Source organism: Bradyrhizobium altum (assembly GCF_020889705.1).
Taxonomy (GTDB): Bacteria; Pseudomonadota; Alphaproteobacteria; order Rhizobiales; family Xanthobacteraceae; genus Bradyrhizobium; species Bradyrhizobium altum.
Map to the genome: position 1 here is coordinate 1 of NZ_JACMYP010000028.1, position 50760 is coordinate 50760.

The 50760-nt window shown below is 61.9% G+C and carries 53 protein-coding genes, 1 tRNA gene and 2 pseudogenes; 30 read left to right on the forward strand and 26 right to left on the reverse strand.

Annotated features, from left to right (window positions below):
• Together H8B02_RS10505 and H8B02_RS10510 are read left to right on the forward strand one after the other, a co-directional pair.
• The coding region (locus H8B02_RS10505; protein WP_476727252.1) for a secretin GspD/PilQ domain-containing protein at positions 1 to 527 on the forward strand (527 nt) is incomplete at its 5' end.
• Positions 524 to 1156 carry a CpaD family pilus assembly lipoprotein gene (locus tag H8B02_RS10510; protein ID WP_229166179.1) on the forward strand — a complete coding sequence of 211 codons (633 nt, stop codon included), beginning with the start codon at positions 524 to 526 and terminating at the stop codon, positions 1154 to 1156. The genes H8B02_RS10505 and H8B02_RS10510, both read left to right, overlap by 4 nt.
• 159 nt (positions 1157 to 1315) lie before the next feature.
• Here the strand turns inward: H8B02_RS10510 and H8B02_RS10515 are convergent, their stop codons facing one another.
• From H8B02_RS10515 to H8B02_RS10565, 11 genes are all read right to left on the reverse strand, one after another.
• A complete protein-coding gene (locus H8B02_RS10515) occupies positions 1316 to 2353 on the reverse strand; it encodes an EscU/YscU/HrcU family type III secretion system export apparatus switch protein (protein WP_229166180.1) in 1038 nt (345 codons plus the stop codon).
• Positions 2350 to 3165, reverse strand: a complete 816-nt coding sequence (sctT, locus tag H8B02_RS10520) for a type III secretion system export apparatus subunit SctT (RefSeq protein WP_229166224.1) — start codon at positions 3163 to 3165, stop codon at positions 2350 to 2352. Before sctT ends, H8B02_RS10515 begins: the two co-directional genes overlap by 4 nt.
• A gap of 512 nt (positions 3166 to 3677) precedes the next feature.
• Positions 3678 to 3953: an EscS/YscS/HrcS family type III secretion system export apparatus protein gene (locus tag H8B02_RS10525; RefSeq protein WP_229166181.1), complete on the reverse strand. Its 276-nt coding sequence runs from the start codon at positions 3951 to 3953 to the stop codon at positions 3678 to 3680.
• A gap of 1 nt (position 3954) precedes the next feature.
• Positions 3955 to 4620, reverse strand: a complete 666-nt coding sequence (gene sctR / locus H8B02_RS10530) for a type III secretion system export apparatus subunit SctR (RefSeq protein WP_229166182.1) — start codon at positions 4618 to 4620, stop codon at positions 3955 to 3957.
• On the reverse strand, positions 4613 to 5686 hold the full coding sequence (gene sctQ / locus H8B02_RS10535; protein WP_229166225.1) for a type III secretion system cytoplasmic ring protein SctQ: 1074 nt from the start codon (positions 5684 to 5686) through the stop codon (positions 4613 to 4615). The genes sctR and sctQ overlap by 8 nt, the downstream gene beginning before the upstream one ends.
• A 44-nt stretch (positions 5687 to 5730) precedes the next feature.
• Entirely contained in the window at positions 5731 to 6267 is a 537-nt protein-coding gene (locus tag H8B02_RS10540) for a hypothetical protein (RefSeq protein ID WP_229166183.1), read from the reverse strand.
• Entirely contained in the window at positions 6243 to 7514 is a 1272-nt protein-coding gene (sctN, locus tag H8B02_RS10545) for a type III secretion system ATPase SctN (RefSeq protein WP_229166184.1), read from the reverse strand. Before sctN ends, H8B02_RS10540 begins: the two co-directional genes overlap by 25 nt.
• 80 nt (positions 7515 to 7594) lie before the next feature.
• Entirely contained in the window at positions 7595 to 8218 is a 624-nt protein-coding gene (gene sctL / locus H8B02_RS10550; RefSeq protein WP_229166185.1) for a type III secretion system stator protein SctL, read from the reverse strand.
• Positions 8215 to 8844, reverse strand: coding sequence for a nodulation protein NolU (locus H8B02_RS10555; RefSeq protein WP_229166186.1), 630 nt, complete (start codon positions 8842 to 8844; stop codon positions 8215 to 8217). Before H8B02_RS10555 ends, sctL begins: the two co-directional genes overlap by 4 nt.
• A gap of 11 nt (positions 8845 to 8855) precedes the next feature.
• Positions 8856 to 9719 carry a type III secretion system inner membrane ring lipoprotein SctJ gene (sctJ, locus tag H8B02_RS10560; RefSeq protein WP_376711637.1) on the reverse strand — a complete coding sequence of 288 codons (864 nt, stop codon included), beginning with the start codon at positions 9717 to 9719 and terminating at the stop codon, positions 8856 to 8858.
• 9 nt (positions 9720 to 9728) lie between these two features.
• Entirely contained in the window at positions 9729 to 10235 is a 507-nt protein-coding gene (locus H8B02_RS10565) for a nodulation protein NolB (RefSeq protein ID WP_229166187.1), read from the reverse strand.
• A 233-nt stretch (positions 10236 to 10468) separates the two neighbouring features.
• On the opposite strand from H8B02_RS10565, the gene H8B02_RS10570 reads away from it, so the two are divergent.
• From H8B02_RS10570 to H8B02_RS49355, 9 genes are all read left to right on the forward strand, one after another.
• Complete coding sequence (locus H8B02_RS10570; RefSeq protein ID WP_233287016.1) at positions 10469 to 11134, forward strand: nodulation protein NolW; 666 nt, start codon at positions 10469 to 10471, stop codon at positions 11132 to 11134.
• Positions 11135 to 12667: 1533 nt separating this feature from the next.
• Positions 12668 to 14458, forward strand: coding sequence for an HrpF/NolX family T3SS translocon protein (locus tag H8B02_RS10575; protein ID WP_229166188.1), 1791 nt, complete (start codon positions 12668 to 12670; stop codon positions 14456 to 14458).
• A gap of 317 nt (positions 14459 to 14775) precedes the next feature.
• On the forward strand, positions 14776 to 15045 hold the full coding sequence (locus H8B02_RS10580) for a hypothetical protein (protein ID WP_229166189.1): 270 nt from the start codon (positions 14776 to 14778) through the stop codon (positions 15043 to 15045).
• Between the two features lie 71 nt (positions 15046 to 15116).
• On the forward strand, positions 15117 to 15353 hold the full coding sequence (locus H8B02_RS10585; protein ID WP_229166190.1) for a hypothetical protein: 237 nt from the start codon (positions 15117 to 15119) through the stop codon (positions 15351 to 15353).
• A 115-nt stretch (positions 15354 to 15468) separates the two neighbouring features.
• Positions 15469 to 16362 carry a SctD/MshK family protein gene (locus H8B02_RS10590; protein ID WP_229166191.1) on the forward strand — a complete coding sequence of 298 codons (894 nt, stop codon included), beginning with the start codon at positions 15469 to 15471 and terminating at the stop codon, positions 16360 to 16362.
• Positions 16363 to 16392: 30 nt separating this feature from the next.
• Positions 16393 to 16932: a hypothetical protein gene (locus tag H8B02_RS10595; RefSeq protein ID WP_229166192.1), complete on the forward strand. Its 540-nt coding sequence runs from the start codon at positions 16393 to 16395 to the stop codon at positions 16930 to 16932.
• A 2-nt stretch (positions 16933 to 16934) separates the two neighbouring features.
• Positions 16935 to 17363 carry a tetratricopeptide repeat protein gene (locus H8B02_RS10600; protein WP_229166193.1) on the forward strand — a complete coding sequence of 143 codons (429 nt, stop codon included), beginning with the start codon at positions 16935 to 16937 and terminating at the stop codon, positions 17361 to 17363.
• An 8-nt stretch (positions 17364 to 17371) separates the two neighbouring features.
• Positions 17372 to 19501, forward strand: a complete 2130-nt coding sequence (gene sctV, locus H8B02_RS10605; RefSeq protein WP_229166194.1) for a type III secretion system export apparatus subunit SctV — start codon at positions 17372 to 17374, stop codon at positions 19499 to 19501.
• Positions 19502 to 19780: 279 nt separating this feature from the next.
• Positions 19781 to 20056 (forward strand): hypothetical protein, encoded by a 276-nt coding sequence (locus tag H8B02_RS49355; RefSeq protein WP_512699907.1) that lies wholly within the window; start codon positions 19781 to 19783, stop codon positions 20054 to 20056.
• Between the two features lie 142 nt (positions 20057 to 20198).
• Here the strand turns inward: H8B02_RS49355 and H8B02_RS10610 are convergent, their stop codons facing one another.
• The 3 genes from H8B02_RS10610 to H8B02_RS10620 all read right to left on the reverse strand — a co-directional run bounded on the left by H8B02_RS10610 (position 20199) and on the right by H8B02_RS10620 (position 22128).
• Complete coding sequence (locus H8B02_RS10610) at positions 20199 to 20612, reverse strand: integrase catalytic domain-containing protein (RefSeq protein ID WP_229166195.1); 414 nt, start codon at positions 20610 to 20612, stop codon at positions 20199 to 20201.
• Positions 20613 to 20990: 378 nt separating this feature from the next.
• Positions 20991 to 21692, reverse strand: coding sequence for an IS66 family insertion sequence element accessory protein TnpB (gene tnpB, locus H8B02_RS10615; RefSeq protein WP_229166196.1), 702 nt, complete (start codon positions 21690 to 21692; stop codon positions 20991 to 20993).
• 94 nt (positions 21693 to 21786) lie between these two features.
• Positions 21787 to 22128 carry a transposase gene (locus tag H8B02_RS10620; RefSeq protein WP_229166197.1) on the reverse strand — a complete coding sequence of 114 codons (342 nt, stop codon included), beginning with the start codon at positions 22126 to 22128 and terminating at the stop codon, positions 21787 to 21789.
• A gap of 111 nt (positions 22129 to 22239) precedes the next feature.
• Here H8B02_RS10620 and H8B02_RS10625 point away from each other — a divergent pair, with 111 nt between their 5' ends.
• A complete protein-coding gene (locus tag H8B02_RS10625) occupies positions 22240 to 22617 on the forward strand; it encodes a hypothetical protein (RefSeq protein WP_229166198.1) in 378 nt (125 codons plus the stop codon).
• Positions 22618 to 22619: 2 nt separating this feature from the next.
• Positions 22620 to 23945 carry a hypothetical protein gene (locus H8B02_RS10630; RefSeq protein WP_229166199.1) on the forward strand — a complete coding sequence of 442 codons (1326 nt, stop codon included), beginning with the start codon at positions 22620 to 22622 and terminating at the stop codon, positions 23943 to 23945.
• Between the two features lie 295 nt (positions 23946 to 24240).
• Here H8B02_RS10630 and H8B02_RS10635 read toward each other — a convergent pair.
• A tRNA-Gln gene (locus tag H8B02_RS10635) sits at positions 24241 to 24315 on the reverse strand.
• A gap of 223 nt (positions 24316 to 24538) precedes the next feature.
• Between H8B02_RS10635 and H8B02_RS10640 the strand changes: the two genes are divergently transcribed.
• A complete protein-coding gene (locus H8B02_RS10640; RefSeq protein WP_229166200.1) occupies positions 24539 to 26317 on the forward strand; it encodes an acyl-CoA dehydrogenase family protein in 1779 nt (592 codons plus the stop codon).
• Positions 26318 to 26723: 406 nt separating this feature from the next.
• Here the strand turns inward: H8B02_RS10640 and H8B02_RS10645 are convergent, their stop codons facing one another.
• Complete coding sequence (locus H8B02_RS10645) at positions 26724 to 26975, reverse strand: hypothetical protein (RefSeq protein WP_229166201.1); 252 nt, start codon at positions 26973 to 26975, stop codon at positions 26724 to 26726.
• A gap of 38 nt (positions 26976 to 27013) precedes the next feature.
• Positions 27014 to 27310 (reverse strand): 30S ribosomal protein S21, encoded by a 297-nt coding sequence (gene rpsU, locus H8B02_RS10650; protein ID WP_092124744.1) that lies wholly within the window; start codon positions 27308 to 27310, stop codon positions 27014 to 27016.
• A 496-nt stretch (positions 27311 to 27806) separates the two neighbouring features.
• On the opposite strand from rpsU, the gene H8B02_RS10655 reads away from it, so the two are divergent.
• Entirely contained in the window at positions 27807 to 28040 is a 234-nt protein-coding gene (locus H8B02_RS10655; RefSeq protein ID WP_229166202.1) for a DUF6894 family protein, read from the forward strand.
• 167 nt (positions 28041 to 28207) lie between these two features.
• On the opposite strand, the gene H8B02_RS10660 is transcribed toward H8B02_RS10655, so the two are convergent.
• The 3 genes from H8B02_RS10660 to H8B02_RS10670 are packed head-to-tail and all read right to left on the reverse strand — an operon-like array spanning position 28208 to position 29951.
• The gene (locus tag H8B02_RS10660; RefSeq protein ID WP_229166203.1) at positions 28208 to 28900 is read right to left on the reverse strand and encodes a VOC family protein; all 693 of its coding nucleotides are present in this window, start codon (positions 28898 to 28900) and stop codon (positions 28208 to 28210) included.
• A gap of 41 nt (positions 28901 to 28941) precedes the next feature.
• Entirely contained in the window at positions 28942 to 29343 is a 402-nt protein-coding gene (locus H8B02_RS10665) for a nuclear transport factor 2 family protein (RefSeq protein ID WP_229166204.1), read from the reverse strand.
• Positions 29344 to 29384: 41 nt separating this feature from the next.
• On the reverse strand, positions 29385 to 29951 hold the full coding sequence (locus H8B02_RS10670; RefSeq protein WP_229166205.1) for a hypothetical protein: 567 nt from the start codon (positions 29949 to 29951) through the stop codon (positions 29385 to 29387).
• A gap of 288 nt (positions 29952 to 30239) precedes the next feature.
• On the opposite strand from H8B02_RS10670, the pseudogene H8B02_RS48875 reads away from it, so the two are divergent.
• The 12 genes and pseudogenes from H8B02_RS48875 (at position 30240) to H8B02_RS10735 (ending at position 42798) form a co-directional block, all read left to right on the forward strand.
• Positions 30240 to 31128: pseudogene (locus H8B02_RS48875) on the forward strand (LysR substrate-binding domain-containing protein).
• Between the two features lie 25 nt (positions 31129 to 31153).
• Positions 31154 to 31717 carry a DinB family protein gene (locus H8B02_RS10685; RefSeq protein ID WP_229166207.1) on the forward strand — a complete coding sequence of 188 codons (564 nt, stop codon included), beginning with the start codon at positions 31154 to 31156 and terminating at the stop codon, positions 31715 to 31717.
• A 116-nt stretch (positions 31718 to 31833) separates the two neighbouring features.
• Complete coding sequence (locus H8B02_RS10690) at positions 31834 to 32562, forward strand: alpha/beta fold hydrolase (RefSeq protein ID WP_229166208.1); 729 nt, start codon at positions 31834 to 31836, stop codon at positions 32560 to 32562.
• A gap of 240 nt (positions 32563 to 32802) precedes the next feature.
• Entirely contained in the window at positions 32803 to 33564 is a 762-nt protein-coding gene (locus tag H8B02_RS10695) for a crotonase/enoyl-CoA hydratase family protein (RefSeq protein ID WP_229166209.1), read from the forward strand.
• A gap of 76 nt (positions 33565 to 33640) precedes the next feature.
• A complete protein-coding gene (locus H8B02_RS10700; protein WP_229166210.1) occupies positions 33641 to 35311 on the forward strand; it encodes a bifunctional metallophosphatase/5'-nucleotidase in 1671 nt (556 codons plus the stop codon).
• Positions 35312 to 35419: 108 nt separating this feature from the next.
• Positions 35420 to 36346 carry a histone deacetylase family protein gene (locus H8B02_RS10705; RefSeq protein WP_229166211.1) on the forward strand — a complete coding sequence of 309 codons (927 nt, stop codon included), beginning with the start codon at positions 35420 to 35422 and terminating at the stop codon, positions 36344 to 36346.
• 125 nt (positions 36347 to 36471) lie between these two features.
• Positions 36472 to 36723 (forward strand): exodeoxyribonuclease VII small subunit, encoded by a 252-nt coding sequence (locus tag H8B02_RS10710; RefSeq protein WP_092124735.1) that lies wholly within the window; start codon positions 36472 to 36474, stop codon positions 36721 to 36723.
• A 541-nt stretch (positions 36724 to 37264) separates the two neighbouring features.
• Positions 37265 to 39193, forward strand: coding sequence for a 1-deoxy-D-xylulose-5-phosphate synthase (dxs, locus tag H8B02_RS10715; protein ID WP_229166212.1), 1929 nt, complete (start codon positions 37265 to 37267; stop codon positions 39191 to 39193).
• A gap of 139 nt (positions 39194 to 39332) precedes the next feature.
• On the forward strand, positions 39333 to 39896 hold the full coding sequence (locus H8B02_RS10720; RefSeq protein WP_229166213.1) for a nucleoside 2-deoxyribosyltransferase: 564 nt from the start codon (positions 39333 to 39335) through the stop codon (positions 39894 to 39896).
• 8 nt (positions 39897 to 39904) lie between these two features.
• Positions 39905 to 40665, forward strand: a pseudogene (locus H8B02_RS10725) (TlyA family RNA methyltransferase).
• Entirely contained in the window at positions 40658 to 41899 is a 1242-nt protein-coding gene (locus H8B02_RS10730) for a class I SAM-dependent RNA methyltransferase (RefSeq protein ID WP_229166214.1), read from the forward strand. Before H8B02_RS10725 ends, H8B02_RS10730 begins: the two are co-directional and overlap by 8 nt.
• A 53-nt stretch (positions 41900 to 41952) precedes the next feature.
• The gene (locus tag H8B02_RS10735; protein WP_229166215.1) at positions 41953 to 42798 is read left to right on the forward strand and encodes a nucleotidyltransferase domain-containing protein; all 846 of its coding nucleotides are present in this window, start codon (positions 41953 to 41955) and stop codon (positions 42796 to 42798) included.
• 96 nt (positions 42799 to 42894) lie between these two features.
• Here the strand turns inward: H8B02_RS10735 and H8B02_RS10740 are convergent, their stop codons facing one another.
• Positions 42895 to 43743 (reverse strand): DUF1194 domain-containing protein, encoded by an 849-nt coding sequence (locus H8B02_RS10740; RefSeq protein WP_229166216.1) that lies wholly within the window; start codon positions 43741 to 43743, stop codon positions 42895 to 42897.
• A 241-nt stretch (positions 43744 to 43984) separates the two neighbouring features.
• On the opposite strand from H8B02_RS10740, the gene clpS reads away from it, so the two are divergent.
• Positions 43985 to 44290, forward strand: a complete 306-nt coding sequence (clpS, locus tag H8B02_RS10745; protein WP_229166217.1) for an ATP-dependent Clp protease adapter ClpS — start codon at positions 43985 to 43987, stop codon at positions 44288 to 44290.
• Positions 44291 to 44296: 6 nt separating this feature from the next.
• Here the strand turns inward: clpS and H8B02_RS10750 are convergent, their stop codons facing one another.
• From H8B02_RS10750 to H8B02_RS10765, 4 genes are all read right to left on the reverse strand, one after another.
• Entirely contained in the window at positions 44297 to 45184 is an 888-nt protein-coding gene (locus H8B02_RS10750) for a DMT family transporter (protein WP_229166218.1), read from the reverse strand.
• A gap of 12 nt (positions 45185 to 45196) precedes the next feature.
• Positions 45197 to 46390: an adenylate/guanylate cyclase domain-containing protein gene (locus tag H8B02_RS10755; protein WP_229166219.1), complete on the reverse strand. Its 1194-nt coding sequence runs from the start codon at positions 46388 to 46390 to the stop codon at positions 45197 to 45199.
• 51 nt (positions 46391 to 46441) lie between these two features.
• Complete coding sequence (aroC, locus tag H8B02_RS10760) at positions 46442 to 47530, reverse strand: chorismate synthase (RefSeq protein ID WP_229166220.1); 1089 nt, start codon at positions 47528 to 47530, stop codon at positions 46442 to 46444.
• A gap of 148 nt (positions 47531 to 47678) precedes the next feature.
• On the reverse strand, positions 47679 to 48278 hold the full coding sequence (locus H8B02_RS10765; protein ID WP_229166221.1) for a histidine phosphatase family protein: 600 nt from the start codon (positions 48276 to 48278) through the stop codon (positions 47679 to 47681).
• Positions 48279 to 48452: 174 nt separating this feature from the next.
• On the opposite strand from H8B02_RS10765, the gene H8B02_RS10770 reads away from it, so the two are divergent.
• Both H8B02_RS10770 and H8B02_RS10775 read left to right on the forward strand, forming a co-directional pair.
• Positions 48453 to 48941 (forward strand): sigma-70 family RNA polymerase sigma factor, encoded by a 489-nt coding sequence (locus H8B02_RS10770; protein ID WP_092124724.1) that lies wholly within the window; start codon positions 48453 to 48455, stop codon positions 48939 to 48941.
• Positions 48942 to 49008: 67 nt separating this feature from the next.
• A complete protein-coding gene (locus H8B02_RS10775) occupies positions 49009 to 49773 on the forward strand; it encodes an anti-sigma factor family protein (RefSeq protein ID WP_229166222.1) in 765 nt (254 codons plus the stop codon).
• Positions 49774 to 50164: 391 nt separating this feature from the next.
• Here the strand turns inward: H8B02_RS10775 and H8B02_RS10780 are convergent.
• Positions 50165 to 50760 (reverse strand): J domain-containing protein (locus H8B02_RS10780; protein ID WP_229166223.1); only part of this gene is annotated, 596 nt, incomplete at its 5' end.

Genomic DNA, 50760 nt, shown 5'->3' on the forward strand with positions numbered 1-50760 from the left:
TCCAGTTCCGTCAATTTGGCATCAGTCTGGAGTTCGTTCCGACCGTTCTCAGCAACAATCAGATCAATATCCACGTGAAGCCTGAAGTCAGCGAATTGTCGAAAGAAGGTGAAGTCAGCGTCAACGGGATCTCTGTGCCTGGTCTCTCCACTCGGCGTGCCAGTACCGTCGTCGAGCTTGCCAGTGGTCAAAGCTTTGCAATTGGAGGGCTCATTAGGCGCAATTTCGACACCGACATTGGTGCCTTTCCTTGGTTAGGCGATGTGCCGATCTTAGGCGCGCTGTTTCGCTCATCGTCATTTCAGAAGCAGGAGACGGAGCTGGTCATTGTTGTAACGCCCTATATCGTGCGACCAGCATCGAATCCGGGCAAGATAATCGCCCCCACCGACCGTATCGGACCGCCCTCGGATGCAGGCCGCACTTTGACAAACACATTGGCAAATTCGCGGCGAGGCCGCGTCCCTTCCCCCACGGCAGTACCCGGCGCGGCCGGCGGTGCATTATCGAATGAGGACCGAGAATGATCTTACGACAGCTGTGCTGTTTGATCGCTATTGGCGTAGCCTTGGACGGATGCACAAATCGTGCTTCGATATCTTCTGAGCCGCCCGAGCAAGCAATCGAAGTGGCGCAGAAGACCAGTGTCTTGTCGCTACAAGGTCTTCGTTGCGCCGAGAGATATCGGCTGCGGAATTTCATTGCGAATGCAAGTCGCGGTCGGCGGGATGCCCTCCATCTCGACGTCACTGGCTCACCCCGGCTCATTGCTCAAGTGGCGCATGAGGCCCGCGCAATGGGCGTTGCCCCTTATAATATTCACTTAGCCGCCTCCCCCGTCGATCTACCCGCCCATTTCGGGGTACGGATCGAGGCAATTATCTACGAAGCATATCCTCCCGTTTGCCGGTCGCTTTCGATCGTCGGCCCTTCAACTGACGATAATTCCTTTGACCCGACGCTGGGCTGCTCGATCCGGAATAATCTCGGAGTCATGATCAACGATCCTGGCGACTTGCTGGGGAATAGTGCTGTCATGCCAACCAGTGGTGATCGTGCGGTGCGTCCCCTTATCGCTCGTGGGATCTCCACACCGGGCAACGGCAGCAAATCGGAAGATGCAATTCATGACACGGCTCCGCCAGAGTCCCCATGAGCGGCTCACGAGCCCATACTCGCAGCAAGACATGCAGTGTTGGCTGATATTCTGGTCACTAGGTTCGCGATAAGGACCAGCCACTTCTGTGATTACTGCGCCGCTTGTCGATCAAATTCTGTATTTGACCAGGATCCTCCGCATCAGCCTTGCGCGAAGTTAGACCAGGCCGGCAGCAAAGACTGCCTTTGCGACCCGCTCAAAACACGCAATCGGAACGGCCCTCCCCATCGTCGCCTTTTGGATCAGCTCACGCGCTAAAACATGGTCCTGGACAATACTCAGATGCAGGGCCCGCGCCTCTTCAAGCAGCCGCGAAGCAAGTTCGCCCTCAGCGCGGCATACCAACACTGGCACTCCGGTCTCGCCGCGAACGTAGCGCAGCCCGATCACCGTCGCGGGCCCCGTCAGTATCAATGTGGCTCGACGAATGCCGATCGGGGATTCGCTTGCCGCCTCGCGACGGATCCGGCGGTGTTCGCCCTTGATCTGCGGATTGCCCTCCTGTTCCTTGGATTCGCGCTTCGCTTCGCTCTCTGTCATGCGCATGTCGCGCAAAAATAGCCAGCGCTGAATGAGCAGATCAGCCAAGCCGCCGATCAGAAAAGCCCCGGCCGCAATCTCGATCAGGACTTTGAGCTCTTGAAAGACGAAGCCGAAACATCCCATTCCGCAGACAGGCAAGTATACCAGCGCCTTCCAGCTTGCGATCACAGTAAGAAGAAGGATTGCGCCGAGGCTGAGCACCTTGATGAGCGACTTACCAAGCTCTACAAGCGATCGCTGAGAGAAAAGCCGCTTCAACCCTTTGATGGGATCCAATTTCTCAAGGGTTGGCTTGAGCGGCTCGACAGAAAACGTCGGCCCGCCAGTGGCCACGAAACTGGCCAGAATGGCTGCGGCCGCGGCCGCCCCAATAATTGGGACGACGGCGGTCATGGTGAGTTCGACCAATCCGATCAGCGCCTGCGCGACCGCGCCGTTGAAGGGCTGTTCCTGTAGCTTGTCGATGAGCCGCACCGCTTCATGCCACCCATCTTTGATCGAGCCTGCTCTGAGGCATAGACAGCCGAAACCGGCGCAAATGCTGAGCGCGCTCACGAAGTCGCCGCTGCGCGCGAGCTGCCCTTTCTTACGGGCGTCCCGTAGCTTCTTGGCAGTTGGTGGAAGCTTCTTCTCCTCGCTCGAATCGTTCATTTCAAGAACTTCTCGAGCCACTCCAGTACACCGTTGAACTGGGTGATCTCCGCTCTCATGTATTCGATGAGGTAGACGGTGTAGCTGACCATGATGATGCCAAACGCCGCGTTCTTGATGGTCGGGGAAAGATCGTTCAGCTTGATTTGCGGCGCAAAGCGCCCGAGCAACATGAGCGATACCTCGATCAGGAGCAGCAGAGCCAGCACGGGCCCCGAGACCAGCAGGGTCGTATGCATGATATGATCGAGAAGCGCTACGAATTCCATTGCCCCTTGCTGGGTGAGGGGTGGTAGTAGCCGATCCACGGGCCAGATCAGATAGCTGCCATAGAGGCACCTGACCATCGTCTGCAGACCTCCAGATAGAACGAAAATCGTAACTGCAGCAGTCCCGAGAAAAAGCCCCGTCGCCGAGGCTTGGCTGCGTGTCGCAGGATCGTCCACCTGGCTCGAAATACCGCGCTGGGTGTCGATGATGTCACCAACTGCCTGAATGCTCCATAGTGGTATACTGAGCAGGATGCCGAACAGTAGGCCGATGAATATCTCCTTGAGACCGAGGAGCGCGACTGCGACCATACGAGTGTCCGGATTTAGCATCTGCAGGCTGTCCCTGATATGAGCCAAGCATGGCAGCCCAAGCGCGATCGTCAAGCTTCCGCGGATCATCCCGCTAATGTGCGGCCGCGTGAACACGGGATGCACCAACATAATGCCGAGGGCCCGGGCTGCACCAAGGCCGGCTGCAACAATGAACTCGGTAGCAGTCTGGATCAGAATTTGCGTCTCGGTGAAGGACAAACTATGCATTTGAAGGTTTGTTGATCGTTCGCTTCGGCCAATCGAACCAGCCACGCTCGCCGCGCCATGATGTTAGAATTCAAGAAGGTCGCAGATATTCAGCCGGTTCGCTCCAGACTCTACAGGATGACGCGCCCATGATGTGAAAGGCACATCACTTCGGCCCAACTGCCTCCCATCGCTTCCCCCGCGACGAGACATGGCCAGTTTCAAGGATAGCACCAGCCGACCTCAGGCCCTGCAGGGCCGACAAACCAAGCTCTATTGACCTCTCACGCCGAACGCATCGTTCGAGTGTCTGCCAACCGTCCTAGCCTTCATCGATCTTGACGCCTCGCTTTCCGGTCTCGAGCAGCACTCTTTCGAAGGCGAAATCGACAAGGCCGCTTGCGATCAAAATAGCAGTCTTCCTCTCATGCTACTGAGGCTCGCTTTCGATAAGCTGACGGACTATCTCCTCGTGATTCACACGAGCGATGGCGATGGCGACCCTGTGCCGGACGCTCACCCTTGCGTTCCACTTACCAATACCTCGTGAGAGTTGGGAACTCCGCGAAGATCTGCTGGGCTTGTTCGATAAGTGGCGCGCTCAGCACCGGAGAAAACAGAACAAGCACGGCGACAACAACAAGGAGTTTCACGGTAAGCGGCAAGCTTTGATCCTGCAGCTGCGTTGCCGCCTGGATGATGCCGATACCCAATCCGACGACGAGAGCTGCAATGAGCGGCGGCAGAACCCAAATCATGAACAGGACGAGCGATCGGCTCAGGTGAGTGAGAATACCGGCATCATCCATCTTAACCTCCCCGCGTTGCGTAACTTAAGACTAATCCGTGCATGAGCCGCGACCAGCCGTCGATCGTAACGAACAGAAAGAGCTTGAAAGGGACGGAAATCAGCGTTGGTGAAACCATCGACATTCCCATTGCCATCAAGATCGTAGTTACGATCAGGTCGATCGTGATGAATGGAAGATAGAGAAGGAAGCCGATTTCAAAGGCGCGCTTGAGTTCCGATATCAGAAAGGACGGTATCAGAATCACAAAGTCATCGGCCGTTGTGTTGCTGCGCATTTCCTCCGACCAGACATGTTCTGTCGACGAGAGGAAGAACGAACGCTGCTCCTCATTGGTGAACTTCTTGAGATGGGCGCGCAGCGGCTCGCTCCCTTCCTTGGCAGCGGTCACCCAGTCATCGAACGTTTGATATCGAAGTTGCGGTTCGGTCAGACGATTGTAGGTCTGCTCAAATACTGGAGCGCCAATGAAGACGGTAAGGATCAATGCAGCGCCATACAGAACGATGTTCGGGGGTATCGACTGTGTCCCGAGCGCGTTACGGACCAGGAAGAGAACAACGGAAACCTTTATGAAGGCGGTCGTTGTGACCACCGCGAACGCGAGCAGGCCAAGGCCGACCGTCACCGCGAGAAGCGCAACGATGCTTGGTTGAATGTCACTCATTGACCGCCAACCTGTCGCGTAACCTGACGGCCAGTTTCTCACCGACACGCACGATGTCGCCGCGGCCGATCAATCGACCGTTCGCGAGAATGTCGACCGGACCATCAAGCGGTCGCCCGAGGTCGAACACATATCCTTCGTTGACGTTTCGCAACGTACCTAACGGTATAGGCCAGCGACCGCATTCGAACACAAGCGTGATCTCAATGTTGTCGATGTCGGCTTCCGATGACGGAACCAGCTGCTGTGCTTGAGGTCGTGGCGTCATATGGGCACACTCTAGAGGATGGGGTTGCAGGCGGAACGGCCCCTGCAGGACCAGTCTGGCACCGGCCACCTGAGCCGGAGCCCATAGCTTGTCCGCATTGAGGATGACTATGTGCTGAGCGAAGGGAGTGATGTCCGGCAGTAGCGCGTCGCCGCTCTGTGCTTGACGAAGGAGTGCGATGCTCACGCGAAGCGAGCCGATCGCTATCGCGACCGTGACAGGAAACTCCGGAGAAAGCCTGGGCATTTCCGGCGGCAGTTGGCCAAGCAGCTGGGCTAACACCCGGAATGCAGGGGGAACCCGGCGATCGAGAGACGAGAACAGGAACAGGCGCGCCTTGTCAGTGAGCGGTCCGTAGGCAGTGTCGAATTCTAGATAAGGCCCTTCTGTCCGTGCTTCGTCGATGCGGACAAGTTGTAAATCTCGCGCGAACAAGTCCTCTAGTCGCGTGAGCCACGTTTCAAGCGCGAGCTCGAGAAGGAGCGAACTGGTTGGGTCGGAAGGTAGAGTAAGGCCCTGCTGCACCGTCGAAATCAGTGCCTCGGCAAGCCGACGAGGCAAAGACAAGATCGCCGTTTCGTCCCCGACGCGAACTACGCAGTCAAGCATCGAGACGGCAGATGGCTCTGCATGCCAGACAAGCCGGCTCATGCGCACGAACAGGGGCTTGTCGCCAAGGCGGCTCCGTAGAACTACGCGCGGAGCGGCGACCTCATTGACCCACGAGACTACCTCGTGGGTCAGCGTTAGCGGTGGCTCGAATGGTAAGAGTTCGCCCCGAGCATTTGCCGACCCCATTTCTACAGAACCGCAAGCTGGCGCCGAGATCAGTGAATCAGCCATTAGATCGAATCGCCTACCGCTCGCCCAGGCGAGCCGCACTGATAGCGAAGCAAAACCTCATCGTCGGCCTCGATTTCGGCCGCTGACTCCAAACGAGTATTGGTTGTACTGTGAACATCAGATTCGATCTGTTCCCATTTACGGCGCGCCGCCAAACGCCTGGTCCACAGAGCCCGCGCGTCCACCACTTCCGCCTCGGCCTGCTCTCGAGCGACGCACGCCTCCTCAAGCGCCTGACGTGCCGATGCGATGCCGGCTGCGAGCCGTTCAATGACGATGTGGCGGCGACGATCGAGTTCTGCGACAGACATCGTATCGATGGATGCCAGCTGCAGATAAAGTTCGGCTTCGACGCTTGCGCGATGTTTCTCGGCGCTTGCAAGCGTGTCGGAAGCTCGCTTTACCCGTTCATCGGCGATGCGGCGCTTGCCTTCCCTGTTGGACAACTCCCGAAGCGCACTTCGCTCCCTCATGTCCTTCACGAGCCGCAATTTGGAGGCTTGAACGAGATTCAGGCGGTCAGACGCGACATCCACGTGACGGCCTCCTCAAAACTGGACGGCTCATGCTGCCCTTGGCGCAGGAATGCCCGCAGCTCCTCGATTGAGCCGATCGCCCGGTCCGTTAGCGGATCGCTACCCGGCTTGTACTCACCTACCTTGATCAGGAACTCCGCCTCATTGTAGCGCGAGAGCAGATCGCGGAAGAGGGATGCCGCCTGGCGATGTGACACCGAGACGACCGCATCCATGACTCGACTCCGGCTCAACAACACGTCGATGGCGGGAAAATGCTCTCGCGCCGCAAGCGAGCGCGACAGAATGATATGACCATCGAGAATACCGCGCGTCTCTTCGGCTATTGGATCGCCTGTACCGTCACCTTCGACAAGAACGGTATAGAAAGCCGTGATCGAGCCGCGCTCGCCCATACCGGCGCGTTCCAACAGACCGGGCAGTAGCGCAAATACCGAGGGAGGAAAGCCTCGTCGTGTGGGAGGTTCGCCCGCGGCAAGGCCGATTTCGCGCATCGCGCGGCTAAAGCGCGTCAATGAATCCATCATCAAAACGACGCGCAGTCCTTGATCACGAAAATACTCGGCGAGTGCCGTCGCCGTATGGGCGCATTGCGCCCGCTCCATCGGCGAACGGTCGGATGTCTCAACGACAACGATCGTGCGACCGAGCGCCACGCCAATGTGACGCTCGATGAATTCACGTACCTCACGTCCACGCTCGCCTATTAGCGCGACCACCGTCACGTCGGCGGCAGCTCCCTTTACAATTTGCGACATCAGCGTCGACTTGCCGCAACCGGCGTCTCCATAGATTCCGATTCGCTGGCCTTCACCACACGTCAGAAGTCCATCCAGCACGCGGATGCCGAGCGGAAACGGCTGCTCGATACCGCGCCGCGTCATTGGATTGGGCGCCGCGCCACGCAGCGGGCGAGTGTGCGCCGCCTTTATCGGGCCCTTGCCGTCGAGTGGACGGCCAAAGCTATCGATCACGCGGCCGAGCAAATCGCGACCGACCGATACTTCCTGCATTCGCCCGGTCGGAACCACCTCAGCACGGCTAGATAAGCCCACCATGTCGCCGATTGGCGTGAGTAACACGCCGTCCGGCAGCAGCCCGATCACCTCGGCCTCAAGCGACCATCCCGTGCCATGATCCTGCAACACGCAAATCTCTCCAACACGAGCTCCTGGTAGCACGGCGTGAAGCAACGTGCCGATTGCCCGTTTGACTCGTCCGCGCACGGCACGCGTATCGATCTGCATTGCCGCAGATCGCAGAGACGATAACGCAGCGTGGACGGATTTTTCTCCAGCTGCACCGTGGTCGCTTGATCGTGACACGGTCACGGTTCGCCCATCCGAAAAGACGAGCCAAGTTCGAAACGCAAGGTGCGGAGCTGCGCGGCAAGCCCCACATCGACATTGCCAAACTCGGTCCACAAAACGCACTGGTCCGGCGTCAGCGCTGGATCCGGATCAATTCTGATTTTGGGCCGCCCATCCGTTCCATCAAACGCTGCGAACTCACGGGTCAGTGCATCGGCATTCAATGGAGCCACATGAAGACATACTTCGGCACCGCCACAGTTTTGTTCGATGGCATGGCGAACGCTCCTGATCAGCATCTCGCCCGGATCGAAGGAGCCTAGCAAATCGCTCAAGATCTCAATGACGAGCTGTGGCAACTCCTGTTCCAGAACGGCCTTTCGCCGCGCCAACTCCGAAGCAGCGCGGGCGACGATCCGCGCCATTTCGTCCGAGCCTGCCTTCATGCCCTCGGCGTGGCCACGCATACGCTCGCGCTGATAGGCTTTGCTCGCCCAGCTGCGAGCCTGCTGTAGATACCGCTCTGCCAGTGCGCGCGTCTGTATTGCATCATACCATATGCCGAGTTCCGCGGCCGGTATGAGTGGACCAAGAGGACGTATCTGGGACGCCTCTGGCAACGCTGGGTCAGTGACAATCATGCCGCTGGTGTCTCCGTCGCCAGGTGCTCCATCACCAAAGACAGCAATTGGCTTGCGGCGTTGCGGTGTTCGCTGGCAGGGGTCTCCGCGGCGGACCCGACAGGCAAGCGGAGAATCACGCGCGCACGGTCGAGCTCTGACGCACCTTCGAGCCAAGCGCCAAGACAGGCATATCCATCATGTTCAATCTGCCGCGAAAGTTGCTCAGGATCGACAATCGGTGTGGTCGCGACGGCGCTGCATAAGTGTCGGATGCCGAAGGCATGTGCTTCAGCCCCGATGTGTCCGACCAGAATCGTGAGATCGTGCTTTGATACCAGCTTCAGGACTGAACGTGCATGCCAGACGCTGCCAGTGAGCAAGGCCACCCGACGCGGATCGTGCCCGACTAGAACGTCCCTCCCCCAGCTACTTCCTTTCGCGGCAAGTTCGCTGCCTAGCAGCAATTCGGCCAATCTTTTCTGCAGCCTGTAAGAATTTTGCAACTTTAGCACTGTTGCGGCTGACAGCAGCGCATCAAGATGAGCGGCAAAACGGCTCGGATGGATCAAGGCAGCAAGCTCGCGCAGGCGATCGGAATGCGAGCCGAGTGAATGATTTGGTTCGGCGGACGTCGATACCGACACTGCATTTTTACCTATCTCGCATCGGAGGTTAGCTTTTTGCCGACGGCTTGGACCACCGGCATACTCGAAGCTCCACCGAGATTTGTCAGTTTGCGCAATGATTGACCGAGCTGGCGCCCTCGTGTGCTCAGCAGCACGTAAGCCACAATGCCGAACGCCGCGCCCACGCCTCCGACGCCGATGGCAAGCAAGAAAGGCGCTGACAAGAACTTGGCCGGCTGGGCCGAAGTAGCGGCAGCCGAAGGCGACAGCTCATGCTGAGCCCGCTCAACTGGCACGAACACAACTGCGACCTTGTCGTAGGAGAGCCCTTCGATGCTATTGGCCACGAGCATCTTGATTTGCGGCAGCAAGGCCGAGAGCTTCGCATCGGAGCCGTGACGAATGAAGACTGACGCCGAGGACGGTGTCGAATCCTGTCGCAGAAGATCATTCTTCGGCAGAACAATATGGACACGGGCGGAGAGCACCCCATCGATATCGTTGATCGTGCGCGACAATTCTTCACTTAGGGCGTAGACGTACCGGGCACGCTCCTCAACCGGAGAGGCAACCAAGCCCGCCCCCTTGAACACTTCACCGAGGTTCTTGTAAGGCTGCCGAGGCAACCCCCGATCGTTCAGCATCTCGATCGAAAAGGCGAGCTGCTTTTCTTCGACTTGAATCGTGCTCGTCCCATCCTTAGCGACAACACGGACAGCATCGACGCCTTTGCCAAGGAGAAGCGTCAGCATCTCGTTGGCTTCACGCTCCTGGACTTTAGTGTAGAGATCGGCCTTGCAACCGGCCAGCAACAGCGGCAGCACGAGGAAAACATGAAACCACCTTCCCGCCAGCACGTTGCGACCAACCTCTCTTTGCATCGAAACGTCCATCGAGGTCGCTCAGCCCGCCGATAGCAGCTTGTTCAAGGATGAACTCACTGTGCCGGCACTCTTGGAGATGAGCGAAACCTCAATGACGCTATTGTAAACATCCCGCAAATTCGCCAGCATCACCTCGAAGTTATCCACGCCTTCCGGCATTCCGACGGAATGAACATGCATTTCGTGCGAACGCATGACGGGCTGCGCGGCCGGCCCAAGCTGGAGACTTTTCGCAGGAATAGGTTCGCCACCGATCATCGAAGGGATTTCACCCGAGGGAAATGGTTTGCCCTGGTGCAAGGCAGATAGATTCTGAAGGATGCGATCGCCGACTGCATTTGCCGACGCAACGGCACGCTGAAGTTCCACGGCTTGTGGAGCCAACGCGCCATCGGTCACGGAAGAGGCGACACCTTGATGCAAGGTTACCTGTGCAAGTTTCTGCTGAAACTCGGCCTGCGTCGATGAGCAAGCCCTGGAGAGGCATTCGACAGGGCCGGCGAAGATCGGAGTGACGCCAAACATGAAATCATAGCTCTCACGTGATGCGATTAGCCGCTTATAACCGTGAACGTGCCCAGAACCCTAGACAGGAGAGCTGACGAAAAGCTGACGAGCATCACCAAGATCGTCATCTAAAGACCACGCTTGGTCTCCAGTGTGGAAGAAATTTCGATTTCCGACTTTGGGCGAGTTTCGATGGCTGTTCTCAAGCGCAAATTCCAAGCACACCCACTCGAGCCACGAGGCTACACATCTTGAAGACCATTCTATACGTTTGGGTTTTCATTTCGCTGGGTATCGTTAGGGCCCTCGGCGCTGACCTACATCTGCCATCGACTCTTTATAGCTATACAATCCTGGATCAGGACCTCGCTGCGGCACTCCAGGAGTTCGGCAACAACTTGAATATTCGTGTCAACGTCAGCGCCGAGGTGAAGGGTAGAATTCGGGGGCGGATGCCGGATCTCACTCCGAGAGAGTTTCTCGACCATTTGACCAATCTCTACAATCTTCAATGGTACTACGATGGATTGGTGCTGTACGTATCCGACGCGCGCGAAGTGCAAAGCCGCCTGCTCTCCTTGAATCCGATCACTTTCGATGCATTCAAGGCGGCGCTCGATGCACTTAAGATCTCTGATGAGCGCTATATCCTGAAAGCTGCACCGGGAGATGGCCTCGTCCTCGCGTCTGGTCCACCTCGCTTTGTCGCGCTTGTGGACCAGACGCTCAAGGCCCTGGTGGCGGAGGTGGAGGCGCGGCGAACCCCGATCGTCGAAAAGCCGTCGCACGATACGGTTTTAATGCTGTTTCGCGGATCCTCAAGCGTGGTGGTTCGTGATGGGCGACCAGAGGCCCCTATGTCACCCACCGTGCCGCATCAAGGTGGCGTCGTCCACGCACCGGGCCCAGACCACTGATGACAAGGGTAGCCTACGAGAAAATTCAAAGCGCCTCTGCATCCTTCAGAAAGCTGATCCTGCCAGCATGAGAGCGCGGACGAGTGCCGCAATAGACGTATGTCGGGATGACAGACGATCGAACCGGAAACACTGTGAGCATCATTGTTGACGGTAAGTTGAGTTTCGCTCTTTCGCTCCCCGCGCCCCTTGCGAACAGGTCTCCCAACCTCGAGCCCGTCCGTGATCTGAAATGCGGAACAGGATGGACTTTAACTCGATAAGCCGGGCAGACCCGAGCCTGGCGCCCAACTCCTCCTCATCGCGCCCAGATCCGAGCGACTCTGAGCGCGAACTGTTGGCGCTGCATGAAGGGGCCGATGTAAGCCAGAACCCGATCTGGTAGGAACACGAGGCCGGACCTTTGCACCCCGAGCCATCATTGGGCGCGGCGTTCGCTCGAACTCCCACCAGCTGATTGCTCATTTCCTCGCTGACGGCTGCGACTTCGGCAAGAATCCAGTTTGGCAAGATCGTGAACCTAGGCCAATGGCCAGCCAGCTCGGTCCGAACCATCGCAAGCCGGGGTGTCGTGCCGCGCGGCAATCAGGGCGGAAGCGGCTTCCCAGCCAGATTGACTGTCGTCACGCGCCGAGGGTGCGACGCCAGAACTCGGAGATTTTGCCCTGGGGACGGACGTCGCGCCAAGGACTACTGGGTCTTCACTGGCCAAGCCGCAACGCGATCTCAGGTCGACATGCTAAGAAGCCGGGCCAAGCAAAGCCTCGCCGATGACGACTTTCACTATCCTGGGTGTTCGCCACACAGCAGAATGGCGAGAAGATGGGGTTCTTCGTCTTACACCATGACTGGACCCTGGCTTTTGGCCTGCAGAGTCGAGCGAAGGTAGGTCGAGCGGCCAAAACATAGCTGATAAGGAATAGATGCTGAGCACATTTCAGCTTGAATGCGCTCGAAGCCACCGTCGACCTACACTCAACATGTACGACGATGGCAATAATATTGTGGAATATGCACCGGCAAACGGTATCTGGTCGCGTTACTTCGCCGCGGCAATGGAGCAGATTTCCATAGTCTTGTGGCGGAGACGCCGGCGTAGCCACGCGGTTAACTCCGACATGGGATGTCGGCGGTCCGAGCTTGTCGCGCGAATCGCCGAACGCGACCATCACGGGATAGCAGCCGCGAGTTCTTGATTCCGCCAAAGTGCCGCGTCAGGACACGATCAAGCACCACGAGGCTAACGTACGCACACCATGCGCCGTAGCCGTTGGCTACTCCTGTTTCATTGGCTCGTTGCGAATTCTTCTGAGAGCCGTCAGCTTCTCAAAAGCTAGTCCCCCTACCACAACAGCGTGAACATCTAGACGGCGATGTGCCGACAGATTGTAGCGGAACCAAGCGCGGGGACCCGCTGGGCAACCGGAATGGCTCTTGGACTCCGCCTATCGATCTTCTTGCTCGTTGTCCGTCGCGATTTCCCGCTGCGCCATTGACCGGCTTGTGGTGCAATCTCACATCAGAGGAAGTATAATGTCAGTCAACAACCTATCGCTAACCGCCAGCTCAACGGGAACATTGTCCGGGCTTGCTCCGGGCCTTCCGTCAGCCCGCGAACTTTCAAGCTTCGAGGCGGTTCTGGCCGGTTGCTCCTTGAAAGATACAACCGGCGATCACTCCGCACCGCAGGATACGGAGGCGGCAGAGGCAGCCAAGCAACTGGCGGAGGAGCTCACGCAGGAGACGCGAAATATCTTGCCGCCGGACTTGAGAGCAGCACTGGATGCACTTGGGCAAGCTCCACAGCCCGCCCCGGCTGCGGGTAACGTTGGAATTGCGGCGGCGCCAGTACCAAGCTCAAGGATTACATGGAACAGCGGCACTCTGACTGATACGGAGTTGCAGATTGTGTCGATGTTGAACCGTCACAAAGACAAGTGCCCGCTCGATTGGAAATCCCTTGGAGATTTGGCCAATGATCCCTCCACACCGCCGGATCTCAAGGCGGCGATCGAAGCACTGCAGCAGGACCCGGAACTCTTCTATGCGATAGGGTCGCAAGGCGACGGCCGCTGCGGTGGCAAGATCAAGGCAGATGACCTCTCCAGCTTCTCCGATCATCACTCACAGGTTGCCGTATTCCAGGACCAGCAGGCGCGACGCTACGAGCAGAACTACATTCCATCCGACGGCACCGGAAGCGGTCAGCCATCGGTTATGAGCGAGAATGATGCATTGCGCGAGCTCTATCGGTATTCCGATAACCTGCCCAAGAACCTAAGCCTTGCGGATTTCAAGCAGATCGTCGACGGCGAGGCCAAAACGGGCAAATGTCCGCCGCAGGTTGTCGCAGCCGCGCAATACTTCCTCGATCATTCCAACGAATGGAAACAGTTGTACGGTGGCTCGATAGATAAAGTCCATAAGGAGGACTTCCTGCAGGTTGCCTCATCGTCGATGAACCTTTCGCAGACCGAGCTGGATACGCTGAACACGATCAACAAGAATCAAGCCGCTTTCTTCGGAAAGGGCGACCTCACGCGGGACAAGCTCGCCAGCATGGTCGATGACAAGAGCCTCGCTCCCGAGGTACGAAAGGCGGCCTCACAGCTGCTCTCGGATCCTCTGTTGTTTGGGCTACTGAACAATTCGATCACAGGCTACAAGACCCACCATAAGTTCTTTGATTTCGGCGGCGGTCATACGGTCGATTCCGGCAACATCAGCAATAGCGACTTCACTCACTTCTTCAGTAACATGTCGGCTGCCAACCGCACGGCTCATCAGTTGAGGACGCATGTCGCCAAAACGGCTGCCGATCAGTCCGCTGTCGCAGACATGATGATTGGCGCGGAGGATCAGCCCGATATCAAGTCTTCCAAGAAGAACGGGGGTGCCTTCATGCACGTGCTTGACGACGTGCTCAAGGTGGGCTCGAAGGTGATCGACTGGGCCGCAACGGCGGTTGGTACACTTGGCTTCATTCCAGGCTTGGGTGAATTGGCCGATCTGGCGTCAATGGTGCTCGAGAGCGAGGCGCAAGCAGCAAATCTTCTGCACACGGCCATCACAGGCGGCAACTTGAAACAAGCGCTGGAAGAAGCCGGCCTCAGTCTTGCGGCTCAGGCGGTCAGCTGTATAGCCGGCCCTGAGGTCAAACTGGCCATGCGCGAAGGCTTGGTGAAGCAGGCCATTCAAGAAGCGGCGACAGCCGGCATCAACCTACCGGTTTCGATGGCGCAGTCCTACGCGGAAGATTATTTGAACGACCTGAAGGCTCGCATCGAGTCCGAGCGGACGCAAGCTGCCGGCGTTTACAGCTAGTCGGAGCGACACGCCGTTATCTCGAATCATGGAAAGCTGACGTTGTCGAGACCTTAATCACCGGCGGAAGACGCGGATGGACATGGAATGAAACGGTTACAATGTGAGATGGAGAGCCCGTTCTGCAGTTCGTGCAGACCAGGCCGGAGACTGCCTCACGAGGGTCGGCGCCGGCTCGATACCACGCGAAACCGGACTGATCGATATCGTCGTGAAGAATCACGATTACGTCAGCTTGTCGAAAGCTAATGCATCCACAATGAGGACAGTAGAGATTTGCCTCCATTGGCTTAACTGAAATGACATAGGAGAACCCGATGCGGATTACGAACGCACGCGCCGGTGGGCACGTTGATGCCGACGTGCATACGAATCGTGGCGGTAAAGAAGGGGCACAGGGCAATCATCGCGAATCGCCTGGCGCGCGCACCCCCATCGATAGCGCGGCCAATCCAGCTGGCAACTCGCAGGATGCCGCTTTGCGTCAAGCGTTTAACGTCGCTCTCGGCACCATCGCTGCCCAGATGGCAGGTAGTGAGATGGGCCGTTTTGAGGACGTAATGGCTGAGACAGCCGAGGATTCCTGACGTCGCGCGTTGCGACGTCGGCGAATGGGAGCCGCAATTTGCGGTAACACCCAACAAATAGGAGAAACAACATGACTAATGGTACGGTTGGTGCGTCTCATACCTCGACTGCAGGTGGAGCAGCAGGCATTGTCAATTCTGCAGCTGGTTCCGCTCTTACTGAGGCCACCGGAGAGGCGGCCTTCAATCGGCAACTCGCTGCCCTGACCGCCACCAGCACGAAGGCTGCGGAGAGGGACGTGGAACTGCGCGTCGTTTCAACTGAGCTTTCAGCCGTCAAGAAGGTCGCCGACGAGCGGGTGCAGTAATAGTTGAAGTGGGACGACGCTGTCGTCCCACTTTTCCCGGGTGAGTAATCTGCGAACTCGAAATGAGTCGTACGGCGTTGCCGTGCGGCTCTCTTCGCTCTTCAGGAGGCCGACCGTGAGTGAACAGAATTGCCCCCGTTTCGAAGTGCTGTCGGGACTGTATTGCGGGCTTACGGGCACAGCAGAGGCCGGGCCAATCCTGATTGGCAGCGGCCTCGATGCCGATTTTGTATTTATCGAGCAAGGTCTCGAGCGGCATCACCTGCGCGTCACTCCACATTGCAATGCGATCGAGATCGAGGCTCTTGCCAGCGAAATCCGGGTTGATGGAAGTGAGAACATTTCACCGAATGAGCGCGTTGTCGTCCCTCTTCCCGCCGTCATTCATCCGGGCACGATGTCCATTCGCTGGTCGATAGAAGACTCTCAACCAGTCCGCCGTAGCGACCGCTGGCGTGTATCGATCGTCGCGCTCGCCTTGGTCCTGCTCAGCTCTGTCGCGGCCGGCACAATCTCAAGAATTTTCGCTCGTACCGGCAGCGCCGTGGCGCCCAGCTCCGGCTCCTCCCCTGTCGTGGAAGTTGCGCCACGATCGGCGCTTAACGCAGCTGATGCTCTGACCACGGCTGCAGCTGCCGAACGTCTGCAAGAGGAAGTTGATAGAGCAGGCCTTCTCAACATCAAAGTGGGTTCTGGACCGGGCGTTGTCACCACTAATGGCACCCTTGCGCCCGCCTCTCGCGCGAAATGGGAGGAAGTCCAGAAATGGTTCGACCGCCACAGCAACGGCGCTTATACGCTTGTCAATGCAGTAGCCGTCAGGGAGGAAAAGACGCCGTCGTCCATTGCTGTCCAAGCTGTTTGGCGCGGAAGCGCCCCTTATCTCGTCATTGCTAGGCAAAAGTATTTCGTGGGCGCGCTCTTGAATAATGGATGGACAGTCAATGGGATCGAAGAAGGGCGTGTGCTGCTGAGCCGGAATGGCCAAGTTGCTACTCTGCCTTATTAAAGTTTCAGCCCCGCAGATAAGGAAACTGTCATGACGAGGCTGCCCCAGCATTCTATCGAGCCTGGCACCTCCTTTCAGGCGCCCAATGTCGACGATCATGGACCTTCCATTACCCCGCTCATTCCTCGAGCAAAGAGCCTCGAGATCGGGAACACGGATGCGCATGGAGGCACGAGCCGTTCGCCGGTTTTTCAGGATTCGCTCGCACGAGATCTCCCCGCTGAAGCCGCGATCGAAAGCGAACTGGCGCTCGACCCGATCGACCCAGTTTCGCGCATCAATCCTAGCAGTACGCCCGCTCAGTTAGGTGAGGTGGCGCGTAGCGCGGAACTGGCTTGCCTCAATGGCCCCACTCTCGCTGGCAATCTGATCGCCTTCGTCACGCCCCGCCTACGTCATTCGGACGTTTTGCGCCCAGAGAAACACGGCCCTCTTCTCGAGCGTTTGGTCGATGCGCTATCGAACGCGGCAGAGGGTGCAGCCTCACGCGAAGGGATAGCCCTTCTGCAGCTGGAGCTGCGGAGGTTGATTCTGCTCCGCCAGAATCACAACGGCTTGATCAAAGGTTAGCAATGTCCAATTCGGATGGAGTGCAACAGCTTCCACCTAGTCCACCGTCAAACGTTCCAAAAGCCGGTGAGGCCGTGCTCATCTCCGGGCAGGAGCGTGATTTACTTTGCGCACTTTCCTATGTCCATCTTGCGTGCGGGCAGAGTGCACAGAGCTTGGCCTTGTTGCGCATCGTCGCTCACGATCATTCTCGGGACATCGACCTGCTACGCATGCTGGCCTACGCTCTCATCTCAGAGCGACAGGGTCACGAGGCGCTGGCAGTTTTGGATAGGCTTGACACGCTTGACGACCAGCCGTCTTCGCGACTGCCTTTAATGCTATTGCGCAGTCACGCCCTGCGTCAGGCTGACCGCATGGCCGAGGCGCAATCCACCTTCAAACGCTATGTCTCGTTGCGGGCCAGCAGAGCTTTAATCAAACAACAATAAGGCTCTTCATGGCCAACGTCTTACGCAGTCTCATCATGCGCGCCCCTGCACGCCCGGATTTGATGGTCGCGTTGATGCTTCTTCTGGCGATCGGGATGATGATCATGCCGATCCCCATCGTCGTGATCGACACGCTGATCGGCTTCAACCTGGGCTTTGCCATATTGCTGCTTATGGTCGCGCTGTATCTCAACACCCCACTTGACTTCTCGTCCCTGCCGGGCGTCATCCTGATCTCAACCGTCTTTCGCTTGGCTCTCACCGTCGCGACAACGCGGCTGATTCTCGCTGAAGGCGACGCCGGCAGCATCATCCAAACGTTCGGCCATTTCATCATATCAGGCAACATCGCGGTCGGAATTATCATATTCCTAATCGTGACCATGGTGCAGTTCATGGTTCTTGCCAAGGGCGCCGAACGGGTCGCAGAAGTGTCGGCACGTTTCACGTTGGACGCGCTGCCTGGCAAGCAGATGGCGATAGACGCGGAGCTGCGCAACGGTCATATCGATCAGCACGAAGCTCGCAGCCGGCAAGCCGTACTGCAGCGAGAAAGCCAACTTCACGGCGCCATGGACGGCGCCATGAAATTCGTGAAGGGCGACGCCATCGCCGGGCTCATAGTCATCTGCATCAATATGCTCGGGGGCATCTCGATCGCAATACTCTCCAAGGGAATGTCCCTTGAAGAGGCACTGCATCAATATACGATCCTGACTATAGGTGATGCGCTAATTTCGCAGATCCCGGCTCTTCTGCTGTCAATTACGGCCGCAACTATCGTCACCCGTGTCAACGGTCCTTCCAAACTCAATCTTGGCGCCGATATCGTCAACCAACTTACGGCCAGCACACAAGCGCTACGATTGGCTGCGTGCGTCCTTGTTGTGATAGGGCTCGTCCCCGGTTTCCCTTTTCCTCCGTTCGTCATGCTGGCCGCACTGTTTGCTGCGGCAAGCATCGTCAAGGTCGGCATACACGGCGGCAAGCCCGCTGCCAAGCCGGACGCCGGCATCCGCGGTTCGGCTCCGGCTCAGGCACAAGCTCAGAAGCAGACCGTGCCCGCGGAGGCGCTTCCAATCGCGGTAGTCCTCGCCCCGAATCTGACGCATGCAATCGACAACGACGAGCTTGAGCAACGCATCGCACAGATCTCGGCAATGGTCTCCTCAGATCTTGGAATCACGGTTCCACGCATTCCCACCCAAGTCGACCGACACTTAAATGAATCCCAATTCCGGGTCGACGTTGAGGGAGTGCCGGTTGAAGGCGATTTCGTTGACCCGACGCAACTCGTGCTTAACGATGACGTGACGAACATCGAATTGAGCGGCATCCCCTTTCGGCAAGATTCCGAGGCGAATCGAATCTGGATCGAACAAGGTCACGCAACGGCTCTCAAAGCCGCTGGAATAGGACATCACCATCCGAGCGACATCATCGCCTTGCGCGTCCACGCGGCCTTGACACGCTACGCACAGCGTTTGGTGGGCATTCAGGAGACGCGTCAACTACTCGGCCGGATGGAGCAGGAGTATGCTGACCTGGTAAAGGAGGTGCTGCGCACAACACCGGTGCCCCGGATCGCTGACGTCCTACGTCGCCTATTGGACGAGGGCATCCCCATTCGCAATACCCGTCTGGTCCTGGAGGCGTTAGCAGAATGGAGTGAACGGGAGCAGAACGCCGTGCTGCTCACCGAATATGTTCGCTCCGGTCTGAAACGGCAGATCTGCCATCGCTATGCAAACGCGCACCGTGTGGTGGCCGCCTTTATCATCGAACGTGAGACCGAGGATATCGTGCGTGGTGCGGTGCGCGATACTGCCGTCGGTCCCTACCTGGTGTTAGAGGATTGGCAGAGCGAGAAGCTGCTCTCACAATTCCGCCAGATTCATTCCAGCATCGCGCGGAGCAAGAGCCGGCCGGTTGTTCTGGGTTCAATGGATATCCGGCGCTTCGTGCGCGGCTTTCTTACCCGCAACGCGATCGATCTGCCTGTTTTGTCCTACCAGGATCTCGCCTCGGATTTCATCGTCCAGCCAATCGGATCCGTCCAGCTCACTGCCGCCAAGGACAACGCTTCACCAGGAGAGGCTCGTGACCGATCCCCGCAGGCAGTTAACAGTGCGCAATAGTCGCAAAGAGATAGCATGAGCCCAGATGAGATAAAGGGGTTGACGGCACTTATGTTCGTGGCGTCCTCGGGCGTTTTCAGCCCTCCTCACCTCACTTGCCATCCTACTGCTCGGACGCTGCGCTAGCATCTATAACCCAGGCCCCTCCCCAGAGACGTCAGCACGAGAGCCGTTGAACTCCAAGGAGACTGACGCTGCTACGCGAGAACGCATTGCAACAGCCCTTGGTCAGGAGGCGGACGAGGACGCCTTGCGCGGGCAGCTCCACGACCGTATTCCCTGGTTTCCGATCCGCCTGTGGTAGAGATCTCACAATCTTCATTTGAGACGAAAGTGAAAGACTTCTATGGCCATGGGATACCGGATATCGCCGCAAGACCGCAGAGATACTCGCGTTCAGTGTCGTTGAAAGCCGAACGAGTAGCGGACGTTGCTTACAACCACGGTCGAACGAGGCGTCGACGCGCGTGCCGAGCTCCGCCTGGGGATCTCTCATCTCGGGCAGCAGGGCCACGGGATCGAGCGTGCGATAAAGCTCTCGAAGACGCCGTTTGACGAACTTGCTCAACCTCGCCAGTGCTCGTTGATGGCGCGTGGCTGGCACGTGATAGCGCTTGATCACCTTCGCGCCCTCGCGTCGCTTGTCCTTCAGCTTGAAGGACGGCTGGAAGAAGTTGGTATGTAGCCGAGATGCAGCCTACAAACATTCAAGCACGCGCGTCGTCTCGACACCATCAAAGCGACCGTATCCCACGAGTCGCCGGACGACCGCACCGTTCTTCTGCTCAACGAAAGCCTGATCGTTCTTCTTGTGGGTGCGCGAACGTGTCACCTCGATCTTTCGCGTACGGCACCAGGGCACGACGACGTCGTTCGTAAACGCGCTGTCGTTGTCGAAGTCGGCGCCACGAATGAGCCAGGAAAACAGGTTCTGTGCGCTCTCCATGGCTCGCACGACGAGGCCGCTCTCGCGCGTCACCAGCGGCATGCATTCGGTCCAACCAGTCGCGACGTCGACCATTGTCAACGTTTGAATAAACGAGCCAGCGACAGATGTGCCGCCATGAGCCACCATGTCGACCTCGCAGAACCCCGGCGGCGGATTTGCCAATCGTTGAACGTCCGGATCGGAACTTTCCGCCGTACCGCCGAATAAAAGCCGACCCGCCAGCGCTTACCGCCGGCCGCGTTTTGGCCTCGACCAGCAGGCGATCAATCGTGGCTGCGCTGACGCCGAGCACCAACTCTCGATCCGCCTGGTCGAGCTTGAGCCGGCCATGCCGGTCAAGCGAAGGAAGCAACGTCGGAATCAGTAACCTGAGCCGCTTGCCTCAGATCCGATCCGATGACTCCCACAGAGCCACCGGCGCATCCCTGATAGGGGCACCGCCTGGCCTCCGGCGAAATTGCGACATGGCCGGCAAGCGCCCGGACCGCGTGCTTGCGGTGCCAGCCCGTCACCGCGCAAAGCTCGTCGAGCATGCGCCCCTTATCTGCCCGCCCCGCTGATCGACAGCGCTCTACCACCGCCGCCGTGAGTTCGCGCCGAGCACCCATGCTGATCCATTCTACCATCGGCGACACCGATCCGATTCGGTATCGCCGCCCCAATCCTGACGGTCAGTTCTCCGGTAACATTCTTGATGAGGCAATGCGCTAGTGTCCAGCAATGGCGCGCACGCCGGCAGTCTGCGCTGCATCGCGGCATAGAAACCCTGGCACCAGGGATGCGCATCGATGTTGCCGCTGGGGTCACGCCGGTGCATCGGCGCGAACCGATCGGGGCAGTCGAGAGGGTGTTGCTGATGTCGTTGTGGCGCAGCGCGACGGCGAAGATCGCGGCGAACTGATGGCCTCCGCCTGCTTCGATTGGGAGAAGAGCACATTCGCATGGGTAGTCGAGCATCATCGCAAGCTGCGTCGCACTGAGATGCACAATGCCGTCGCGGGTCGGCAGCCAGGTGAAGCGCCCCTGGTGCAGCCACTTCGTTACCAGCACCATGCCGCTGCCGTCCCATGCCAGAAGTTTCGCTCGGTCCATGCGCTTGCTGCGGAACACGAAGACGTCGCCACAATACGGGTTCGCGCGTAGTGCTTCGCTCACCAGCGCCGACAGCGTGTGCACCGACTTACGAAAGTCGACCGGCTGTGCCGCCAGCACCACTTTTAGGTCGGACCTCAGTGCAATCACCGGATGCCCTCAAGCGCCGACAGCACCGTCGAAAGCGTCGCCAGTTCCACACCCGGCTCGATCCGGATGCGCGCCCCGCTCAGCTCGATCTCGATCACCCCGCAGGCCTTGTCGGGGGCGCGCTGATCTCCTGCGCCGACGAAATACGCTCGTCGGTTGTGCCGCTGCTCTCGGCACCAATTTGGATTGGCACAAAGCTCGGCGCCTTGCCCGCTACCGCTGCCGCAACCTGGCGTCGCCACACCGTGAGCAGCCCGCGGGCAACGCCATTGCGCCGCGCTACCTCGAAGATGTTTACACCTTCCTCAAAGCTCTCCGCCACGATCCGGGCCTTCTCCTCGCCCGTCCATCGTCGCCGCTGACGTTCCCCGGTGATCACCTCGACGCAACGATAGGAATCACCTTCCTGCCTGGCATCAAGCATGGCATTTGCCATCGTTCCACCTCCGCCGATCCGCTCATGCCGGGCTGTATCGCGCGCGCTAGCCGAGGGCTAGCTAGGTGGGGGCCTCACGGCGGTCACAATCTATACGAGTACCAACCCAACATGTCCCTTTTGTACGCTGCGCTATCTTTTTCGACGGCTTGCCCGCTGTCGTCATTCCAAGCGCTGCCGGGGATCTGCATCATACATCGCCACCTGAAGAACAAATTCGGCGCCGATTTCGACAGGTCCACATTCCGACTCTTTGTGATGCCGCGTTCTGCCATTATTCCAGCCGGTTCCTGGCCGCGCCGTATGCCAGCTGCAATCGCAGCGGGATATTGCGGAGAGCCGACCGTCGAAGCATTTCTAAGACGGGTCGGCACGGAGTATCCTCAACCACGCGTGAAAGAAGGGAGGCGTCAGCTGTGGTTGAGAGACGATCTGGACCGAGCTATTGCGCCGGACATCGTGCTGGGCGACCTCGCCGAGGATTTGTGACGTTGGAGCGCCCACTTCCACGCTTCGTGGAGGTACGGCGGCTTGCCCGCGGATCGACCGCATTCTACTTCCGCATCCCCACACATTACAGGAAGCTCGGCTGCCAGATGGCGAATGAGCCACTTGGGACGAGCTACGAAACCGCATGCGGCGGTGATGGCAAAGGCGGACGCGCTGCCACCCTCAATGCCTTGTTCGATGAATGGAACAACCACCGCAGAGGGCAGCCGGGCGACCAGGGGAAGATCGCGCGCTATGGCACGATCGATTGGCTGTTCCGGCAATACAAAACGGAGAAGGCGTATACCGAGAAGGTCTCACCTCGGTCCCGCCCCGATTACGAACGAATCATGCAAATGATCTGCGACACTGTCGATAAGAACGGACGGCGGATTGGCGAACGGCAGATCATGGAAGTTACGCCACGAGCCGCTGATAAGATCTACGATAAAATCATCAACGGCCCGAACGGCATCAGATTGCGGCAGGGAGAAAAGGTCGTCGGCCTCTGCCGAAAGGCGTGGCGGATCATGCGTCGTCTACACCCGGAGTTGTTCGATAAGAAGCATCCGAACCCTTGGGACGATTTCACCCTCAAGAGCCGCACCAAGACCAAGAAGCACGCGGTCACTCGAGAAGAGGTCTATAAATTTGCATGGGGCTGCATCAAAGAAGGGCGGCCTGAACCCGCAGCCGTCGCGGTGATCTGCTTTGAATGGCTGCAACGGCCGGAGAACGTAGTGCATGGGTTTTTGACTTGGCCGGACTACCGCAGCAAGAACTGGCCAAACGCTGTACGCATCGAGCACCACAAGAATAAGGCGCTGGTCTGGCATCCGCTCGAAGAGACTCTCGATGGAGAGACCGTCAAGTTTTATGCCGAAGCGGAGGACGTTTTGAGTCATCTGCCAAAGCTTGGCGTCCCGATGATCATGCGTCGGATCCAAAAGGGTGAACGCAAGGGCGATGCCAAAGTGTGGTCCTACCCTGGCATGGAGAAAGTAGTACAGCAGATGCGCAAGAAGATCGACGGCGTGTCAAAGCTGTTCACGCTTGATTCCTGTCGACACGGCGGCATGACCGAACTCGAGGAAGCGGAGCTGACAGACGGCCAAGGTCGTGCGCTCTCGGGCCACAAGACCGCACAGGCCTATCGCGGCTATGCCAAGGAAACAATGATGCGAGCGTTGGCTGCGACCCGTAAGCGGCATGCACACCTTTTGGCTCAGAAGGAGCTCGATCAGCAGAATGCTGATGGAGCAGCATCAGTTCGGGACGAAATGCAGACCTCCCCAAGTTCAAAGACTAGCGTCCGATCCCAAGGATAGACTTCGCGCCTCGTTGAACGCTGCAAAAGACGGCGGGGTTCTGCAGTTGTCGATCCCGCATGCGACGTCAACGGCAGAGGTCGGAAGCTTGCAACGCGCAGACGGCGTTTGTCCGCTCAATTCGTATTTTGATAAGTTGAGCGACGTTCAACGCGCGACGACTTTCATCTAGCTTCCGGCAAAAAAACGAAACCAGCACAGAATTTCCAAATGGGAGGCAAACGGAATTTCCAAATGCGCGAGAAATTCTGCCTTAGGCAAGGCCATTTTCGCAACAAAATCAGCGCGTTACCTCTGGCTGGGGCGGGAGGGATCGAACCTCCGAATGGCGGAATCAAAATCCGCTGCCTTACCGCTTGGCTACGCCCCAACGCGCCGATCGAAGGCCACGCCGGTCTATAGGGTGAGTCCGGCCTTTTCAACAGGGCGGCGCTCGAAAAGACGCGAAAGCCGCAGGTTGATGCCGGCACCTCTTATTATAGAGGGCGACGCCGCGGTGGCCGAAACAGACCGGGCGATGTCCGCTCGGACAGTTGAGAGGCCGCTGGTTTCATGGGAAGACAATTTCCAAACGCCTCGTCGGGAGTAACGCCATGACCTACCGTGCGCCGATCAACGATATCCTGCTGTCCCTCAATCACGGCGCGGGGCTCGCTGCCGCCGTGGCGGCCGGCCACTACGGCGATTTCGACGGCGACATCACCGCTGCCGTCCTGGAAGAAGCCGGCAAGTTCGCCTCCGATGTGCTGGCACCGCTGAACAAGGTCGGCGACGAGCACGGCATCAAGCTCGACAACGGCAAGGTGACGACTGCGCCCGGCTGGCCCGACGCCTATCAGCGCTGGACCGCCGCGGGATGGAACGCGGTGTCCGGACCGGAAGCATTCGGCGGCCAGGGCCTGCCGCTCGCGATCAACGCCGCCTGCACCGAGATCTGGAGCGCATCGAACGTCGCCTTCGGCCTCTGCCCGCTGCTGACGCTGTCGGCGATCGAGGCGCTCGACGCCCATGGCAGCGCCGAATTGAAGAAGGTCTATCTCGAGAAGCTCGTGACCGGCGAATGGACCGGCACGATGCAGCTCACCGAGCCCAACGCCGGCTCCGACGTCGGCGCGTTGCGCACCCGCGCCGAACGCGCGCCTGACGGCACCTACCGCATCAAGGGCACCAAGATCTTCATCACCTATGGCGAGCACGACATGACCGACAACATCGTGCATTTCGTGCTCGCACGATTGCCCGATGCGCCCGCCGGCACCAAGGGAATCTCGCTGTTCCTGGTTCCGAAATTCATGGTCAATGCCGACGGCTCGCTCGGCGAGCGCAACGACATCCATGCCTCCGGCGTCGAGCACAAGCTCGGCATGCACGCCTCGCCGACCTGCACCATGACCATGGGCGACAAGGGCGGCGCGATCGGCTTTCTGATCGGCGAGGAGAACGCGGGCATGCGCTGCATGTTCACGATGATGAACCAGGCCCGGCTCGGCGTCGGCCTCGAAGGCGTCGGCATTGCCGACCGCGCCTATCAGCAGGCGCTGGCCTATGCGCAGGAGCGCCGCCAAGGCAAAGCGATCGGCCACAAGGGCGACGGGATGGATCCGATCATCGTGCATCCCGACGTCAAGCGCATGCTGATGCAGATGCGCAGCATGACGGCGGCGGCGCGCACGATCTGCTACGCCACCGCGGTCGCGCTCGACGTCTCGGTGCGCGCCACGGACGCCAAGGTCCGTGCCGACGCCGCAGCACGCGGCGCATTGCTGACCCCGATCGCCAAGGCGTTCTCCACCGACATCGGCAACGAGGTCGCCTATCTCGGCGTGCAGGTCCACGGCGGCATGGGCTTCATCGAGGAGACCGGCGCCGCGCAGCATTACCGTGATGCCCGCATCACCTCGATCTATGAAGGCACCAACGGCATCCAGTCGATCGACCTCGTCACCCGCAAGCTCGGCGCCAATGGCGGCGCTTCGGTGTGGGCGCTGCTCGACGAGCTCGCCGCCACCATCAAGCAGGTCGAAACCTCCAACGATCCGGCATTCGGCACCACGGGCGCCAAGCTGCGCGACGCCCGTGCCGCGCTCGAGCGCACCAGCAAATGGCTGCTCGAGCGGCTGGCCTCCGCGCCGAACGAGGCGCTGGCCGGCGCGACGCCCTATTTGCGGCTGTTCGGCGCCACGCTCGGCGGCTGCATGCTCGCCGGCGAAGCGCTGGCCGCGAAAGCGAACGGCGAGGCCGAGCCGCAGCGCTACGTCGCACTGGCGCGCTTCTTCGCCGAGAACATCTCGGTGCAGGCGCCGTCGCTGGAGAAGACCGTGACGGAGAGCGCCGAGGCCGTGACCGGCGCGGATGAGGTGCTGGCGGGGTAGGACGCTTTGCGCCGTGATTGCGGGAGAAGGCCCAAAGCGCCGTACTCGCCATCGGCCCTTCCCGCTCGTTTGACGTGCACGTCGTGCCTCATCGCAATTGTCGTCCCTGCGAAAGCAGGCGCCCATACTCCGTGCCGGAGGTTGCAAGCGGGACTCATCGTTGTCGTCCTGGCGAAAGCCAGGACCCATCACCACCGCATTTGATTGTGAACGAGATCGTGGCCCCAGCGTCGCGCCACGATGCGCATTTGGGGCAATGGGTCCTGGCTTTCGCCAGGACGACGGCGAGTACGTGGCGCTGCCGGTGGACCCTACCTTCGCGTTCCCGCGACCTGATTAGTCCGAGCTTTTTGCATTCTCGTTCCGCTCTCTCTTGAACAGAGAGCACAGGGAAGCCGGGTGCCGATCAGCGATCCCGGCGAGACGAGCGAAACTCCCTGGGACCGTCCAGCAGATCATGCTTGCGGGCAGACTGATCGATCCGGCTGGCCGAATGATCTGTCATGGCGTTGATGGCCGTGCCGGCGAGGTTCTGCGCACGCTGCCGTCGCATCTCGTCCTTCGATCGAACATCCCGGTCTTCGGCTCGCCGACGACAGAGTTCGTCAGAGATACGTTCCTGGAGACATCCATCGCCTCGATAAGGTCGCTGCTTCATCTTGCACGCTCCCTCCAACAGGATTGCGGTACGGAGGACTAACTCTCTCGAGGGCCGCTGGTTCGCGGTGCCAATTGACTTAGTGCCGGGAATTTCGGCGCCAGCAATCTGGGCTTCTTCGGCGGAGCCGCAATCAATCCGTCCCGTATCGCCTGCTTGCGGGCAAGCTTGCGGGCTCGCCGCGCGGCCTCGGCTTTCTCCCGAATCTTTCTTTCCGAAGGCTTTTCGAACGAGCGGCGGCGCTTCATCTCTCTGAAGACGCCTTCGCGCTGCATCTTCTTCTTTAGAACGCGCAGTGCCTGGTCGATATTGTTGTCCCTGACAAGAACCTGCAACGGATCACCTCTCGCGGTAGAAGGCACGTCAAGCGCCCAAATACGAATGCCCGCTCTATCGGTGACAGAGCGGGCCGCACTGCCGTTCCAGTACATCCGTGAAACGGCAGCCGATCAACAAGGTGACGAAAGCTTCAGCCGCAGTGCTGATAGCACTGCGCCTTCCCTTTCATCCGACGATGTCTTTGAAAAAGGGTCCCCTGGGACCGATCTACAAGGCTCAAGGCCAGTCGATACAATACAAGTATACACTTATCTCAGCTATGCAAGGTGCAATTGCCAGTTCCGGGATTTATCTCTCGCGCTTCAAGCGTTCGAGATCGTAGCCGGAAGACCGTAGCGGGCCCGAGCGAGTGCGTGAGCGGTTCCTTGAATCGATATCATTGTTGAGTAGCAAATTCGAACCTGCTGACGCAGAGTGCGGCGCTGCCGGGTGAATTCAGCGCGCCGGCACTCGAGAGCCTGGGCAGCTCCCATCGCAAAGAGGGAGCCGCAATTGGCAACCCGCTATTATTTCGACATCCGCAACGGCGAGGAACTCTATGCCGACAGGCAGGGTATCGAGCTGCGCGACGAGGAGACTGCTGCCCACGAAGCGATGCAGTCATTGCTCAGCATGGCAAAAGACAACCCGCCGTTGGACAAACACAGTTCGTTGGCGTTCGAGGTCCGCACGGACGAAGGGCCGCTGTTTCAGGTCAGCCTCAATCGGGGTATAATGCGGCGTTAGGTGCGCCGGCGCGCAACCGAACGTCAATAACTTGGCCGGCGAAGGCGCGCCGGTTCTATCACGTCTGGAGCATTTTCGGTTCTGATCGGATCAGAACCGAAGCTCTGGATTCTTGTTTTGACGCGTTTTCTTCACGCGAACCGGCGTCCACTTCGCTCGAAAACGCGCTAGTGTTCGGACAGGCTGCCGACGATCGATGCGCGGCGGGACAGTTCAATCCAGTTGCCGTCCGGATCGAGGATCATGGAAATCCGCGCGACCTCGCCAAGCGTCACCGGCGCGAGGCCCTCGCGCACGCCCTTGGCGCGCAGTCCGTCGTGCACGGCGTCGATATCGGCGACCTGCAGCGTGATGTAGCGCCAGCCGCGCGCACCCCGAACCGGATCGACGGTCGCGGCCGGATCTTCCCTAAGCAGGATCAGGCTCTCGCCAAGGCGAAACGCCGGACCACCCGACCAGGATTGCTCGTTGAAGCCGAGAATATCGCCGTAGAATTTGCGATGCGCGGCGAGGTCGCGCACGGCCATGGAAACGGCAATCTGGGTGATGCCGTCATGTCCGGGCGCCACCAGGCAAACGCTGTTGCCGTCGGGATCGGCCATGCGCTGCGGCGCTCCAACGCCGTCTCGCGCAACGATCAGCTCGCGATAGCCGCTCGGTGCCGCATCCGGCAACGGCTCGGCATGATGGTTGAGCTTGATGACCGAACCATGCGCGTCGTGCCGGTACTGCTTCTGTCCGCGCCGGATCGGCAACATGTGGTCGAAGCGAACGCCGGCATCCTGCTGCCAGAACCGGAGCATCGGCTCCAGATTGTTGGTGGAAAGGCCGATGTCGATCACGTTCTTCGCGAGTTGCATGTCCGGTCTCCCCAGCCGCCGCGCGCGCTCGCTGGGCCGGCTCAGCCGGGAAAGCGATCGCCGAACATCGGCAGTCCGCTGCGCGACTGTTCGCGCGTCGCCTCATCCTCGATGACGTCCCAATGCTCGGCGAGCACGTCACCCTCCATGCGCACGATGTCGGCAACGACCCACGCCGCAGGCAGGCCATGACCGCTGAACCGACCGTGCAGAATGACGAAATCGCCGCTCGCCGCGCCGACATGGTTCTCATAGCGCAGCGTCGCGGGCAAGCCCTTGACGAGATCGAACAGCCCGTCCCGGCCGGGCGCAATGTGCGCGCTGTGCTGGATGTAGCGCGGCGACCAGAGCCGCTCGGCGGCGGCATAGTCGCGCTTGTTGAACAGGGTATCGAACGCGTCCAGCACGAACTGGACGCGGCGATCTTGGTTCGACGCGTTCATGGCTTCGTTCCCTTGACGATATCAGGGTTACTTGATCAGGGTTACTTGCGGACCAGCGGGATCTGCAGATTGGTCGGACGATTCTGCTCGGTGTCGAAGCCGCGGCCGTCGACATTGCGGGCGCCCCAGAACAACAGGTCGCCCCTGAGATAGACCAGGTCGTATTCCATGAAGTTGGTGCCTTCCTTCAGCGCAAACGGCGCGAAGGATTTGCCGAAGATGCTCTGCGGGGCGTCGACCGCCCACGGCGCGTAGCCGGCAGAGGCGATTTTGTTGAGCACATCGGCAAAGCCTTGCGCCAACGGCGTGACCTCGTAGGCCTCGTCGGCGACGAAATCGACCTTCTGCGCGCCCGGTGCGATCGGATGCGCGCCCTGCCACTGCATGTGCCCGACGATCCTGATCCGCGCCAGCGGCACCTTGCCATACGGATCGGCCGAGTTGACCACCACGAGCTCGAACCGGTCGGAGGACTGATAAGTAAAAGCGCGCTTGAGATAGAACGGCTTGATCGAGCCGTCCGGATTCTTGCTCGGCCGGATCTCGGGCGCGATGCTCTCCCAGTTTCCGGCAAGTGCCCGCTTGATCGTTGCGACGTCCGTATCCATGGCGCTTGCCCTCGTTTGATTGCCGGAAGATTGCGCGGCAGCACCGCCAGGCGCTGTCAGCACCAGCAGCGGCAACCGCAATGCTCCGAGGCTCATCCGCATACGCACGCTCCGGCCTGGCTTCGCGCGGCTCCTCTGCCTGCGAGGCAGAGCCCGCACTGGGAATACGTTTCGCTATAGAGGGCGCTGGCCGGCTTGAAAAAGACTTTGTAAGCTGGCCCCGTGCCTGCGAGAGATGCCTGTGAGAGATGGCAACGAGACTTGGCAGGCCGTGATTGGGAGATCGCGATGGAGCTCCGGCATCTCCGCTACTTCGTTGCCGTGGCCGATGACGGCAGCCTCACGGTTGCCGCCGAGCAGAAGCTCCACACCTCGCAGCCTTCGCTCAGCCGGCAGATCCGCGATCTCGAGGAGGAAGTCGGCGTGCAACTCTTGAATCGCGGCGCGCAGGGCATCGAGCTGACCGCGGCCGGCAAGGCATTCCTCGACCATGCCCGCATGGCGCTGTTGCAGGCCGAGGCCGCCAAGGAAGCAGCGCTGCGCGCAGCCCAGCCGCCGAAGCCTGTCTTCTCGCTCGGCTTCCTGTCGGGCGCCGAAATCGAGCTGCTGCCCGAGGTGACCCGCGTGTTGCGCGAGGAATTTCCCGGCATCGACATCCGCCTGTCGAGCGACTACTCGCCCTTGCTCGCCAAGGCCCTGATGCGGCGCAAGCTCGATGCGGCATTCATGCGGGCCGACGAGCATGGAGGATCTGGCGTACAAGCGCGGGCGCACCGATCCGCTGGTGTTCGTGTTTCCGAGCAACCATCGGCTGGCGGCGCAGGCCGCCGTCGCGCCGGAAGACATCGCGGGCGAGAGCTTCTATCTGCCGTCGAAATCCGCGCCGGCGGTGCGCCGCGTCGTGCTGGACTATTTCAACCGCGCCGGCATCGATCCGAGGCCGGAGCACGAGGTGCATAATGTCGTGCATGCGATATCGATGATCACCTCGACGCATGGCGTGATGCTGCTGCCGGCCTACACGGCGCGCTATCTGCCCGATAGCATCACGACGCGGCCGGTGCAGGGCGAGACGCCGACGCTGGATCTCGTGATCGCCTATCACAAGGCCAACAAATCGCCGATCCTGAAACTGCTGCTGTCGCGGGTCGGCCGGCTGGCCGCGGCGCCGGCCTGACACAACCAATCCAGTGAGGACCGAAATGCCCGCAGGCCTCGTTCAGACGTTTCGCGCCTTTGCTTACAACAACGCCTGGGCCAATCATCGCCTGCTCACAGCATGCGGCAGTCTCGGCCAGACGGAGTTCGCCGCCGCGCGGACCGGATTCTTCCCGAGCCTGCAGGCGACGCTGAACCACATCCATGTCGTCGATCTGTTCTACGTCGACGCGCTCGAAGGTGGCTGGCTCGGGCCGAAGGCGTGGGCGAACGAGGTGCCCTACCCGACGGTCGCGGCGCTGCAAGCTGCGCAACGCGCGATCGACCAGCGCCTGATCGTTCAGTGCGATGCGCTGACGCCTGAACGGCTCGATGATGTGGTCAAGATCAATCGCGACGGCTCGGTGCAGACCGAGCGGCGCGACCGCCTTCTGATGCATCTGTTTCAGCACCAGATCCATCATCGAGGTCAGGCCCACGCCATGCTCTCCGAAACCACCGTCAAGCCGCCGCAGCTCGACGAATTCTTCGCCGCCGGCGAGGCGCCGCTCCGGGCGGCCGAGTTCAAGGACCTTGGCTGGAGCGAAGCCACCGTCTGGGGCGGCTGAATGCCGGGTTCCGCACGAGATCGGGCGGCGGTGCGGATCGGTTCCCGATCCGGAACAAGGTCTTGAATCCCGGCGCTTCCGCGCTCACCTCAGGTGAAACGTGGGGAACTCCAGACATGCCATTCGCCAATCATCGGGGCCAGCGCATCCACTACACCGTTGAAGGGTCCGGGCCGCTGATCGTGCTGCAGCACGGCCTGCTGCTCAACGCCGCCAGCTGGAAGCAGTGCGGCGTGGTCGACGCGCTCGCCGATCGCTTCCGCGTCGTCTGCGTCGATTCGCTCGGACATGGCCTGAGCGACAAGCCCGCCGATCCCGAATTCTACGATCAGGAACAACGTGCCGGCGATATCGTCGCCGTGATCGATGATCTCGGCCACGAGCGCGCCCATGTGGTCGGACATTCGATGGGCGGCTGGGTGGCGGTCGGCGTCGCCCGGTTCTTCCCGACCCGGCTGGCGTCGCTGGCAATCGGCGGCTGGGACTTCCTCACCGGATTGCCGCGCGGCAACGCCGGCCCGCTGACGTATGGCGCCTTCATGACGTTTGCGCGCCGTACCGCGCCGCAGCTCACGGGATGGGTAACGTCCGACCTCGAGGGCGGGGTGCGCGCCTGCTTCGATGCGCTCGGCCAGATCGATGGCGCCAGGGACGCCGTGCTGTCCTCACGCGTGCCGGTGCTGCTCTGGAACGGACAGGACGACGCACCGCATATGCCGATGCAGCGCTTTGCCGCGGAGAACGGCCTTGCTGCGATGTCGGTCCCCGGCGATCATCTCGGCGCCCTGCTTCATCACGGCGTGGAGGTCGGCCGCGGCATCGGCTCGTTCGTGGGGCGCGGCTGAGCGGAGCACGATGCAGGGTTACGTGCGACGGCGCCGGTTCGGCTTGCGCGGCCGGCGCCCAGGAAATCGCGAAATCCGGTTAACTGCATTGCGCCGTTCTCATGCTCGCCCACGGGGAAAAGCAGAGCAGAACACGCTGGAGCCCTTGGGGCTTGCACGGGATCATGTAGGATAGCGGTCGCGACCTCCGCCGGCGACGCTGCCGGCCGACACTCGGACCGCTTACTCTGGGACTGCTTGATGACCGCGCATGTCATAGTCACCGACGAAGCCGCCGCACGCGTGATCCGGCTGCGCAGGCCCGAGAAGAAGAACGCGATCACCCGGGAGATGTTTCGCGCGATCAGCGATGCGATCGACAAGGCGCAGAACAATCCGAAGATCCGCTGCCTGATCATCACCGGCGGCTCCGGCGTGTTCACCGCGGGCAACGACATCGAGGACCTGCTCGCGCAGGGCACCTCGACCGGCGAGACGCCGCCCGCCTCCGATCTGGTCAAGTTCCTGTATTCGCTGGCCCACAATGTGAAGCCGATCATTGCCGCCGTCGACGGCGTCGCGATGGGCATCGGCACCACGATGCTGTTTCACTGCGACTATGTGCTGGCGAGCAAGGCCGCGCTGTTCTCGACGCCGTTCTCCAATTTCGGCCTGGTGCCGGAAGGCGCCTCCAGCCTGCTGATGCCGCGGACGATGGGCCATCAGCGCGCCTTTGCGATGCTGGTGATGGGCCGCACCATGTCGGCCGACGACGCCCGCGTCGCCGGTTTCGTCAACACCGTGGTGGCGCCGGGACATGCCGAGGTCGAGGCGCACAAGGTGGCGCGCGAGATCTGCGCGCTGCCGGCCGAGGCGGTGGCGATCTCGCGACGCCTGATCCGGCTGCCGCCCGAGGACGTCACCCGCCGCATCGAGCAGGAGAACCATCTGTTCAGCGAGCGGATGCGCTCCAACGAGGCGGTCAGCGCCTTCAAGGCCTTCATGGCGCGCGCGAAGGATTGAAACGAAGCGTCGCAAAATTGTAGTGGCGTCGCGCCATGATCGTGTGTTCCATGATCGCGCACGCCATGGACAGGTCATGAGACAGCCCCGCCTTACGCCCCTCGCCGCGCTCTGCGCACTCGGACTGGCCGCGGCAGGTCCCTGCCTGGCGCAGACCGCAGCGCCGGTGAGCCTGCGCATTCTCGCGATCAACGATTTCCACGGCTATCTGCGGCCGGCGCCGGGCGGCATCCGCATCACCGATCCCGCTGATGCGACCAAGAAAATCATGGTGCCCGCCGGCGGCGCCGAGCGATTGGCAACCGTCGTCAAGCAGCTGCGTGAGGGCCACAAGAATAACATCTTCGTCGCGGCCGGCGACCTGATCGGCGCGAGCCCGTTCTTGTCGGCGATGTTTCACGACGAACCGACCATCGAGTCGCTGTCGATGATGGGGCTTGCGATCTCGTCGGTCGGCAACCACGAATTCGACGAGGGCAAGGACGAGCTCCTGCGGATGCAGAATGGCGGCTGCCACCCGGTCGACAAGTGCCAGGGGCCGCATCCCTTCCTGGGGGCCAAATTCCGCTATCTCGCCGCCTCCACGATCGACAAGGCCTCCGGCAAGCCGGTGTTTCCGCCCTATGAGATCAAGGAATTCGACGGCATACCGGTGGCCTTCATCGGGCTGACGCTGAAGAACACGCCGAACCTGGTGTCGCCGGCCGGCGTCGCCAGCCTCGACTTCCGTGACGAGGCCGAGACCGTCAATGCGCTGGTCCCTGAGCTGAAGGCGAAGGGCGTCGAGGCGATCGTGGTCTTGATCCACGAAGGCGGCTTTCCGAGCGGCGACTATAATGAATGCCCCGGCATCTCCGGGCCGATCGTCGATATCGTCAAGAAGTTCGATCACGCGGTCGACGTCGTGATCTCCGGCCACACCCACCAGGCCTATGTCTGCGAGATCGACGGACGGCTCGTCACATCAGGCGACAAATACGGCACGCTGGTCACCGCGATCGACCTTCAGCTCGATCCGAACAGCCATGACGTGATCAGCGCCAAGGCCGGCAACACCATCGTGAAGATCGGCGGCACAGCCAAGGACCCGGAGCAGAGCGCGCTTTTGGAATCCTACGACCGGCTGGCCGCGCCGATCGCCAACCGCGCGGCAGGCTCGGTGACGGAAACGCTGTCGCGCACGCCGGCCGAGACCGGCGAAAGCCCGCTCGGCGATATCGTCGCCGACGCGCAGCTGCTTGCCACCAGCTCGGAGCCGAATGGCGGCGCGGTGATCGCCTTCACCAATCCCGGCGGCGTGCGCACCGACATCGTCAAGCGCGAGGACGGCGCCGTCACCTATGCCGACATCTTCGCCAGCCAGCCGTTCCGTAACCAGCTGGTGACGATGACGCTGACCGGCAAGCAGCTCAAGGACGTGCTGGAGCAGCAATGGGCCGACCCGAAACGGCCGCGCGCCCTGCAGGTCTCGAAGGGCTTTGCCTATGCGTGGGATGCGAGCAAGCCCGACGGCGCGCGCATCATTGCCACGCGGATGTCGCTCGACGGCAAGCCGATCGACCCGGCCGCGAGCTATCGGGTCACCGTGAACCATTATCTCGCCGAGGGCGGCGACGGCTTCACCGTGTTCAAGGAAGGAACGGCGCAGCAGTTCGGCATCTACGACGTCGATGCGCTCTATGCCTATTTCAAGGCCAACAGCCCGGTCGGCCCGGCGGCCGGAAAGCGGATCGAGCGGATCAATTGAAGTGCGGGCATGGAACATCCGTGGGGCGGAGACAGGCCTTTCCGGCGGGCCGGTAACGGCCTAAATTAGACGCTCCTCGCACGCGCCCCCAATGCGCCGGGAATTTGCATGACACTGCTTCTGACGCACACCGCCTGCCTCGATCACCTGACCCCACCCGGACATCCCGAACGCCCCGACCGGCTGCGCGCGGTTGCCGAGGTGCTCGGCGAAGACCGCTTCAAGGGGCTGGTGCGCGACCTGGCGCCGGAAGGCGACCTCGACAGCGTGCTGCTCTGTCATGGCGAGCACTATGTCGGCGAGCTGCGCCACATCGCGCCGACCTCCGGCATGATCTATATCGACGGCGACACCTCGATGTCGCCGGGCACCTGGGAAGCCGTGATGCGCGGCGTCGGCGGCGCGGTGGCGGCGACCGATGCGGTGATGACCGGCGCGCACCAGAACGCCTTCGTCGCGGTGCGCCCGCCCGGGCATCACGCCGAGAAATCGACGCCGATGGGCTTCTGCTTCTTCGATAATGTCGCGATCGCCGCGCGTCACGCGCAGCGCAAATACGGCATCAAGCGCGCTGCGATCATCGATTTCGACGTCCATCACGGCAACGGCACGCAGGATATCTTCTGGGCCGATCCGACCGTGATGTACTGCTCGACGCATCAGATGCCGCTGTTCCCGGGCACCGGCGCTTCAGGCGAGCGCGGCGAGCACGACACCGTCGTCAACGCGCCGCTGGCGCCCGGCGACGGCGGCGCCAAATTCCGCTCCGCCTTCGAGAACCTGATCCTGCCGCAGCTCGAGAAGTTCTCCCCCGAACTCGTCGTCATCTCGGCGGGCTTCGACGCGCATCACCGCGATCCGCTGGCCTCGATCAACCTGACCGGCGAGGATTTCGGCTGGGTCACGCGCAAGCTGATGGACCTCGCCGACAAGAGCGCCGGCGGCCGCGTCGTCTCCGTGCTGGAGGGCGGCTACGACCTCGAGGGCCTGAAAGAGTCGGTGGCATCTCACGTCACCGCATTGATGGGCGGGTAAATCCCCGCCACAATACCCCCGCAAAAATTCGATTGATTCTGCGCCGGGGCAAGCATGGCCTGCGACAGGTCATGTTTGGACGACAAGATCCGATCACGGTCTGATCGGCGCACCGGGAACACATAATGGCCGAAAACGCTCAAGCCGACGTCAAGAAGCTCTCCTTTGAACGCGCGATCGAGGAACTCGAATCGATCGTCAAGCGGCTCGAGGACGGCAAGGTCCCGCTTGAGGAATCGGTCGCGATCTATGAGCGCGGCGAGGCGCTGAAGCGGCGGTGCGAGGAATTGCTGCGCCAGGCCGAAGCCCGCGTCGACAAGATCACCACCGACGCCTCGGGCCAGCCGACCGGCACCGAGCCGCTCGACGTGCAGTAGCGCCGCGAGGCGCAGCCCTGCGACAGGATGTCCGCGATGGCGGGCAATTGTTGCTGCCTATTTCCGGCAATCCATCACGCCGCGGGGTGACCGCGGCGACCGGCTGCGGCCGCGAATCCGGCCGATCCGGACCGGCCGGCTGCCGCTAAAATGGCCAAATTGGAACCCGCCTTTGGCCCCAAGCATTGAAAAGTCTAGGTTTTTCAAAACAGCGCATAGGAACGCTGCGCCGCCTATCGGGTTGGCTTTGGTTACGGCTTTGGTGTAATGCTTCCAGTTCTATGGGCATTTGAGGGTGGCGGGCGCCCGAATTATTCGGGCGGCATGCATCTCAAATGGTTCGACAAAACTGAACCGGGACGGGTGAAGAGCGACCAAGGTGATGCATATCACGTGGTCCAATCCGGAGTGAATCTAGGCTTACAACCAGGCAGGGCCTGCCGGGACGGCACCCAGTGTCTGGAATTCGCTGCGCGGTGAGCGCGCCAACCCATCTCGCGTCGGGCCGTTCGTTCCGACAGGCAAAAATTGGAAATTCGCTGTGACCACATTTAGTAAAACGCCGCTTCTTGACACTATTCACACGCCGGATGACCTGCGCAAGCTGAAGGTCGAGCAGGTGCGGCAGGTTGCCGACGAGCTCCGCCAGGAAACCATCGACGCCGTGTCGGTGACCGGCGGCCATTTCGGCGCCGGCCTCGGCGTGGTCGAACTGACCACCGCCATCCACTACATCTTCGACACCCCGCGCGACCGCCTGATCTGGGACGTCGGCCACCAGGCCTATCCGCACAAGATCCTGACCGGTCGCCGCGACCGCATTCGCACCCTGCGCACCGGCGGCGGCCTCTCCGGCTTCACCAAGCGCACCGAGAGCGACTACGATCCGTTCGGCGCCGCGCACTCCTCGACCTCGATTTCGGCCGGCCTCGGCATGGCCGTGGCGCGCGACCTCTCCGGCGGCAAGAACAACGTTATCGCCGTGATCGGTGACGGCGCGATGTCGGCGGGCATGGCCTATGAGGCCATGAACAACGCCGGCGCGATGAACTCGCGCCTGATCGTGATCCTCAACGACAACGACATGTCGATCGCCCCGCCGGTCGGCGCGATGAGCGCTTACCTGTCGCGCCTCTACTCCGGCAAGACCTACCGTTCGCTGCGCGAGGCGGCCAAGCAGATCAACAAGCGCCTGCCGAAGATCCTCGCCAACCGTGCCAACCGCGTCGAGGAATACTCCCGCGGCTTCATGATGGACGGCGGCACGCTGTTCGAGGAGCTCGGCTTCTATTATGTCGGCCCGATCGACGGCCACAATCTCGACCATCTGCTGCCGGTGCTGAAGAACGTCCGCGACATGGAGACCGGGCCGATCCTGGTTCACGTCGTGACCCAGAAGGGCAAGGGCTACGGCCCGGCCGAGGCTTCCGCCGACAAGTACCACGCCGTGGTCAAGTTCGATGTCGCGACCGGCACCCAGGCCAAGGCCAAGCCGAATGCGCCGGCCTACCAGAACGTGTTCGGCCAGAGCCTCGTCAAGGAAGCGCAGAAGGACGACAAGATCGTCGCCATCACCGCGGCGATGCCGTCGGGCACCGGCGTCGACATCTTCAACAAGGCGTTCCCGGACCGCACCTTCGACGTCGGCATCGCCGAGCAGCACGCGGTGACGTTCGCCGCCGGCCTCGCCACCGAAGGCTACAAGCCGTTCTGCGCGATCTATTCGACCTTCCTGCAGCGCGGCTATGACCAGGTGGTCCATGACGTCGCGATCCAGAGCCTTCCGGTCCGCTTCGCGATCGACCGCGCCGGCCTGGTCGGCGCCGACGGCGCGACGCATGCCGGTTCGTTCGACAACGCCTATCTCGGCTGCCTGCCGAACTTCGTGATCATGGCGGCCTCCGACGAGGCGGAAATGGTCCACATGGTGGCGACGCAGGTTGCGATCAACGATCGTCCGAGCGCACTGCGCTATCCGCGCGGCGAGGGCCGCGGCGTCGAGATGCCGGAAGTCGGCGTTCCCCTGCCGATCGGCAAGGGCCGCATTATCCGCGAGGGCAAGCAGGTCGCGCTGCTGTCGTTCGGCACCCGCCTCGCCGAGTGCGAGAAGGCCGCCGACGAACTCGCTGCCCACGGTCTCTCCGCCACGATCGCCGACGCGCGCTTCATGAAGCCGCTCGACGAAGAGATGATCATGAAGCTCGCCCGCGACCACGAGATCCTGATCACGATCGAGGAAGGCTCGATCGGCGGCTTCGGCTCGCATGTCATGCAGTTCCTGTCCGACAACGCCATGCTGGATAGCGGCATGCTCAAGTTCCGCTCGATGATCCTGCCCGACGTGTTCCTCGACCACGACTCGCCGGCGGCGATGTATGCCCGTGCGGGTCTCGACGCCAAGAGCATCGTTGCCAAGGTCTTCGAAACCCTCGGCAAGGACTACAAGACCGAGACCGTCAAGCTCGCGTAATCGCTTCGGGCGGCGCCCACTGGAGCAGTTTCGGTTCTGATTGAATCAGAACCGGAGCTCCAGGTTCTTTTTTGGACGCGTTTTCTTCACGCGAACCGGTGTCCACTTCGCTCGAAAACGCTCTAGCCCCGGCAAGTCCATGAAAATCTATCTGGCAGGTCCTGACGTGTTCCTGCCGGATGCCGTGGAGATCGGCCGCCGCAAGGCCGAGGTGTGCGCCTATCACGGGCTGACCGGGCTCTATCCGCTCGACAACGGCATCAATCCCACGGCCGCCGGCGCTTCACTCACCATCTTCAAAAGCAACGAGGCGATGATGGAGTCGGCCGACGCCGTCATCGCCAATTTGACGCCGTTTCGGGGCCCCAGTGCCGACGCAGGCACCGTCTACGAACTCGGCTACATGGCGGGACGCGGCAAGCTGTGCCTCGCTTATTCGAACGATCCCACGTCCTACGCCAATCGCGTGGCGCGGCTGCAGCAGGTCGTGCCGGCATTCGACGGACGCCTGATCGACGCGGAGGGACTGACGGTGGAAGAGTTTGGCTTGCCGGACAATCTGATGATGATGCATGCGCTCGATCTGCACGGCAGTCCGCTGGTGACGCCGAGGGAGCCTGCGGCCGACCTCTGGCACGACCTCACCTCCTTCGAGACCTGCGTGCGGCTCGCCGCCGCGCAGCTCCGGCAGGGCGCCAAGTGACCAAGCACGTGACCAAGGCAGGCGACAACGACAACAACGCATCCGCCGGCAAGCGCATCGACGTGCTGCTGGTCGAGCGCGGCCTGTTCGAAAGCCGGGCCCGGCCCGCGCCGCAATCGACGCCGGCCTCGTCACCGCCGACGGCAAGCCAATCGCGAAGGCATCCGAGCTCGTGGCGCCCGGCGCCGAACTCACGGCCGAACCGGCGCATCCCTATGTCTCGCGCGGCGGCGTCAAGCTCGCCGGCGCGCTCGAGCATTATCCGATCGACGTCGAGGGCCATGTCTGCCTCGATGTCGGCGCCTCGACCGGCGGCTTCACCGAAGTGCTGCTCGCCAATGGTGCGAGCCTCGTCTTCGCCATCGATGTCGGCCACGGCCAGCTGCATCCCTCGCTGCAGGGGCATCCGAAGATCGTCTCCATGGAGGAGACCGACATCAGGAATTTCGAGGGCAAACGCCTGCCGGCGCGGCCCGACGTCGTCGTGATCGACGTCAGCTTCATCTCGCTGAAGCTGGTGCTGCCGGTGGCGCTGTCGCTGGCGGCGGCGCCGATGCATCTCCTGGCGCTGATCAAGCCGCAATTCGAGGCGGCGCGCAAACACGCCAAGCGCGGCGTCATCCGCAACGCGATTGTGCACCAGGAGATCTGCGACGATATCGCCGCCTTTGCCGCCTCGCTCGGCTGCACCGACATTCAGGTGTTCCCGTCATCGATCACGGGCGGCGACGGCAACATCGAATTCTTCCTCGGCGCGCGCCGTGGCTGAGCTCTTCACCATCGACCATGTCGGCCATCGCGGCGACGGCGTCGCGATCGACGGCGCGCAGTCGATCTTCGTGCCCTACACGCTGGCCGGCGAAACTGTCGAGGTCGACGACGTTCCGGGCCATCATCCCGACCGGCGGCGGTTGGTGCGGGTGACGCAAGAAAGCCCCGAGCGGATCACGCCGTTCTGCCCGCATTTCGGCGTCTGCGGCGGCTGCGCGATCCAGCACTGGAATGACGCGCCCTACCGCGCCTGGAAACGCAACATCGTGGTCGAGACGCTGGCGCAGGCAAAGGTCGCGGCCGAAGTCGCACCGCTGCTCGACGCCCATGGCGCGGGCCGCCGCCGCATCACGCTGCATGGACGCATGGGGGCCCATGAGGTGCTCAAGGTCGGCTTCGCCGCGGCGGGTTCGCACGACATCATCCCGGTCGACCGCTGTCCGATCCTCGATCCGGCGCTCGACGGCGCGCTCGAGGCAGCCTGGGCCACCGCCGAGCCGCTGATCTCGATCGGCAAGCCGCTCGACATCCAGGTGACCGCGACCCTCAATGGCCTCGACATCGATGTACGCGGCTCCGGCGCGCTGCCGACCAGCCTGATCACCACTCTGTCGCGGGTCGCCGAGAAACACCGGCTGACACGCCTGACACGGCATGGCGAGCTGGTGCTGCAGCGCGGCTCGCCCGAGATTGCGATCGGAAAGGTGAAGGTCGTGCTGCCGCCGGGCTCGTTCCTGCAGGCGACCGCCAAGGGTGAGGAGACGCTTGCGGCGCTGGTTCGCGAGCATTGCGGACGCGCCAAGCACATCGCCGATCTGTTTTGCGGCGTCGGCCCGTTTGCGCTCCGCCTCGCCGAGAAGGCGCGGGTCACCGCCTTCGACAGCGACGCCGGCGCGATCGCGGCGCTGCAGAAGGCTGCGCAATCGACGCCGGGGCTGAAGCCGCTCAAGGCCGAGGCGCGCGATCTGTTCCGCCGCCCCCTGATGCCGCAGGAGTTGCGCGACTACGACGCCGTCGTGTTCGATCCGCCCCGGCAAGGCGCGCAGGCGCTGGTCACCCAGCTTGCGGCGAGCAAGGTGCCGGTGATCGTCGCGGTGTCCTGCAACGTCGCGACGTTTGCGCGCGACGCAAAAATCCTGATCGATGGCGGCTACAAGATCGCTAGCGTTACCCCGGTCGATCAGTTCCGCCACACCCCGCATGTCGAGCTGGTGGCGCGGTTTGCGCGCTGAGACTTCGCTGCGACTATCGCAGCCCGCGGCGGTCTCGCTATAATCCGCGTCGCATGCCCCACGATCCGCTGCTCGCACGTATCATTCCCGTCCTTGCCGACGTGCCGGGCGTCGCCGCCATCGTGCTCGGCGGCTCGCGGGCGCGCGGCACGGCGCATGACGCCTCCGACACCGATCTCGGCCTCTACTATCGGGATAACGCCGCTCCGGAATTCGATCGGCTGCGCGCGGCGGTGACCGGCCTGGTCGATGATCGCACAGCTGCCCATGTGACGGCGGTCGGGGAATGGGGTCCATGGATCGTCGGCGGCGCCTGGCTTGCGATCGGCGGCCACAAGGTCGACCTGCTCTACCGCAGCCTCGACCAGGTCACGATGGTGATCGATGCCTGCCGGAACGGCGAGATCAGCATGCACTACCAGCCGGGCCATCCGCACGGCTTCTGCTCGGCGATCTGGATGGGCGAGGTGGCGCTGTGCCGTGCCCTGCATGATCCCGACGGCCTCGTCGCCGCATTGAAGGCAAAGACCGCGCCCTACCCGCCCGCCCTGCGCGATGCGCTGGTGCGGCGTTTTCAATGGGAAGTCCTGTTCGCGATCGAGAATGCCGAGCTTGCGCTGCCGCGCGGCGACAGCACGCATATCGCTGGCTGCGCCTATCGCGCGCTGGCGTGTATCGCGCAGGTGCTGTTTGCACTGAACGGGCAGTATCTGATCAACGAAAAGGGCGCGCTGGCGCAGGCGGCAAATTTTCCGGTGACGGTTCGTGGCCTCGCCGGGCGCGTTGCAGAGGTGTGGCGGCAGATCGGCGCCACCGAGCACGCCGCCGCGATGCAGACGCTCCGCGAACTCGAGAGCGACGTTCGAGATATTTGCTCGGGGGTTAGCGAACAACCGTAGGATGGGTAGAGCAGAGCGAAACCCATCACATCTCGCGGCACGACGATGGGTTTCGCTTCGCTCTACCCATCCTACGCGAGCGCGATCGCTACAAGATCACCGCCCCCAGCGATCTTGCCAGATCTTCTCGCCGATCGTGCAACTGACCCGCGGCTCGTTCTCGGCGGTCCGCACGATCGGGCGCTCGGGGGTGCGGCCGGCGACCTCGAGCAGCAGCTTGGTGCGGATCGCTTCCTTGAACTTCTCGCGATCCTTGATCGACACCACGAAGGAGCCGGGCCCGCCGATCACACAGTCCTCGTAGTAGTAGTCGAGATTCTCGATATCCATCGTCGAGTAGGACGGCTCTTTCACCATGATCGGCAGGCCGTTGATGACGATGCCCTTGTCGAGCGCCGCATCGCGCGCAGGCGTGATCGGCGTGCCGTTGTTGTTGGGGCCGTCGCCGGAAATATCGATCACGCGGCGCAGGCCGCGATGCGGATTCTCGTCGAACATCGGGATCGCGAAATAGATCGCGCCCGAGATCGAGGTGCGCGAAGCGCGGCGCACCGGCGTCTTCATGATCTCGGCGGAGACTGCATCGGCGGATTCGGGGCCATCGATCACCCGCCAGGGAATGATGACCTTCTGGTCGTTGGAGGCGGCCCATTCGAAATAGGTGATCGAGATCTTGCCGTTCGGGCCGGCCTTCAGCGCCTGCAGGAACTCCTTGGAAACGATCGCTTGCGCATAGCCCTCGCGCTGGATCGCGAGCTCGTCCATGTCCATCGAATAGGAGACGTCGACCGCGATGATCAACTCGATGTCGACGCTCGGCGTGGATTCCTTTTCGGCCAACCGGCCTGTCTGTGTTCCCGGGCCGGGCGCGGCAACACCGGCCACATCGCCGCTGGCCAACATGCCCGCGACAAGCACCGCTCCGATCGAGACATACCAGCGCATTGCGGCCCTCCCGTCGTGTCCTGTCATGGTGACACGCAAATCAGGCGGCGAAAAGCGCAGATATCATCTGTCCTTCACATTCAAGTTAGAGACCTGCAAGTTAGACGCTTGCAGGCTGGACATCACTTGCCACGCATGAGGCAACGCGCCGTGCCGTTGCCGCAATGACGCCGTGCAAATCGAACGGTTCCAACGTGTGCGGGAAGACGGTATTCTTACGGAGCAATCGCGAGGGAGTGCGATGCCCGATACCGTCGTTAAGCCGAAAACCAGGACAAAGACCAAGGTCGAGCGGCCGCGCCTGCACAAGGTGATCCTGGTCAACGACGACTACACGCCGCGCGAGTTCGTCGTCACCGTGCTGAAGGGTGAATTCCGCATGACCGACGACCAGGCCTACAAGGTGATGCTGACCGCGCATCAGCGCGGCGTCTGCGTGGTTGCGGTGTTTACCAGGGATATCGCCGAGACCAAGGCGACGCGCGCCACCGATGCCGGCCGCGCCAAGGGCTATCCGCTGCTGTTCACCACCGAGCCCGAGGAATAGCGGCCATCACCCGCCCGCCGGCCGCGCGAACTGCGCCCGCTGGCTCAGCGCAATGTCGGCGACGACCGCACCCATCACCAGCACACCGCCGATCAGGGCGCGCGGCGACGGCACCTCGGCAAACGCCAGCCACACCCAGAACGGCATCAGCGGCGTTTCAAGCGTGGCGATCAGCGACGCCTGCGCGGACGGCAGCAATCTGGAGCCGACCGTAAACAGGGTGAGACCGAGACCGACCTGGCACGCGCCGAACATCGCGAGCACACCGAGATCGGCGCCGGTGACCGCGCCGATGCCCTGCCCCAACGGCAAGCTCACGGCGCTGCCGAGAAAGTTCGAGAGCGCCGCGGCGGCGATCATCGGCGTCCCCTTGTGCCGCCGGATCACCACCGTCATCAGCGCAATCGCCAGCACCATCACGCAGGCAAGGCCGATGCCCCTGTAATCCGTGATGCCGCCGGCGCCGCTGACGGTGATGGCCACACCCGCGAGCGCGACAAGGCTTGCCAGCAATGTGCCGGGCCGCGCCCGCTCACCCAGCCAAAGCCGGGCGATCGCGGCCGCCGCAAACGGCTGCATCGCGATGAGAATGGCGACATTGGCGACGCTGGTCAGTTGCAGCGCCGGAATGAACGTCACCATTCCGAAGGTCGAGAGGCCGGCCACCAGCCATCCGCTCAATGGCATCACGACGAGATCGCGCGCGCCGCGCCAGCCCTGCGTGGCGACCAGGAAGAGCGCAATCGCGCCGCCACCGAACAACCCGCGCCAGAACAGGATGGTCCAGGAATCGAAGTGCAGCAGCCGGGTGAAGAACGGCGCAGTGCTCCACGCCGCCGCAGCCGCGACGACCAGCGCGATCCCGGTGCGATGTTGCGGGTTCGTGTCAGTCACGTCGCACCGACACTAGCTCGCAGCGGCGACCGGCGCCTCGTCGAACAGGCCGTAGACGCGTTCGGCCTTGGCAAATCCCGCGATCGGAAACTCGCCGAGATCGCTCCAGCCGCCGTCGTGAATGCCGGCGAAGCGCTCGGAAGCCACGACGGTGCGGCCGAGACGGCCGGCGATCTTCTCCAGCCGCGCGGCAAGATTGACCGCCGGACCGATGCAGGTGAAGTCGAGCCGGTTGCCGCCGCCGATATTGCCATAGAGCACGCGCCCGAGATGCAGCGCGACGCCGAAGCGGAAGCGCTCGACGGCATCGCCATTGGGAAATTGCAGCGCCTCGACTCCGGCGCGGGATGCGCGCGCGGCGTTCAGGACCCGCGCGCAGACCTGCACCTCGTCGCCGAGATATTCGTCGACCGGGAACACGGCGAGCAGGCCGTCGCCCATGAATTTGAGCACCTCGCCGCCATGGTCGCGGATCGCGGTGACCTGGCAATCGAAGTACAGATTGAGAATTTCCACCACCGTCTCGGCCGGCAAGCGGTCCGACAGCGCGGTGAAGCCGCGCAGGTCCGACAGCCAGATCGCGGCATCCATCGTATCGGCATGGCCGCGCCGGATCTGGCCGCCCATAATGCGTTCACCGGCGCGATTGCCGACATAGGTGTCGAGCAGCAGCGACGCGGTGCGGCGCAGCGTCACGATCTCGATGTAGCGCGCCAGCGGCACGGTGATCGAGCGGATTGCATCGAGCTGCTCCTCGGTGAAGCCGCCGGGCTGCTTGGTGGTCCAGCTGGAGGCATTGACGAAGCCGTCGGTGTAAACCAGCGGCATGGCGATATAATCGGTGACACCCTCCGCCTGCAGATCCACGACGATCGGAAAGCGCGCGCTCGCGGGATCGTCGCGCCGCGCGCGCACCTCAAGTCCCTGCCTGAAGACGATCGACAGTGGGCTGACGGCAAATTCCGGCGAGTCCAGGATATTGTGGTCGACGGTGCCGACCTCGACCTCCGAACCGAGGGTCCAGAAGAAATGCCGGCCGTAGATCTCGGGATGCAGCGTGCGCACGAAGACGCCGACGCGCCACAACGGCAAACCGGCCCGCACGACGCGTTCGCAGCATTCCGCCATCATCTGCGACGGGGTGGGCGCCGACCGCGCGCCACCGATCATCCACTCGATGATGTCCCGAAGCTCCGATGTGTTCATGGCATTCCCCAGGGCGAGCACCCGATCCGGTGGCCACCAGTATATAGGGGATCAGCGCCCGGTCTGCCCGCGGTCGCGCAGAAAATGATCCGCCAGCACGCAGGCCATCATGGCCTCGCCCACCGGCACTGCACGGATGCCGACGCAGGGGTCGTGGCGGCCCTTGGTCAGGATATCGGTGTCGGCGCCCCTGCGATCCACGGTGCGGCGCGTGGTCAGGATCGAGGACGTCGGCTTGACCGCAAATCGCACCACCACCGGCTGGCCGGTCGAGATGCCGCCGAGCACGCCGCCAGCATGGTTGGACAGGAAACGCGTTCCGTTGTTGCCGGTCCGCATCTCGTCGGCGTTCTCCTCGCCTGACAGTTCGGCGGCGCCGAAGCCGGCGCCGATCTCGACGCCCTTGACGGCGTTAATGGTCATCATCGCGGAAGCGAGATCGCTGTCGAGTTTGGCGTAGATCGGCGCGCCGAGCCCGGCCGGCACCCCCTCGGCGACGACCTCGATGACGGCGCCGATCGAGGAGCCACTCTTCCTGATGCCGTCGAGATAGCTTTCGAAGAACGCCGCCTTGTCCTTGTCGGGACAGAAGAACGGATTGTTGGCGATCTCGTCCCAGTCCCACTTCTCGCGGTCGATCTTGTGCGGCCCCATCTGCACCAGCGCGCCGCGCACCTTCACCTCGGGCAGGACCTTGCGCGCGATCGCGCCGGCCGCGACGCGGGTCGCGGTCTCGCGCGCGGAGGAACGCCCGCCGCCGCGATAGTCGCGCAGGCCGTATTTTGCCTCATAGGTGAAGTCGGCATGGCCGGGGCGGAACTTGTCCTTGATCTCGGAATAATCCTTCGAGCGCTGGTCAGTGTTCTCGATTAACAGCGCAATCGGCGTCCCGGTCGTGACCTGCACACCGCTTTCCGGATGCGCCATCACGCCGGACAGGATTTTCACCGCATCCGGCTCCTGGCGCTGGGTGGTGAAGCGCGACTGGCCGGGCCGGCGGCGGTCGAGGTCGTGCTGGATCTCCTCCACCGTCAGAGGGATCATCGGCGGGCAGCCGTCCACCACGCAGCCGATCGCGACCCCATGGCTCTCGCCGAAGGTCGTGACGCGGAACATATGGCCGAAAGTATTGAAGGACATGGCGTGTCGTAACGCGCGCAGGCAGCGGGGTCAAACCTGAGACGTCATTCCGGGTCTGGTCCGAAGGACCAGACCCGGAATCTCGAGATTCCCCGGGGCGCAATTGCGCCCTGAGGTTCGCTTCGCACCCGGAATGACGGGATAATCCTTAACTATACTTCCGCAACCCGCTCTTGCTGAACACGTAGACCGCGCCCTGCTCGATGGTGAGGTCGGCGGCCGAGGCCGGGGTCTCGAAGCCGAGCGCCACCATCAGTGCCCGCGCCGTGCCGCCATGGGCGACGGCGACGGTGTCCGACGTCACCGCGCCGTACCACTCGGTCATCCGCGCCTGCACGTCGACATAGCTCTCGCCGCCCTCCGGCGACACCGTCCACTTCTCGGCCAGGCGGCGGGCATAGACGACGGGGTCGGCCGCCTGCGCCTCCGCCAATGTCGAGCCTTCCCACGACCCGTAGGCGATCTCGCGCAGCCGCGCGTCGAGGGCGTAGTCGCCCGGCGGCAAGCCAAGCTCGGTGCGCACCAGCTCCATGGTCGCGCGCGCCCGGAGCAGCGGGCTCGCGACGAACGGCAGCGTCGTCTTGTCACGGCCGTCGCGCGTCAGGAGATCGGCGAGGATGCGGCCGGCATGTGCCGCCTGGGCGCGGCCGCGCTCGTTGAGAGCAATATCCTGCACGCCCTGAAGCCGGCCTTCGGCGTTCCATGAGGTCTCGCCGTGGCGGATGTAGTAGATCGTTGGCACCGGCATTCGCTTCGAATTTTTCTGGCCCGGAGGTACACCAGCACTTTGGCTGGCGACAAGCCCAAATCGGCCGCAGCCGAGGCGCTATGCGCGCAGCTCGGCGCAATCGGAATAGCCAAGCCGCTAGGGTGTTATGTTGAGCAAGGCGGCTATCGCCGCAACCATCGAAGACTGGGATGCATGACCGCGTTTCGTCAAAGTGTCGAAGCCATGATTCCAGCGCTCCGCCGCTATGCGCGCGCGCTGGTACGTGACTCGGATATCGCCGATGATTTGGTGCAGGACACGCTGGTGCGCGCGCTGCGCTCGGAGCGGCTGTTTCTCGGCGGCGACGTCAGGAGCTGGCTGTACACGATCCTGACCAATCTGAACAAGAACCGGAGGCGGTCGCTGGCGCGGCGGCCGGCCTTCATGCCGCTGCTCGACAACAATGCCGACGCCAGCGGCACCGAGGCCGAGGGACGCGACATCGAGCGCGCGCTGTCGACGCTGGTCGAGGAGCAGCGTTCGGTGCTGCTGCTCGTGATGCTGGAGGGCATGAGCTACCGGGAGGTCGCCGACATCCAGGGCGTGCCGATCGGCACGGTGATGTCCCGCCTCGCCCGCGCGCGCGCCCATGTGCGCGCCTCGATCGAGGGCCAGCGCCCGGCGCTGAGACGGGTGAAATGATAATGTGCGCGATGACAGGTGTTACACATGAACTTTTTTCGAACAAGATTTGGCAGAGACGATTGATATGACCGACCCGAACATCCCCGTCACCGAAGACGAGCTGCACGCTTACGTCGACAACGAGCTGCCGGCCGAACGCCGCGGCGATGTCGAAGCGTGGCTCGCCACGCATCCCGACGACGCGGCGCGGGTGCAGTCATGGCGCGCGATGGCCGAGACATTGCATGCGCGCTACGACACGGTGCTGGACGAGGCGGTGCCGAAGCGGCTCGAACTCGAGCGGCTGGTGCGCCAGCCGCGCCGCTGGGTCTATGGCGCGGTGGCGGCGACGCTGATGGCCTTCATTGCCGGCGGCGGCGTCGGCTGGATCGCGCGCGGCGCCGCGGCGACGCCGTCGGCCTTCCAGAGCTTCACGCTGGATGCGCTGGATGCGCATCGGCTCTACGTGGTCGAGGTCCGTCATCCCGTCGAGGTGCCCGGCAGCGAGCGTGACCATCTGCAGCAATGGCTGACCAAGCGCTGCGGCTGGGACGTCCGCGCCCCCGACCTCACCGGGCTGAAGCTGGTCGGCGGCCGCCTGCTGCCGGGGCCGAGCGGGCCGGCGTCATTCCTGATGTACGAGAGCACGTCCGGCGAGCGCTTCACGGTCTACACCGCCAAGGCGAAAACCGAGGCGACCCAGATGCGCTATGCCGTCCAGGGCAGCGACGGCGCGCTGTTCTGGGCCGATCGCGGCGTCGCCTATGTCGTCAGCGGTGGCACCGACCGCACGCGCCTGACCCAGGTCGCGCAGGCCGTCTACGATCAGATGGAGAAGAACGGCGGCTGATCTCCCGTAGATTTACGGGAGATCACCTCGCCGACATTGTGCCGTTTCGAGCAAGTGAATCCAGCCTCACTCGGCGTCCCAATTCCGACATTGAAAATTTCGATTCGCGTCATGGACGCGTCTCATTGTCGTACCGGATGCTCACGCGAAGATGATCCGCGCCCGATCCGCCGATCGGCGCACGCGGCCTCGATTGGGGTTTTGTGTACCGCGCTGGTCCCCCTCTCGAGGCCGCACTCTTTTTCCGCAGTCCGATCTGCACGCCGCAGATTTTGGACTTCGGACGGCCGGTCATCCATTGACGCCCTCGCAATGGCTGCGTCTACCCCGATAGAGTCCGGGGTAGTGCAGTTTCGCGTCTCTTGCGTCTTTTGGGGCGCGCTCTCGGCGGTCAGCCGAGATCGCTGCGCGGATTGTAGGAATTTCGCTCCCGCCACGTCTGCATCAATGCCTCAAGCTCGGCATCGTTCCCGTCGGGAAGGATGATGCGGGTCGTGACATAGAGGTCGCCGACGGCGCCCGCCTTCGACAGCCCCTTGCCCTTGAGGCGGAAGGTACGGCCGCTCGAGGTGTTCTTCGGGATCGACAGTTCGACCGCGCTGCCGAGCGTCGGCACCCGGACCTTGCCGCCCAGCACCGCCTCGTAGAGGGTAATGGGCAGATCGATCCGGAGATCGTTGCCGTCGACCTTGAAGAACGGATGCGGCGCGATCGAGATCGTGATCAGGAGGTCGCCGGGCCGGTGGCCTTGCGCGGTGTCGCCCTGCCCCTTCAGCCGGATCTGCTGGCCCGCGGTGACGCCGGGCGGAATCTTGACGTTGAGCTCACGGCCGGTCGGCAGGCGGACGCGCTTGTCGCCGCCCCCAGCCGATTCCTCCAGCGACACCGTCATGGTGACCGAAAGATCGAGATCGACCCCGACCCCTCCGCCCTCAAACTCAAACGGGCTGGCCCGTCCCCCGCGCGCGCCACCGCCGCCACGCGCGG

Bases quoted from the DNA above. Each gene is read 5' to 3' on its own strand.
- H8B02_RS10770 (WP_092124724.1), top strand. From the start codon at position 48,453: ATGACCGCGTTTCGTCAAAGTGTCGAAGCCATGATTCCAGCGCTCCGC.
- clpS (WP_229166217.1), top strand. From the start codon at position 43,985: ATGCCCGATACCGTCGTTAAGCCGAAAACCAGGACAAAGACCAAGGTC.
- H8B02_RS10645 (WP_229166201.1), bottom strand. From the start codon at position 26,975: ATGAAGCAGCGACCTTATCGAGGCGATGGATGTCTCCAGGAACGTATC.
- H8B02_RS10670 (WP_229166205.1), bottom strand. From the start codon at position 29,951: ATGGATACGGACGTCGCAACGATCAAGCGGGCACTTGCCGGAAACTGG.
- H8B02_RS10585 (WP_229166190.1), top strand. From the start codon at position 15,117: ATGACTAATGGTACGGTTGGTGCGTCTCATACCTCGACTGCAGGTGGA.
- H8B02_RS10600 (WP_229166193.1), top strand. From the start codon at position 16,935: ATGTCCAATTCGGATGGAGTGCAACAGCTTCCACCTAGTCCACCGTCA.
- sctR (WP_229166182.1), bottom strand. From the start codon at position 4,620: ATGAGTGACATTCAACCAAGCATCGTTGCGCTTCTCGCGGTGACGGTC.
- H8B02_RS10565 (WP_229166187.1), bottom strand. From the start codon at position 10,235: ATGTTTGGCGTCACTCCGATCTTCGCCGGCCCTGTCGAATGCCTCTCC.
- H8B02_RS10710 (WP_092124735.1), top strand. From the start codon at position 36,472: ATGGCCGAAAACGCTCAAGCCGACGTCAAGAAGCTCTCCTTTGAACGC.
- sctV (WP_229166194.1), top strand. From the start codon at position 17,372: ATGGCCAACGTCTTACGCAGTCTCATCATGCGCGCCCCTGCACGCCCG.
- H8B02_RS10620 (WP_229166197.1), bottom strand. From the start codon at position 22,128: ATGGCAAATGCCATGCTTGATGCCAGGCAGGAAGGTGATTCCTATCGT.
- sctJ (WP_376711637.1), bottom strand. From the start codon at position 9,719: ATGGACGTTTCGATGCAAAGAGAGGTTGGTCGCAACGTGCTGGCGGGA.
- H8B02_RS10625 (WP_229166198.1), top strand. From the start codon at position 22,240: ATGTCCCTTTTGTACGCTGCGCTATCTTTTTCGACGGCTTGCCCGCTG.
- sctL (WP_229166185.1), bottom strand. From the start codon at position 8,218: ATGATTGTCACTGACCCAGCGTTGCCAGAGGCGTCCCAGATACGTCCT.
- H8B02_RS10690 (WP_229166208.1), top strand. From the start codon at position 31,834: ATGCCATTCGCCAATCATCGGGGCCAGCGCATCCACTACACCGTTGAA.
- H8B02_RS10765 (WP_229166221.1), bottom strand. From the start codon at position 48,278: ATGCCGGTGCCAACGATCTACTACATCCGCCACGGCGAGACCTCATGG.
- H8B02_RS10700 (WP_229166210.1), top strand. From the start codon at position 33,641: ATGAGACAGCCCCGCCTTACGCCCCTCGCCGCGCTCTGCGCACTCGGA.
- H8B02_RS10525 (WP_229166181.1), bottom strand. From the start codon at position 3,953: ATGGATGATGCCGGTATTCTCACTCACCTGAGCCGATCGCTCGTCCTG.
- H8B02_RS10575 (WP_229166188.1), top strand. From the start codon at position 12,668: ATGTCAGTCAACAACCTATCGCTAACCGCCAGCTCAACGGGAACATTG.
- sctT (WP_229166224.1), bottom strand. From the start codon at position 3,165: ATGCATAGTTTGTCCTTCACCGAGACGCAAATTCTGATCCAGACTGCT.
- H8B02_RS10755 (WP_229166219.1), bottom strand. From the start codon at position 46,390: ATGAACACATCGGAGCTTCGGGACATCATCGAGTGGATGATCGGTGGC.
- sctN (WP_229166184.1), bottom strand. From the start codon at position 7,514: ATGCAGATCGATACGCGTGCCGTGCGCGGACGAGTCAAACGGGCAATC.
- H8B02_RS10685 (WP_229166207.1), top strand. From the start codon at position 31,154: ATGCCCGCAGGCCTCGTTCAGACGTTTCGCGCCTTTGCTTACAACAAC.
- H8B02_RS10775 (WP_229166222.1), top strand. From the start codon at position 49,009: ATGACCGACCCGAACATCCCCGTCACCGAAGACGAGCTGCACGCTTAC.
- H8B02_RS10665 (WP_229166204.1), bottom strand. From the start codon at position 29,343: ATGAACGCGTCGAACCAAGATCGCCGCGTCCAGTTCGTGCTGGACGCG.
- H8B02_RS10735 (WP_229166215.1), top strand. From the start codon at position 41,953: ATGCCCCACGATCCGCTGCTCGCACGTATCATTCCCGTCCTTGCCGAC.
- H8B02_RS10515 (WP_229166180.1), bottom strand. From the start codon at position 2,353: ATGAACGATTCGAGCGAGGAGAAGAAGCTTCCACCAACTGCCAAGAAG.
- H8B02_RS10720 (WP_229166213.1), top strand. From the start codon at position 39,333: ATGAAAATCTATCTGGCAGGTCCTGACGTGTTCCTGCCGGATGCCGTG.
- H8B02_RS10705 (WP_229166211.1), top strand. From the start codon at position 35,420: ATGACACTGCTTCTGACGCACACCGCCTGCCTCGATCACCTGACCCCA.
- sctQ (WP_229166225.1), bottom strand. From the start codon at position 5,686: ATGGGGTCGGCAAATGCTCGGGGCGAACTCTTACCATTCGAGCCACCG.
- H8B02_RS10510 (WP_229166179.1), top strand. From the start codon at position 524: ATGATCTTACGACAGCTGTGCTGTTTGATCGCTATTGGCGTAGCCTTG.
- H8B02_RS10640 (WP_229166200.1), top strand. From the start codon at position 24,539: ATGACCTACCGTGCGCCGATCAACGATATCCTGCTGTCCCTCAATCAC.
- aroC (WP_229166220.1), bottom strand. From the start codon at position 47,530: ATGTCCTTCAATACTTTCGGCCATATGTTCCGCGTCACGACCTTCGGC.
- H8B02_RS10595 (WP_229166192.1), top strand. From the start codon at position 16,393: ATGACGAGGCTGCCCCAGCATTCTATCGAGCCTGGCACCTCCTTTCAG.
- H8B02_RS10580 (WP_229166189.1), top strand. From the start codon at position 14,776: ATGCGGATTACGAACGCACGCGCCGGTGGGCACGTTGATGCCGACGTG.
- H8B02_RS10740 (WP_229166216.1), bottom strand. From the start codon at position 43,743: ATGCGCTGGTATGTCTCGATCGGAGCGGTGCTTGTCGCGGGCATGTTG.
- H8B02_RS10660 (WP_229166203.1), bottom strand. From the start codon at position 28,900: ATGCAACTCGCGAAGAACGTGATCGACATCGGCCTTTCCACCAACAAT.
- H8B02_RS10695 (WP_229166209.1), top strand. From the start codon at position 32,803: ATGACCGCGCATGTCATAGTCACCGACGAAGCCGCCGCACGCGTGATC.